Raw genomic sequence first — 57,671 nt, forward strand, 5'->3', positions numbered from 1 at the left:
CGACCGCTTCTTGCTTAAACTCAGTAGTATAAAATCTATTTGTTCGTTTTTTCATTTAACACCTCAATAATTGGATTATATTCCATTATTAAAGTGTCCTGTTTGATTAAAGCAGATCACCTACTTTCCAAATCGATATCGCTTAAGGTTAGTCTGCATAGCTCACTAACACGAAATCCATGTAAAAAACACATTAAAAACATACAGTAATCTCTTTCTGGATATCGTCCTTCTTTTGCTTGCTTCAAAATAGAGTTGATCTCAAAACGTGTAAGAAACTTACGTTGCTTCATTTTCATAACCTTTTCAATGAGATAACAAGGAACAAAAGTCAATTGATACATAACTATAACAAGTAATAGGTATCAATAAAGAGTTGTGTTTTTTTTATGCTTGCGCTTTTACTTGTTAATTTTAAACAAATTTATTGAAAGTTTATTTATTTTTAGAAAATGAAAGTGATTGATTGACAAAGCGAAAAATGAGTATAGGTAGGAATTCGGCCATCTTTAGAGAAATAAACAGAATACACCAAATTGTTTTGTTAAAAATTTTCATCTCGAAATTAAACACATTTAGATAATCTGACTTTAAATATCAGAAAAAGAGTTTATAATTCTAAGTGCAATTACTATAATTTGTGAAAAAAGTAAAAAAATTTATTTCTAGATTTTAAACAAAGTAACTAATCATATTTGATTTTTGAAATAATGATAAATATCAATATGTTAAATAAATGATGATATGTGATGAACATTAAATTTGACTTAAGTGAGAAGCCAGAGAATAATAGTAAACAATTTGGTGTATTTTGTTTTGTTTCTAACGAAATTTAATTTCGTTTTGGACGGGCACAAGTATACCAAAATTAAAAAACTCAATAATGAGTCATTCAATTAGGAATAATTCAATCCTAATGAATTTATTATTTTTAATGTCTTCGTCCTTTATATTTTAGGAAACAAAAAGATGAAATTAAATAAATTAGCGTTAGTTCTTGGCTTAGGTTTATCTGTTGCTGCGGGTTCTGCATTTGCTGCTGACCAAGGTCACGGTACTGTTAAATTTGTTGGTTCAATTATTGATGCACCTTGTTCTATTCATCCTGATTCAGAAAATCAAACTGTTCCATTAGGTCAAATTTCTACTGCTGCATTAAAAGATGGTGGCCGTAGTAATTCTCGTGATTTCAAAATTTCTTTAGAAAATTGCACAACTGAAACTTATAAAACAGTTCAAACAACCTTCACTGGTTCAGAAGATGCAGACATTTTAGCAGGCTCTTTAGGTATTGAAGGTATCGCTAAAAATGCTGCTGTTGTTATCACTGATGCGGGTGGTAAACAAATCAAATTAGGTACACCAAGTGCAGCTCAAAACTTACGTGATGGTAATAATGACCTGAACTTCGCTGCTTACCTACAAGGTTCTGCTGCAGAAGCCGCTGTTCCAGGTGACTTCACTGCAATTGCAACTTTCGCACTGACTTATCAGTAAGAAAAAATAAGTTCTGTACATGGATGTACAGGGCTTTATTTCCTGTGTCTATTTTTAACGATTTTTTTCTTACGGAGAAAAATATGAATCGCAAGATGACACCACTATGGCTATGCCTTATTGCCAGCTTACTGACAACATCGGTAATAGCAAGTGATGTAAAACAAGATAAAAACATGCATCAGCGATTTGGGGTACTTAATCTTTCAGGCTCGATCTTAGAACCATCTTGCACGATTGCAGCAGGAAGTGGTGAACAAGTTATTCCACTGACAACGGTTTCTATTCCAATGCTAGTGACTGAAGGGCGAGGACCTATTGAGTATTTTTCTATCAGATTAACGGAATGTACGCTAATTGAACAAAAAGGTCAGGAAGCGGACAACCCTCGTTTTATTGCAACGTTTGAAGGACCTTCTAACGAAAATGGTAATTTTACGCTTTCTGGTGAAGCAAGAGGTGCATCATTAGCGATAGCTGATCGTTATGGTAGACAAGCTATTCCAGGGCAACCATTGCCCCCTGTTGGTATTGATTCGAAATCAATGGCGTTACTTTATCAAGCGCGAATAGTCAAAAATAACGAAATACCCAAAGCAGGGAATTACCGTACAACGCTGCGATTTAAGCTGGAATACTATTAAATGGATCGGGTTGGATAATTTATGGCGAGATCATTCAAAACCGTTGGTTTAGGGACGGAAAAAAAGAAAAAACAACATACTATTCGGCCTGTTGCTGTACTGATCTATTTAATCCTTACTGGGGCTTCCAGTATTTCAAGTTCAGCTTTAGCAAATAGTGATATTGAATTTAATGCCGATATTCTGGATCTAAAAGATAAGCAAAATATCGACTTATCAGATTTCTCTCGTGCGGGCTATATTATGCCTGGCCGATATGAGTTTGTTGTTCGTGTTAACAATAATGAACTCCCTGAACTTTATAACATTAATTATGTAGTGCCTGCCAATGATCCTAAAGGTAGTGAACCTTGCTTACCTCCAGAATTGATCCATCAAATAGGCCTTAAACCTGAATGGGCTGAAAAAGTTAAATATCAAGATAATGGAAGTTGTCTTGATATCTCTTCCATTCCTGGAATGACAGTAAATGCAAGTCTAGGAAGTGGCAATCTTATTCTGACTATTCCTCAAGCTTATCTTGAATATTCAGCACCAAACTGGGATCCACCTTCTCGTTGGGATCACGGTATCTCAGGAGTGCTTTTTGACTATAACGTCAATGCTAACGTGACAGATCCCGCTAAAGGAAAACAACGTCAACAAGTTACAGGTTTAGGAACCGTGGGCGCAAACCTAGGGGTTTGGCGTTTCCGTGCTGATTGGCAAGCAAGTTATCAGCATACAACGGGTCTTCCCGATAGCACTGAAAATAGTTGGAAATGGAACCAGCTTTATCTTTATAGAGCAATCACCCAATTAGGTGCTCGCCTTGTGATGGGGGAGACTTATTCACGCTCTGACATTTTCGATAACTTCCGTTTTACTGGGATTAATTTATCTACGGATGACAATATGCTACCGCCTAACTTAAGGGGGTATGCCCCTGAAGTAACGGGGGTCGCAAAAACGAATGCGAAGGTGACGATTAGCCAACAAGGTCGTGTGATCTATGAAACTCAGGTTGCTCCAGGGCCGTTTCGTATTCAGGACATTAATGATGCAGTGAGCGGCAAATTAGATGTACGTGTTGAAGAACAAGATGGATCTGTTCAAGAATTCCAAATGGATACTGCGAGTATTCCTTATTTAACACGTCCTGGCCGAGTGCAATATAAATTATCTGCAGGTAAACCGTCAGATATGAACCGTAATACCGAAGGCCCTATTTTTGGTATGGGTGAATTTTCGTGGGGTATTAGTAATGGTTGGTCACTTTATGGTGGTTCATTAGTCTCTGGCGATTATAACTCTGTTTCTGCTGGTATTGGTCGTGACTTAATGGCGTTGGGGGCCATCTCTTTTGATGCAACACATTCTTGGGCCAAAATTCCAAGTGATAACAAGCGCTATCACGGTGGTTCTTATCGCTTAAGTTACTCAAAACGTTTTGAACAAATAAATAGCCAAGTGACATTCGCAGGCTATCGATTCTCTGAACGTGATTTTATGAGTATGAACCAATATTTAGATCGCCGTTATCGTGATGGTGAAGAAGATAACAATAAAGAGCTTTATACCATTATGTTTAGTAAGCAGTTCCCTGAATGGGGATTAAGTGCTTACTTAAACTATAGCCATCAGACTTATTGGAATAAGCCTAATAATGATAACTATAACTTGTCATTAGCCAAAGCGATGGATATTGGTCGCTTTAAAAACATCAATCTCAGTCTGTCGGCGTTTCGTAATAAATTCAATGGCACCAATGATAATGGCATTTATATGAATGTCAGTATGCCTTGGAGCGATCGTGCAACCATTAGCTACAACACCGTGATTAACAAACACGGTAATTCACATAACGTCAGTTATTACGATCGTATTGATGACAATAGTAGCTATCGTGTTGGTGCTGGTTTAAGTAGTAACGGTAAACCATCTGCAGATGCCTATCTCATGCATTACGCTGATGCAGCATTAATCACTGCCAGTGCGAGCCATATAAATGATGAATACACATCAGCCACATTATCATTGCAAGGTGGGGCAACATTGACACCAAAAGGTGGGGCATTACACCGTACAAGTCGTACAGGTAGTACTCGTTTACTTATTGATACAGATGGTATTTCTGATGTACCAGTGAAGAGTATCGGTGCTATTACTCGTACCAATGCTTTTGGTAAAGCCATACTGCCTGATATTAATGATTATTACCGTAGTAGTGCCAGTATCGACCTTGATCAGATGCCTGATAACGCTGAAGCATTACGCTCAATTCAACAACTAACCCTAACAGAAGGCGCAATAGGCTACCGTCACTTTGATGTAGTGTCGGGACAAAAAGCCATGGCTATCATTCGTTTACAAGACGGAACTTATCCACCATTTGGTGCCAGTGTCACAACTGATAAAGGCCGAGAGCTCGGTATTGTCAATGATGGTGGAAATGTCTACCTGACAGGTATTAATAGTGGCGATGTGTTGAGTGTGCGTTGGAATGGACAAGCACAGTGCAAAGTTCAGATCCCGACATTAGTTGAAGGCATGTTTATATCTTCATTATTACTAACTTGTGGTGATGGTAATACCACACCATCAACAATCAATCAAAGAACCGAACCCTTACCTAAACCTCAATTGATCACAAAATAAGGTTAGGCAAAAGGGAAAGATAACAATAATTTCAGACAAAAAGAGTAATTTAAAATGATGTTATTAAAGCGCTTATTTGTTGTAACAACCACTTTATTGACTGGAATGATGTTTACTAGTCAAGCCATTGCCGCGATTGCTTTAGATAGAACGCGCGTCATTTTTAATGGCGCGGATAAATCAATTAGTTTAAATGTCAGTAATCAAAATAAAGAGCTGCCTTATTTAGCACAAGGTTGGATGGAAAATGAGAATGGTGAACGTATTGATTCTCCATTACTGGTTTTACCACCAATCCAACGTATTGAACCAGGCGATAAAAGCCAAGTAAAAGTGCAGTCATTGCCTGATATTGCCAAGTTACCACAAGATAGAGAAAGCGTTTTCTATTTTAACTTGCGTGAAATTCCACCTCGTAGTGATAAACCCAACGTGTTGCAAATTGCATTACAAACACGAATTAAGTTGTTTTATCGCCCAGCGGCTATTTATGCCACTCAAACAGATCTGACTCATCCTTGGCAAGAAAAAATCATCTTAACGAAAAAAGGTGATCGTTACGAAGTGAATAACCCAACACCTTACTACGTAACATTAGTTGATGGATTGACAGGGTTACAAGGGAAAAGTCTTGATGGTTTTCAGCCATTAATGATTGCGCCTAAAAGCACAGGCACGATAAACCTAAATGCTTCTGCATTTGGTGCGTCACCAGTATTAAGTTACATCAATGATTATGGTGGACGTCCACAGATGAAATTTAGCTGTAATGGCAATGAATGCAAAGTGACAGAAACATCAGCAGGATACTAAATAGGTCTATTTTATGAAAATGGAACAGCGGTTTAGCCCAAGCAAAGCAGTGTTGAGTTTTATTCTGGCAACATTTACTGGAGGCCTAAGTTTTACTGCTGTTGCGAATTTACCCGCTAGAACGGTGAAAGATGTTATTCCAGGAATTGTTTATATCAATATTACTGGGAATGTTATTGCCCCACCGCCTTGTTTGATCAATGACGGCAAAATGATTGAGGTAAATTTTGGCGAAGTGATGAGTACGCGTATTGATGGCGCAAATTATAAACAGCCAGTTCACTATACTGCGACGTGCCAAAAGATGCCGACAAATGCAATGAAGGTTTATATCACTGGCAGCGCAACTGGATTCGATTCAAATGCACTACAAACAGATATTACGGGATTAGGGGTGCGTATTTTATATCAAGGCCAATTATTAGATTTAGGCAAAGCGATTAATTTTACCTACCCTAATTTGCCTGATTTAGAAGCTATTCCTGTTCGTGATCAGAGTGCCACATTAAGTGGTGGCGATTTTGTCGCTAGTGGCACGTTGCATGTGGATTATCAGTAAGGGGCCAGAAAATGAATAAATTAAAATACATATGCCTGATTGCATTACTGAATTCTTACACTGTCATGGGTGCAGATACACCGAATATGAAATTATTTGGCACCTTATTAGTTCCACCTCCTTGTGTTATCAGCAATAACCAACTGATTGATGTCTATTTTGGACACAACGTGGGTATTCATAAAGTAGATGGTATTAATTACACCGAATCAGTGAATTATCAACTGGTCTGCGATCCAAATTTAAAAGGATGGGATTTAGGTCTTTCTATTATTGGACCTAAAACACAGTTTGATGAAGCTGCGCTACAAACCAATATTCCTGATTTAGGTATTCATCTCACACAAGATGGCCAGCCTTTTAAATTAAACGAACGCATTGCGATATCACCGGATAATCCTCCAGTGATCCAAGCTGTGCCGGTTAAAAGACCGGGTAGCACGCTACCTGAAGGTGCATTTGAAGTTTCAGCAACACTTCTTGCTGAATACCAATAGGAGCGTATTGATGAAAATGAAAAGATTATCGATCCCGTTCGTTTTGGGCTTTATCACATTTATGGGATTAACATCAACGGCGTTTTCTGCACCAGACAATATGTACTTTCACGGCATATTAGTTGATGAGCCTTGCACCATAAAACCTGGTGATGAAACCGTTGAATTAGATTTTGGCAATATTCCTGATAAAAATCTTTATGCATATCAAAGAACACCAAGCAAATTATTTCAAATTCGCTTATCTGAATGTGATCTCACGATTGGTAAAAGCGTCAAAATTACATTTAAAGGGGATGAAAACCAAGCCATGGCAGGGCAAGGCTTTTTAGCGATTAGCTCAAGTAGCCAAGCGGCAGGAATTGCGGTTGGATTGGAGTCTGAGAATGGAAATGCCTTACCTGTTAATAAAGAGACAGACAAACTTTCATTAAATGCGGATGACACTATTTTAAATTTTTATGCCTTTATTCAAGGGGAACCGGATGCGATTGCCAATCAATCCATTAAACGCGGTCCATTTAGTGCAATAGCCACATTCCATTTGAATTATGACTAATTATTAGGGTTGAGGTTTTCTATGTCTATATTAAAGCGATTTCCAGCTTTATGTATTGCAATAGGTTTGCTGTTTTCAGCACCGGCGATGGCATCTATTTTTTCTTATATAACACATTCCGAAGGTGAGCCTGCTCACGCCACATATACCTATGTTATTCAACGCTGGGACCCTGAAGACCCTTATACTCCCAACCCTTGTTATGGCTGGAGTAAATGCTGGATAACAATTAACCATAAGCATGATGCTAATGGCTCTCCAGGTTCGGCAGTAAGAAGTATTGTTCGCGTTGAAAAAGAACCTTATTTAGCGGGGGTTCGTGATGCCGTTATGAGAGTAGAGAGTTTTCCAATACAAGGAACGGCAAGACATGATGGTGATCCTCTGACCTCAAACCAAGAGTGTGTTGGGCTATTTTATGAATCTAAGGAAGGCTGCTGGTCTCCAAATGGACGTTTATTACCGGGATCATTATGTGGTATTGCACCGCCACCCGTTGGTGCCTGCAAAATAACAGAAGGAGCTGTAAACCTTAATTATGGCGATATTGACGAATTCAGTTTAGAAAATGCAGCACGAGCTCAAAATATTAATGTGACTTGCAACTTAGCAATGAAAGTTCTGGTTATCGCATCAGGCTCGGACAGTGGCCGAGTTCCATTACGACCTGATAATAGCCTTTATGCTGATTTATTTCTTGATGGTTATCCTGGTGAAAGAGGCTCTGTAATTGATGTTCCTAAAAACGGAACCATACCTGTAGAGGTTAAATCAATTTTACATACCAATGGTCGCGTTGCACCAGGCTATTTCTCTGGTTCAGGTTCAATTATTTTAACGATGCCTTAATCATGATAATGGGTGAATATTATGATGAATTACGATTTTACAGATATTGATGTTAATGCGTTAGTTGGAAAGCGAATTCAAAAAAAGCGTAAAGAATTGGGTTATACCGGTATGCAAATTGCTGAAAAAATTGGCGTAAGCCAACAGCAATTCTCTCGATATGAGCGCGGGATGAATAAGATAGATTTAAGCTATCTTGTTTTATTAGCTAGTTATTTAAATACACCTATTTATTGGTTTTTTGAAGATTGCTTTATACCAAAATCCTCATCAGAAAATCTGCGTGTTGATAAACGTAGCAGTATCATTGCTGAAGCGACACCCGATGTCTTTTTATACTAATACATACGACTAAATAAGATCCAAATTTTGGTGTTTTAGTGTGTATGTGTTTCTTTGATTGATTACCTAATTGGTAAGGCAAGGGAGACCTTGCCCTTTTTTTTTATATAAAAAGTATTAAATTGTGAGATGAATTTGAGCTGTTATTAAAGAGGGGAAGTATTACTTGTTTTCTTTTTTATCTTTAAAAAAATCAGCAATACTATTTTCAAATATTAACTTCACAATTTTAATCGTTCCTTTCTTAGATTATCGATTCTTCATTCTACGTATAGTTATACGTATAATATCTACTGTAAAATTACCTATTTATGTTACAAATAAACTAAGCTTTTAACCTATTTTGACCGTTTATTCGACATTGTTTTCTCTTTTATAGTAATTACAACCGTTACTATCAGGTTTATCAGAGTGTTTAATCGATTCTGGCTATTAATTTAAGATATTTTTAGTCGTAAAAGGTTAATAAATAATCACAATAATGTTAAAAAATGTTACCTTATGCACATTTTTTAATTTTAGATATTATAAATTAATTTTAATGTAAGTGATTTGTAATTGTGTGATTTATTTTTATCTTATTGTTTAATAAGTTAAAAAATATGTTATCTAATAATTTTATCATGATGTTTATCTTAAATAAGGCGGTTGTAAATAGGATTAACAGATAGTCATAACAAAAAGGGTTGTGTACTGTGCATTTTCTGTTTTTTTATAAAAAGGATAAATGATGCAAACAAAAAAACAGGGAGGCAGTCGCTTTCTACGCACAGTGGAATGGTTAGGAAACGCGCTACCCCATCCCGTTATTTTATTTATTATTTTAATTGCTATTTTACTTGTCTCTTCGGCGGTTGGTGAATATTTTGGTGTCACCGTACAAGATCCCCGACCAGAGGGCGCTAAAGGACGCGCTGAAGATGGCTATATTCATATTATTAGCTTGTTAGATGCCGATGGTATTCGCCGTATATTGGCCAATATTGTCACAAACTTTACGGGATTTGCTCCTTTAGGTACGGTGCTGGTGGCATTATTAGGTGTCGGTATTGCTGAACGTGCTGGTTTATTATCCGCAGTTATGCGTTTAGTGGTAATGAAAGCACCACGTAAAATGACTACTTTAGCCATTGTGTTCGCAGGTATAATGTCGAATACCGCTGCTGAATTAGGGTATGTAGTATTAATACCGTTATCAGCAATTATCTTCCATTCATTAGGACGACATCCTCTAGCGGGTCTTGCGGCTGCATTTGCTGGGGTTTCTGGTGGTTACTCTGCTAACTTGCTCTTAGGTACGATAGATCCATTACTATCGGGCATTACACAGCAAGCGGCACGTATCATCGATCCAACTTATATCGTGGGTGCTGAAGCAAACTGGTACTTTATGTTTGTCAGTACATTCCTGATCACTTTCTTAGGTTACTTCATCACCGAAAAAATCGTTGAACCTCAATTGGGTCCATATAACGGTAATGAACTTGATGAAGAAGAAAATGATTTAAGGAATGCGGCTGAAGTTACGTCGTTAGAAAAGAAAGCATTATGGGCTGCAACGGGTACATTTATTGTTATGTGCGTGATTTTGGCGCTAACTGTTGTTCCTGAAAATGGCATATTGAGAAACCAAGAAACAGGGCTAATTGGTAATTCTCCTTTCTTAAAATCTATTGTTGTCTTTATTTTCTTATTCTTTGCAATTCCGGGTATTGTTTACGGTTGGGTTGCTAAGACAATGAGAACAGATAAAGATATTGTTGATGCCATGGCGAATTCGATGAGTACGCTTGGGCTTTATTTAGTCATTATTTTCTTTGCTGCCCAATTTGTTGCTTTCTTTGGTTGGACAAATATTGGCCAGGTTATTGCTGTTAAAGGTGCCGCATTACTTAACAGTATTGATATGCCAAGTGGTTTGTTGTTTTTAGGGTTCATTTTAATCTGTGCCTTCATTAATTTAATGATAGGTTCTGCATCGGCACAATGGGCGGTAACAGCACCTATCTTTGTACCAATGCTAATGCTTGCAGGTTATGCACCAGAAACAATCCAAGCAGCATATCGAATTGGAGATTCTGTTACTAATATCATTACCCCTATGATGAGTTATTTTGGTTTGATATTAGCGGTTGCTACAAAATATAAGAAAGATACGGGTATTGGTACTATGATTTCTATGATGTTGCCATATTCTGTTATTTTCTTAATTGGCTGGTCACTCTTATTCTACTTATGGGTATTTGTATTCCATTTACCAGTAGGACCTGGCTCACCAATCTATTACACACCAACAGCAGGTTAATTCTTCGCTATAACAGAAGCTTATACAGAGATGTATAAGCTTTTTTCTTTTTACTTTTTATTTTTTATCCATTTCTTTTTTATGATTTGCCAATTTCTCAGTTAATTGGTTGGCATAATCTGCATGTAAAAACTGAGTATCTAAACCTGCTTGTTGTAATTTTAATTCAAGCAATACTAAACGCTTTTGCAGCGATTCATGCTCTTCTCCTGTTTCACTCAGCGTACTTAGAATTTCGGCTAGAGATAATGCTTCTTTTCTATCTTGCATTTCAGGAGGTAAGAAACCCGCATTTTTTAATAAATGATAGCTTGCTCTAAGTGACTCAGGTACATGACTATTATCATCAAGGATCAGAGGTTTACCTTCACCTTTAAGTGATGATAGCTCACCTTTTTGTAGTGCTTGTTCAATGTGGCGTTCAGCCCATTCATCAATAATTGACATTCTAAACCTCGTTATTTTGAGATTATTTTAAGCAGAAAAGATCACACATGCTCAATTTATCTTGATCAAATTATATGATTTGATATTATATTTTTATATTATATAAAAATATATATTAACTAAGGGATATCTAATGAGTAAGTACAAAGAAATAGTAACAGACATTGCAAATAACATGGGAGCATTGTCTCAAAATATTCCAGAAGTGATGAAAGCTTTTATGAGTACCACAAAAGCAGGGGGCAAAGAAGGAGCATTAGATTCAAAAACAAAAGAATTGATCGCGATTGCAATTGCTGTTGCCAATCGTTGTGATGGTTGTATTGGGTTCCATACTAAAACTTTAGTCGAACTCGGTACAACAGAACAAGAACTTGCAGAAGCATTGGGCGTTGCTATTTATATGGGTGGTGGCCCTTCAGTTATGTATGCCGCCAACACTATGGGTGCTTTTAAAGAATTTAGTAAATAAGATTTTTATCATTATATAACTAAAATAAAATAGTCATAAGGCCAGAATAAGTTCATTCTGGCCTTTTTATTTCTTATAGCTTGTTTATTTTTTGTTTAAGTTAAAAGTAGTGAAATAAAAATATCTATTATTAAAAATAGATTAATAATAAATTAAAAAATGATGAATTAAAGCAATCAACTCTATCAGTATATATATGTTTTGTTTTATAAATTGTAATTATCTCAATGTGTTGTGTGTCATTATTGCTGTGTTTTAGTTAATTATAAATTAATGAATAATAATTGAATTTTTTATAATATAACCATTCTAACTAATTAGTTTTTGTAAGGTGAGTTTTCTATTTTAATGAGGAATGTATGAGCGTCAGTTTTATAGAAAGATATAAATGGTTTCTACTTTTTATTTTTATATTATTAACTTATTTCATTCCTTTAGAAACGCGGCTATTGTGGCAACCAGATGAAATTCGTTATGCCGAAATTAGCAGGGAAATGCTGACATCAGGTAATTGGTCTGTGCCTTATTTGCTCGATATTCGCTATTTTGAAAAACCGGTTTTAGGGTATTGGCTAAACAGTATTGCACAATGGTTATTTGGAGGTGGTCATTTCTCCGTTCGCATTGTTGTTGTCACCTCAACGTTATTAACCAGCCTATTTGTTTATCGAGCTGCTTTGTTAGTTTGGCATAATCAATCTCTGGCATTTAATGCATTAGTGGTATTTTTATCTTCTTTTCTTGTGTTGTCTATTGGCACTTATAATATCCTTGATCCTATAGTGACTATGTTTGTTACTATGGCAATGTATTATTTTTTAAGCGGATTATTGACAACAGATAAAAAATCAAAAATTTATGCGTCCTTTTTAGTCGGTATTTTTTGCGGTTTAGGTTTTTTAACTAAAGGATTTATTGCAGTTGTTTTGCCCACATTAGTCTTTATGATTACAGCAATTAGCTTATCTCGTTTTAAAGAAGTCCTTTGTTATGCGCCAATAGCGCTTATCTCTATGTTTATTATTGCAGGTCCATGGGTAATTTCAGTTGCACTTCAAGCCCCAGATTATTGGCATTACTTTTTTTGGATTGAACATGTACAGCGTTTTATAGCAAAAGGATCAGCAAGATCACAACCTATGTGGTTTTACTTACCTATTATTGTTCTCGGAATTTTACCTTGGTTAGGATTTCTATTCGGTACACTTAAATCTGCGCTTTTTTTGAAAAAAGGCACTCTCTATTTTTCATTTTGGCTATTTATCTTTTTTGCGTTCTTTTCAGCCTCTAGTGGTAAGTTATTAACTTATATGTTGCCTTGTTTTGTTCCGTTATCCATTTTGATTGCGAGTTACATGGAAGAATTGAAAAATAACCCAAATGAAAAAATTCATACTATTAACGCAATAATAAATACAGCCTTTGGAATAACAGGTGTTTCTATTATTATTTATTCTCTTTATTCATCTCGATTTACACTATATGAAGTAGATGAACAGCATAAAGTGATGCTGGCGATAGGGGGATTTTTTATATGGAGTCTGATGGGAATTGCTTCATTCTTTAAATCAACACGTTTGCTAACTTTATTTTGTTCTGTTGGATTAAGTCTTGCTATTGGATATGCGATCCCACATAAAATTGAAAGTAAAAGCACTCCTGAAAAAGCAATTAATCATTATTATAGTGAACTAGCAAATAAGCCTTATATTTTAGCTGATGAAGTCGGTATTGGAACGTCACTAGCATGGGGATTGAAACGTACAGATATTCGTTTAACTGAAACGAGAGGAGAGCTTGCCTATGGTTTAGCATATCCTGATGTGCAAAATAAATATTATGATCTTAAGCAACTGGTTAACTTAATTGAAAAGAATAACTATCAAGGTATTGCAATTGTTTTGGTCAGACCTGAGCGCAAAGACATATTATCCGTTATAAGCCAATTAAAGATAAAACCTATTGTAGAAAAACAGGGTGATCTAACATTTGTTTTCTTTAACTGACTGATTTTTAAATCTATTTATATGTTTTAAATAGGGAGCTAAAATGTCATTCAAGTTTTGTCATGACTTAGATTTGATTTTTTGTGTTGTTTTTATGTGATCTAAGTTAAAAAATAGATTTTGTTGATGAATTTATTTTGCTCTTTTTCGTTTTAATGGTAGGTTTAGATTGTGTCCATTAAATCGGAGTTAGCTAAGCAATATATGACAAGTCACTTTACTTTATCAGAACCCCCGCCCAAACAAAATGTACTTATGAATGGGGGTAATTTATGCTGATTTTCCTAGCTGAATGTTTTATCGGTCTAGCATCAATTGCTCTTACTCACCGTGTATTAACGTTGTACGGTACTAAAAAGAAGTGATGGCTCCCCGCTAGCTAAAATAAGTAATCAATGATTACTTATAATGTAAAGTCCTATATCCAACATGATGTAGGACTTTTTCGTTATATTAACATATTATTGAAAATAGCCTTCAATGAGTTTTATTTTTTCAATATCCAGAGTATTGGTATATTGATGTAATAATGCCCAAGCTTGAATATAATCATATTTAGCTTTAATTAAATCTTGTTGAGCACGATATAATAATTCTTCAGCATTAAGAACATCCACCATGGTTCGTTGCCCGCCAATATAGCTTTTTTGAGTTGCATCTAATTGTAATTTAGCGGAGGAGACAGACTGTTCATATGCATTCAATTTTATATTACTGGTCGTACAAATTTGATATTGATGACGTAACTCTTGTGTAATTTGCTGAATAGTAGCATCCCTTTCAAAAGCACTCATCTGATACATCGCGGTAGATTGACGCATTGATGCTGTCGTTTTTCCGCCATTAAATAAAGGTAAACTGACATAAAATCCAATATTGGCAGATTGGTATTTCTGATTTACCGTATTATTACTATCGGAATCACTATTAGAATAAGAAGCATAGAGTTGTACTGTTGGAAAAAATTCACCTCTGTTTTTTTCTACTTCTTGTTTCGCTATTGCCATTTCATAGCGTGCAGTTTGAATATTGAGGTTATTTTGCATCACTTCCATTTCCCAATCTTCATAATTGCTGGGGGTGATGGATTGTAATATAAATTTTTTGCTATTTAATTTTGCAATATGCTCATTATAAGGAAGTGGAGAACCAATCATTGAGCTTAGTTTATTTTTGGCATTTTCTAGTTCAAGTTGAATATCTGTGTATTGAGACTGAGTTAAATATAATCGCGTTTGGATTTCTGAAATATCTGTTTTTGTTCCTTCACCTAACTCAAATAAACGTTGGCTAGACGTAAGCTGTTTTTTATAAATTTCTTGCTGAGAAAGATTTAATAATAATTTATCTTGGGCATAGGCTAATTCAATATAATGATCAACCAACCTAATTACAAGTTCAGAGAATTTTACTTGAAAACGGCTATCTGATAGTAACGTTTGTATAACTGATGATTTGTAGTCACTAAAAGCAGTGTAATCAAATAGAGGTTGGCTAATAATCGCACTGACAGAGTGACTTTGGTAATTTTGATATTCTGTTCTCTGTAATTCTCCTTGGCTAGTATTAATTGGATAAACTTTACGTTGCCAATTTCGTGGATTATTTTGGTAATTAACATGAACACTAGGAAGTAACTGGGATAATCCAATGTTTTCATACTCTTTGCCTGCAACTTGTTCATTGATTGCAGCATTAAAAGTAGGATCATTTTTTACAGCTAAAAAATAGAGATCAGACAATGTGATAGCAAAAGTATGAAAACTGAACATCCATATCAATATAATAGTAGAAAGTTTTTTTATTAGCATAATTACTCTTCCGTTAAAGAAGTATGAACTCTATCTAATACAGGTTTAAAGAGATAATTGAGTAATGAACGATCGCCTGTATTAATAAACACATCAACGGGCATACCAGCCTTTAATTTATTTTTATTATCAGCAAGAAGTGTATTATCTTTTACATTAATAAACACTTGATAATAGGGTTCTGTTGTTCTGTCATCAATAAGTCTGTCTGCTGAAATTAAAGTAACTTCACCCGGAATTTTAGGTGTTGTATTTTGATTAAAAGCACTGAACATTAAATCAACAGGAAGTCCAGGAGTTACTTTGTCAATTAAATGAGGAGCTAAACGAGCCTCAATAATTAATTGATGATCTTGAGGAACAACTTCCATCAATGTTTGTCCTGTTCTAACAACACCGCCTTGTGTAAAAACAGATAAATCCATTACTGTTCCTGAAATAGGGGCAGTAATTTGCATTTTGGCCAGTTTATCCAATTCAATAATAAGTTGTTTTTCAGTTTCACTTATTTGTAATTGAATTTGATTAAGCTCAGTACGTGCTGATTGATAAAAGTTAGCATTACGTTGTAATATCTTCTGTTCATACTCTAGTTTTTGTTTTTCTAAGGTACTAATTTGTCCTAAAGTATCATTAAGATGGTTATTATTTTCAGCAAGTTCACGCTCAACCTCTTGATAACGATGACGGGGAATATAGCCTTCAGTAGCAAGAGTGCGTAAATCTTTTATTTGATTCTGCAAACTATTAATTTGATTTTGTTTGTTTAGTATTGATCTTTTTAGATGAATTAAACGATTAGAAATGCCATCAATAATGGCGTTATAACCATTTATTTCACTATGCAACTCAATATATTTTTCATTAAGTAATCTATTTTGTAATTGTAAGTGTTTATTTAAGCTCTCTGATGGTGAATAGTATTTTTCGGTAGAGTCTAAAATAAACTCTGTTTTTTCATTGAGTTGAGCATAAAGGCGTTGTTGAGTTATAAGTAAATTGTCATATTGATCTGATAGGGATTTTACTAAGGCTTTTGATTGAATGGGACTTAATTGAATAAGTGTTTGGCCTTCAGTCACACTATCCCCATTCTTCACTAAAATATCCGTGATAATGCCTTCCACGGATGCTTGAACACTTTTTTTGTTGCCTGAAATGGAAACATTACCTGTGGTGGAAACCCCTTTATCTAAAGGTGCAAATGCAGCCCAAAAAATAAAGACAACTAAGCCTAAAAGAATAACAGACCATCCTATTATTAAGAATTTTTTAGGATCATCGGAAATATTTTTGACTATATTAATTTCATTTTTCTCTGTGATCATTATTATTTTCTCAATATTAAGAATTACTTTGAGTAATAGGTGTATTTGATGGTGTTTGGGTGTTTTTTATTATTGATGAGTTATTTAATTCAGCAATAACGGCGGTTGTGGAACCAAATAATTTAGTGTGTCCATCAAAAAGAACTAGGAGTTTATTGGTCACTGAAAGCAATTGCTTTTGATGAGTAATTAAAATAACTGTTTTTTTATTTTTCTTGAGTATTTGAATTGCTTGTATTAATGCTTTAATACCCAAATCATCTAAATTAGAGTTAGGTTCATCTAAAACGACTAATGTAGGATTGCCATATAATGCGCGAGCTAATGCAATACGTTGTCGTTGCCCTCCAGATAATCCTTCACCATGAGCACCAATAAGAGTTTCGTATCCATCAGGAAAACGTAAAATCATTTCATGAACATTGGCCATTGTTGCAGCCTGAATAACTTTTTGTGAGTCTATTTCTGAAAATCGGGCAATATTCTCAGCGATAGTGCCTGGAAAAAGAGCAATTTCTTGAGGTAGATATCCAATATATTGTCCTACTTCATTTTTATTCCATTGATATATATCTGCATTATCAAGGCGAATTGAACCTGTTTTAACTTCCCATATACCAACAATAAATTTAGCTAAGGAAGATTTACCTGAAGCACTAGGACCGATAATTCCTAACACATCACCAGGGACTAGTGAGAAATGTATATTATTTAATAATACTTGTTCAGTTTGGGGATATTGTGCCTGATTAATGTTAACTGTTAATTCACCTTTAGGTGAGGGTAATGCCATTTTTTTATTTTCTTCAGGGTAGGTTTTTAGTAATGTCGTCAATCTTTTATAGGCTTCTTTACTACTGTCCCAGTTTTTCCATACACCAATAACTTGTTCAATCGGTGCTAAAGCACGACCTAATAATATTGATCCTGCAATCATCATTCCTGGGCTAATTGTATTGTCTATTGCAAGCCAGCCACCTAATCCTAGCATTAAGGATTGCAATGCCATGCGAGTGACTTTCGTTATTGCATTAACTCCCGCTGCGTTATCACTTGCCTGAGTTTGTGCTTGTAGATATTTAAAGTGGGTAATTTGCCATTGTGTTCTTAAATAATTTAACATTCCCATTGCTTCAATGGGTTGTGGATGTTCGAAATGATGGCCTTGTATGACTTGTGCTTGATTAGCAAATTCATTAGCTTTTTTTAATGATGTTCTAGACAAGTATTCATTAAGAATAGCTAATGAAAATAAAATGAGCGCACCACATAATGCAAATAATCCTAACCAAGGATTAAATAAAGCAATAACAAGAAGGTAAATAGGAAACCAAGGTAAATCAAAAAAGGCAAAAATAGCATGGCTTGTAATAAATTGACGAATTGTGACTAAATCATTAAAAGCTAAAGAAGAATTAATACCTGGTGTTTTATTTAATCTAGCTTGATATGCAGCGGTATAAATACGCGAATTAAGTGATAAATCAAGCTTGTTACTCATCCTAATTACAATGATACTTCTTAAATATTCTAGTCCACCCATAAAAATAAAGAGAGCTAACATAATAAGTGTTAGCATCAATAATGTCATTTCATTACCAGAAGGTAATACACGGTCATACACTTGCAACATATAGATTGAAGGAACTAGCATTAAAATATTTATTAGTGCTGTAAATATTCCAATGGAAAGAAATACTTTTTTTCTCTCTTTTATAATACTGGTTATTTCATTGTTATGTTTGCTTTCTGGCATAATATTATTCCTGATTTTATTTTTATCTATTTGTTTATACTTGTGATTTTTTATCTATACGCATGATAATTTATATTTATTTTTTTTTAAAAATATAAAAATAACTCCATGTAAGTAAAAAGAGGGCAGGAGAATACTATTTCTCCTACCCAATAAATCACGACTTAAACAATAAAATCAGTTTCGTAATTAACAAATCCTACAATATCAATTTTGAAATCAGCGCTAGAGTCATAACCATAAGCATTAATAGCGAGTTCACTTGAGTTTGTTGATTGATCATATTTAATGGTTGCCTCACCTGAGCGACCTGTAAAATTATCAACAAAATTAAGGAATTTATGACTGAAGGTATTTTCGATTAGCTCTGATAGATCAATCTTATCAATGCCTGATTTGAAATCCATAATCTTGTCCGCGGCTGAGACTAGAGAGTCGGAGATTTCTTTATAAACAAAGGTATTGCTACCTGTACCGCCCCATAATGTATCTTGGCCACCGCCACCATACAGTATGTCGTTACCACCACCACCGATGAGAATATTATCAGCATCATTTCCATAGATAATATCATTACCAGAGCCACCGATTGCGTTTTCTATTGTAACGCCTTGGGCAATAGAAACGTTTTTCTGTAGTCCGCCAACATCAGAGAAATGACCCTCACGTAAATCAATCACTTGATCTTGATAATATCCTGAGAAGTCAAATGTATCGTTACCACCACTGTCCCAAACGGAGAATATTAATTTATCGTTACTGCTTGTTGCAGTGTAATAATCAATACCTGTATTTGAGTTGAAGCCGTAAACATCATCACCTGTTCTGGTTGTTGTATTTGCACCATAGAGGTATTGCATTGCTGAAATATCATGAAGTAAAGGAGCACCCGCATAAGCACCTTGGAAGTGTGCACCAGTTTCATATTCATCCCAATAACTCATTACAGTATATTGGCGACTATCTTCAGCATAATCAGATTTTAAATAACCCGGTACGTTTTCTCCTGCGTTATAGTCTCCAGGATGCATTAAACCAAGTGCATGACCAATTTCATGAATAATAGTTAAGCGACCATAATTGCCTAATTCAGGCGTTGTATTACCCGCATAATAATAATCACTAAACCAAGCTTGGCCTGAAACATCACGCCCATAATAATCATAGGTATTTGGTAATGTTGCATAAGCTTGGAACTTGCCATATGGATCAGTAATGTTCCCAAAAGTAATGTCTGATTTTACATTTGGCCCTACTTCTGTAAATTTAATATTTGCGATATCAGACCATGCATCTAAAGATTGTCTTGCATGTTCTTTCTGTGTTGAATTAAATCCATAGGGATTTTTATCACCAAAGTCATTAAATTTTTTACCAGCCCAAGTTGGGAACGAATACGTTACTTCTGCCGCTTGTCCAATAACATATTTCCCATTCCATGTGGAATTTTCGCGTGCGATATGTTTTCCTGCGGTATCATAATCAAAAGAAGGTAGAGTCTTAGCTGAGAAATTATAAAAAATTCCACTCTTATCTAATAAATCAGAAACATTAGATAATCCTACTGCTTTTTTTAATAAAGAAGAACCCATAATATCCTCCGGATATCAAGTTTAGGTTAAGTTTATTTTCATATTGAAAATAGTTTAATTATCTGGCGAGTACCAGCGATAATAAAGATAGCTATTTATTGATATTAATCTAGAGGGGGAAAATATGTTTTTAAATAATTGTGAAGTGAGATGTGTTTTAAGTCAGAATAATTTAATGAAGTAAATAGATCATGGGTTATTTTATCTTTAGGTATTTTTTATAATGTTATTATATGATTACGTCATGATTTTATCATATTATATATTCCATTTTGTTATTATAAGGCTTAAGTTTTTTAAACCTTATAATATATTTATATTATTTTAAATGTATTAAACATTGTTTAGAAAAAGATCTTCATAACTAAAATTACCCATAATATCTATTGTCAATTGATTATTTATTAGTTTGTCATTATTGGTTATTTCTAATGTGGTTTTCTTATTGTTATAAGAAATCTTTATTTTATGATTTTCATCAGAAAACTCCTTTGTTAATGATGGTTTTATCAATATTTTATCTTTTGGTAATTGAAATAAAATGGCGTCTTCATCTTTGTTAAAATCATAAATAATGTTATGACCATAAGTATTATTCTCTAAGCTAAATATAAAAATATCCTTTCCTTGGCTACCAAACAATTTATTGTTACCCCCTTTGATAATAAAGGTATCATCATGGTATCCACCATCAAGAATATTGTCGCCTTCTATAGCTATTAATACGTCATTACCTGAGCCACCATAAAGAATGTCCTGACCTCTTCCACTAAAAAGAGTATCATCTCCCTTTTCACCAAAAATAAGATCATCGCCATCGTCACCGTAGAGGGTATCATTATCAATGCCCCCATAAAGAGTGTCATCTCCATCCCCCCCATAAAGGATATCATCGCCTTGCTCACCATAAAGAGTATCATCACCTTTTTTACCGCTTAAGGTATCATTTCCCTTATTTCCTTTAAGATAATTATCAACTTGATTACCTAAAATATAGTTGTCTTTTAATCCACCTAATGCATTTTCAATAACAGTCCCGAAAGCAATTGAAATATTATTTTCTAATCCGCCTATACTAGAAAAAGCACCTTCATTAAGATCTATTTTTTGTTCAACATCATATTGAGAAAAATCTAGTGTATCGTTACCACCTGCATCCCAAATACAACTGATGATTACATCTCTATCTGTATTGAGAGTATAGGCTTTTCTTTCAGTGTTAGAATTAAAGCCATATATAGTGTCACCTGTTCGAGTTGAGGTATTTTTACCATAAAGTTGTTGAATTAAATAAATATCAATAAGCATTGGGCTCATTGGGAAATTATCATGAAAATCAGCATGTTCTTTTTGTGGCATATTGTATGCCATGACTGAATACTGGAAACTATTTTCTTTAATATTGAGATTGTTATTATCATTAAATGTATGTGGTAATCCTAAAGCATGGCCTATTTCATGTATATAAGTGTAAAATTTATATGTTCCTTTTTTAGATGGTTCTAAATTATTTTCTAAGTGAGAATTAGCATTTAAATTTCTAAATAAATGAATATCATCTTCATTTTCAATATAATAATAATTTATATTATCGGATTTTTTCATGAAAGCATCTATTTTAGGTTTTCTTACTGGTGTAATATGTGACTTATTAACTGTTTTTATATATTTTGTTTCAGAAATATTTAACCAAACCTGCCCTGGTTCGCTATAGTCTGAAATGCTAGAGATTTCTTTTTCTGGGTACTTTTCTTTTGTAGGGTATGTTGAAAAACCGCCTATTTTAAAAGAATGTTGTTCATAATATTCAAACACATTATTATAAAGACCAATTCTTATATCAGTATCATGGCCTGCTTCTTTTTCTATGAATTTAATATTAGTGATATCAGCCCATAACTGTAATATCTCTTTTGCTAAAGCTTGTTGAGGTTTGTTTAGTGTAGTTATTGTATTATATTTATCTGTTCTTAATTCAGTATATGTTGGAAAACTAAATGATATTTCTGTAAATTTATGGCTAGGGTGTGATTTTTCCCATATGGCAATATCAATTCTATTTTCTTTCATTACATCAATGATAGAGTAAAATGCTTTTGTTTTTTTTATAGTAGATGAACTCATGGATATAATTCCTTTTACATGAAGTGTAAAAGAAATTTTATATTACTATGATTTTTAATCTTTAAAAATAAGACCAAATAAAAATGGTAATAAGTTTAAAATTATCTTATTACCATTTTTTCAAATAGAAGTGGAATTAATTAACTATGAGCTAAATTTCTTTTCTCTTTAAAAGCAAATACAAAAATAATTGCTAGAATTAATGTATATGAAGCAAATATTAACCAAATAGAGTGCCAGTCTTTTATTCCATCGTTTGTAAAATGATCTACGACCATGCCACTTAAAATGGAACCCGCATATGCGCCAACACCATTGACCATAGTCATAAATAACCCTTGAGCACTAGCTCTTATTTCAGGTTTTACTTCATTTTCGATATAAATAGAGCCTGAGATATTGAAAAAATCAAATGCACAACCATAAACAATCATTGAAAGCATTAGCAACACAAAACCCCAAGGAGAGGGATCACCATAAGCAAATAATCCAAAACGTAAAGTCCATGCAATCATACTAATTAACATGACTTTTTTAATACCAAAACGTTTGAGAAAGAAGGGAATTGCTAAGATAAAGGCCACTTCAGCCATTTGTGATACTGATAATAAAATTGATGGATATTGAACAATTAAACTATCAGCAAATTCAGGGTTTTTAGCAAAATCATGAATAAAAGGACTACCAAATGTATTAGTAATTTGAAGTACTGCACCTAATAGCATGGCAAATAAAAAGAATACGGCCATTATAGGCTTTTTAAATAAAACAAAAGCATCTAATCCTAAGCGAGAAGCCCAAGAAGTTGATTGTTTATGTTGGGTAGTCGGTATTTTAGGTAAACAAAAGGAATAGAGTGCCAAACAAAGCGAAGCGACTGATGCAATATATAGTTGAGTGTTGCTGAGTTCTAATTTAAGTAAGCTAACACACCACATGGCGATAATAAAACCTATCGTGCCAAAAACACGAATAGGGGGGAAATTAGCAACAGAATCTAATTTGTGTTTATTTAAACAGAAATAGCCAATTGAGTTTGAAAGTGCAATTGTTGGCATAAAAGCTAATGCATTAATGAACATAACCCAGAACATGATGGTAGGATCAGTCACTGATGCTGCAAAAAATAAAGCAATAGCACAAATAATATGACAGATAATATATAAACGATTAGCGGGAATAAATTTATCTGCAATTATTCCGAGTAAACCAGGCATAATGAGGGCGGCAATACCTTTTGAGCCATAAACTAACCCCACTTCAACCCCAGTGAAATGTAATGTTTGCATCATGTATGCACCTAGGGTGATCAACCAACTTCCCCAGATAAAATATTGCATAAACATCATGCCTTTGAGCTGTATTTTTATTCCCATAACAATCTCCACTGTTGGGGGATAGGATTAGAGTGGAATATAGGCAGCTATCTATATTCCACTTTTTCTTTAATTGATAAAAAGTTATAAGCGTGCGATCACTTCACTAATAAGTTTTAAGAAGGTAGATTTTACGCGCTCTGCGGTTTCAATCACTTCATCATGGCTAAGTGGCTGTTCTAAAATCCCACAAGCCATATTGGTTAAGCATGAAATACCTATGGTGTCTATGCCTGAATGGCGAGCAATAAGTGCTTCTGGTACCGTTGACATGCCAACGGCATCAGCACCCAATGTTCTTATCATGCGAATTTCAGCCGGTGTTTCATATGTTGGACCTGTCCACCATGCATAGACTCCTTGGCGTAAAGTGATATCTTGTTCTTTGGCAATATCAATAACAATTTGGCGCATGGCTTTGTTATAAACTTCACTCACATCTAGAAAACGGACACCTAATTCAGGGTTATTGGGTCCAATAAGTGGGTTATTTGCTGTCAGATTAATATGATCCGTAATTAACATCAGATCACCAGGGTTAAAATCTGTATTTACAGCGCCACATGCGTTAGTGATAATCAGTTTTTCGACACCCAGAGCTTTCATTACACGAACAGGAAAGGTGACTTCATCGAGTGATACACCTTCGTAGTAATGAAAACGACCTTTCATGGCAACAACCGTTTTGCCTGCAATTTTACCAATCACTAATTCATTAGCATGTCCTACAGCACCAGATGCTGCGAAGTGTGGAATAGTGTGATAAGGGATGTGTACAGCATCTTCTAAAGTATCAGCAAAAGGACCTAAACCTGATCCTAAAATGATCCCAATAGTTGGTTTTTCAGATGTTTTAGATTGAACAAATTCTTTCGCTTTATTAATTTCAGAAATCTGGTGCATGACGCTCTCCTGTGTAAATCATCATTACATTTTAAATTATGCTTGAGAGTACTTTGCCTGATATGCAGAAATGAACAACTTTCTTTTTCTCATTTTGAGATTAAGATCATGTTGTTTGTTTTGATTGAGGTACTATTACTTTTTTTACAGTAAGATAGCGATATTCCTCTTTAACTAGCGAAATAATTTAATAAAGGAAATAGCTATGCTATTGAAAAATTTAAAAGAACTTCAGTCTTCTAAGACATCAAAAGCATTAAAACTGAAAAGCCTTTATAAATTAATCGCAGAAAATGGCCCGATAAAAACAGAAACGCTGACTGAGTTAGCACAAATGAAACCGGCGACTTGTGCCCGATTACTTGACGAATTAAATGCTCTTGAATTGATTACAACTGCAGAATTAGGTGAGTCAACCGGTGGACGAAAACCTATTTTGTATAATATAAATACAGAAGGGGTGTTTTTAATCGGTATTGAACTAAGCAAGGTCTATTCAACAATTGTCTTAATGGACCTAAAGCTTAATATGTTAGATAAAATTAAAATCTCACCTGAACCTTATTTGTCTGCCTCTGAAATGACAGACAAACTATTGCCTAAAATTGATGCTTTATTATTAAAAAATAAAATTAATTATGAAAAGGTGCTGGGATTAGGGATCTCTATTGAGCATGTTGTTGAACATCAACTAGCTTCTAAATCTCTTGATGAAGAATTTCGTGAGTTAGAGATATTATTGCGTAAAAAAATTCCTACTTACGTAACAGTAGGGAGTGGCGTACATTTTGCTGCATTAGCTGAGTTTCGTTTATATTACCGCCAAAAAACACAACGGTTTTTATTTACATCTTGTGATACCGAAGTCAGAGGTTGTGCAATTATTGCTAACCAGTTTTTAACTGATACATCAGTAACGATGAATTGTTTTGGCCATATGACAATCGATGTAAAAGGGCCTTTGTGTGAATGTGGCTCTTATGGTTGTTTAAATACACTCTGTTCTTTAGATGCTATAAAAAATAACGTTATTCATCAAATAAGGCGAGGAAAAACCTCCTTATTAACATCGCTTGTTAGTGTCGATGATGAAATTAATTATCACACTATTTTTCAGGCAATTGAAATGCGTGATCCTTTGTGTATTGATGCATTAGAAGAAGCTGCTTATTACTATGGATTGGCTATTGCAAACTCTATTTTAATGCTACAACCTGATATAGTTGTGTGTGGCGGTACGTTAATTCCTAAATATACATTTTTTGATACCGTGAAAAAAACGATTGAAACTAAACTCGCACTTTTCCCAAATATAAAAACAGAAGTTTATCCCGCAAGTCACGCTTATGAAATCGTGTCTCAAGGTGCAGGAGCAATGGTATTGGAACATTTAGTCAATTAATAAATGAAAAAGGCGCTGTAATATCAATTACAACGCCTTTTAGTTTTTTATTGTTGTTTGTTTTTACTACTTAACCCTGGTGAGGTTACCTGCTAGGAGACAGGTTTATTGATATAGACTAACTTTTTACTGCAAACTTCTTTTATTTACCTCATTGTGAGGAAGGTGATTCTTTTTATTTTTGGTTTAATTTAAACTATCTCAACTAACATCCTATTGTTGTGACGTTACTTTACCCTGGTACTTTGTGCATTTGGGAGCCAATTATAAATATGCCTTACATACCTAGAGAAAAAATAGATTATCAGTCCATTGGCTATCGACTACGAGCTTACCGTATAGCCTCTTCATTAAAAGCTGAAGATGTTGCAGAAAGCTTAGGTATTTCTCGTGCTGCCGTATATCGATTAGAAAAAGGCGAAATTGTTAAGATTGAAACTCTCGATAATCTTGCTAGATTATTAAATACTTCATTAACGAGTTTATTAGGTATTAATACCGAATATTACTCAAGTGCGAATGGTTTTTTCGAACGAATGCGCCAACTTGAGACTCAATCTTCACATATTTATACTCACTTCGAACCCTTTTCTTATTTATTAACTTCAGATTGTTATGATAAAACATTGGTTGAAATGCTAACAGAAGCATCACCTTTAAATCTTTTATCTGAAAAACAACAAGAAGTTTTATCTATTTTAAAAGAGCGTAAAAAACATCAGTCTTTACATTCACCTCATATTTATAACCTTATTAGCCAACAACAAATCGAGAAATTTCTTTATGTTGGTATGCTAGGTTCAGTTAATTTAACGAAAACATTGCAACAAGAAAGAAAACAGCGGGCAAAAAGTGAAATTCTTCATTTAATTGAAAAGCTAGAGCAAAAAAATAATTATCTTAATATTGCAATTATTTCAGATACTATGCCGTCTTTAACTTTCCAACTATTTTATCAAGATAAAGTACCTCTTTCTTTAGCCGTTAGCCCGTTCCGTTTAGGTGAGTTTCCTAATGTCAGTACGGGCATTGCCACCGTAACTTCTTCAACTGAGGCGATATTTCAGTATCAATCTCTTTTTGATAAATTATGGTTAAAAGCGACCAAAGGGGATGATGCAATTAACCTTTTAAAACAAATAGTCAGTCATTATTGATTTGCTAATGTACCTAATGTTTCTGCTAATAAATCTGCAGCGACAGCAATATCACTAAACTCGGTGAATTCATCAGGATGATGACTAATACCAGCAACTGAAGGTGTAAAGATCATCGCAGTTGGATAAAGCGACGCCATATTCATTGAGTCGTGGCCTGCACCACTTAACATGGTCATATAGTCGATATTGTGTTTTTGGCATAAGCTTTCAATAACTTGGCAAATTGAATCATCTAATTTAACTGGCGATTCAGCAGAAATTGGTTGAACATCAATAGCAACACCAAAATCTTTTTCTGCTTTTTCAACACTGTTATTTAAACGTTGTACAACACGCTGAATACTTTCAGTATCAATACCACGAATATCAACAGAGAATTTTACTTGTCCTGGAATGACGTTCATGGAGTTCGGAATAACGTTGAGTTTACCCACTGTACCTACAGTGCCATAAACGGCTTCAGTACAGGCTGCACGGTTGATATCGGTAATAATCTCCGCACTTGCCACTAACGCATCTTGACGTTGATACATTGGTGTTGCACCAGAGTGATCTGCATGACCATTAACAGTGACTGAAAAGCGTGTAGGTGCTGCAATACCATTAACAATACCAATGGTTTTCTTGTCATTTTCAAGGCGTTTACCTTGTTCAATATGAAGCTCAACAAATGCACTATAACGATCTTCTTTGACTAAACAACTATCCAAATTATCATGCTGATAACCTAATGATTTCAAAACTTCAAAGAAGTTATTGCCATCATCATCTCTATTTTGCTCCCAGCGAGCTTTGTCAATTTTTCCTGTTAATACCTTACTGCCAATACATGAAAAGCCAAAACGGCTAGATTCTTCAGCACGAAAAACAACAAGCTCAAGGTCGCGTTTAAGTTGCTGTGGTTTGTATTGCATTAAGGCATAAAACCCAGCAATCACACCCAAGGCTCCATCATAAGCACCACCTTGAGGTACGGTATCAAGGTGAGATCCTGTACCTACTGCAGGTAGTGAACGATCTTTACCTGGTAAGCGTGCGTAAAGTGTACCAATACCATCACGATAAACTTCAAGACCGGCTTCTTTCATTAAACCCGCAAGATACAGATGCGCGGCTTCATCTTCTTCGCCATAGGCAATACGAGTGATCCCTTTGCCACTGTTATCTTTTTTATAAATTTGCATTGTTTCAATTAACGCTTTCATATCATTAATTGAATAATGAGTTGCTGTATCTTGTTGAGTCATAAGATAATTCTCCCGTGGTTTCTGTAATATCTTTTTGTCTAAAAAATGAGACAATTTAAGGATTAAAAAAGCCATCTTCAAAGATGGTCACTGTTTTTATGATCATTGCTTATTATATTTACTGCTGAAGCTATATTTCGTCAATGACAATTCAGGTGAATTTCATATTCTGTGAGATAGGTATTAATTAAAAAGAGATATATAGCGGGAGTATTTCTAAAATGAATTTAAATTGTATTATAAATGTTATAAAAGCGATCGCTTTTTATATTAAGCATATTTGAAATTATATTTTTAATTTAAAAATGAAAATAAGAATTATTATTGGTGATAAATTTTTTATTGGCGAATTATTTATAAGGTCTGGTAATAAAGATATTATTCGCTATAGCTGTCTTTTTTTTTGCACTTTACCTTTGTATCTCACTAACATTTGGCAAAAAAAAAGTAATTTAAAAAAATAATAACGATTCTGTTAATATAAATGCAATTCACTTATATCATTGTGTCGGTATATATTTTAGTGAAAATATTGCAAAATATAACTCCACCATTTTTTATTTTTCTTATCTATTTCATAAGCATTATCTATATTTTTATCTGCAATAATGATATAAAATGAATTATCTAAAAATGAACTATTCTTTTCTAATTTATCAATAGGTAATGTGGGGGTTGATTGAAGAAGTGAGTATGAGTAAATCATGGTAAAAGGAGAACTTTGTCCTAAATATTGTTCATCTTTATATAATACGACATAGACAGGTTCAGTTTCGGTAATATATAAATATATACCTATTGGATTTATTGGGTTTATTTTATATACGTAGGCCTGGTAAACTTTATTTTCTATTTTTTTAAAGAGTAAATCTTTATTGAAATAATGTGACATGAGCAAGAAGAAAATACCAGAGTAAAATTAATAAAATAATAATTTTTTTTGTATTTTTCATAAATCATCTAACGAGATATTATTAATATCAATCTAGTGATATTAGGTGAAGGTTAAAATGTATTATAAGATTTTTATTGATAATAGATGTGCCAGATTTTTAATGAAAATATTATAAATTATTACGTCCTACGACAATGAGAAGTTATCGTAAGGTTCTTCGTACATTTGAAGAATTTACCTCGTTAAATCCTGCTCAGATTGATCAATTAACAGTTCTACAATGGCGACATCTTGTTTTAGGTGACAATAAGCGCTCAAGTAGAACATGGAACAATAAAGTGACTCATATGAGAGCATTGTTTAATTTTGGAATAGAACAAGAATTATTACCCCATAAAAAGAATCCTTTTAATGGTACGGTAGTTCGTGCAGGAGCCAAAAAGAAAAAAGTTCTGACTAAATCACAGATGGATGATATGTACCGTCGAATGACACACTATCTAGAACTTGAAGAAAAGCAAGGTTATGGCTACGTGTGTGATGGGCGAAAAAATGCATTATATCCAGCGTGGTTTTGGATGACGGCAATGAACGTATTTCGTTATACCGCCATTCGCCAAGGGCAACTTCTGCATATTAGGTTGGGGGATATTAATCTTGAAGAGAAGTGGATCCATCTATGTGAGGAGGGCGCTAAAAATCATCGTGAACATCGGGTACCGATTGTTTCCGCATTATACCCATCACTAGAAAATTTAGTGAAAGAAGCACAAAAGGTAGGTGTAGAACTGACTGATCAACTATTCAATGTTGGATGGTTTGATTTAATGAAAAGAAAGAAACATCCAAAGACGATGGGAGAATACCCGTTACGTTCATTTTTCAAACGCTTATCAGCGGAATGTAATTTCATTGTATCACCTCACCGTTTTCGACATACCGTCGCAACGCATATGATGCAATCACCAGAACGTAATCTTTATGTTGTGAAAAGGCTGTTAGGACATGCCAGTATTACATCGACATTAGAATACATTGATGAAAGTGTTGATAATTTGCGAGACATACTTGAAGCGGAATTGATGTGATGAAAATAACAGGAGGAGTATCAAGATTTGACAGTGATTAGGAAAGAAAGTAAAAGTTACAAATAAAAAAAACAGCCTTGATTTGAGCAAGACTGTTTATTCAAAGCTTTTAATAGATTTTTAACAACAGATAACTTGCGTTAATTTGTGTCTTATTCTTAGCTTTTTTGCCCTCTCAGTTATTTAACTAACTGATGAACAAATGAAAGATGGTGCCCGAACTCGGAATCGAACCAAGGACACGGGGATTTTCAATCCCCTGCTCTACCGACTGAGCTATTCGGGCAACGGGGCGTATTAAACCCGATATCGCTTTGCTCGTCAACGTTATTTATCACAAAACTGTTTGATTGCTGTTTTTTTAAACTTATTGGTTAATAAAACACTATTTATCGCGAAAAAAGAGCAAAAACGAAGTTAAGCATAGTTTGTCGTAGCTAGAATTATGGTGACAAAAAATACAATAAGACGGTTTATTGGATCGTAATAACAAACAAAGCTTACCCAAATTGATTGAGTAAGCTTTATTTCTTTTGACTTAATAATAATTAACGATAGTTGCGTTGAGCTGTACTGACTTTTTCAAGATAACGACGAGATTGGTCAGCAGGGTGCTTATTACGTAACGTGGTATACACTTGCGCAGGCTCTAAGTTGTTAATCATGGCCGCTGCTTGTTTCTTATCACTATGGAATATGCGTAAGACGCTGCCAGCACCTCCATTGTAAGCCTGTATAACGGCATAACGGCGCGAAATAGGATCTTTAATATCACCAAGGTAGCTGTTTTGTAGTATTGAAATATAAGCAGCACCCGCATCGATATTATTAGCAGGATCAAACAAGTAACTACGGCTTGGTTGTCCTGATTTACCTTGCATGCGGAATACATCTCTTCCTGCCGTTGCTGGCATAATTTGCATTAAACCTAATGCGTCTGAACTACTGACAGCATAAGGGTTAAAACTTGATTCAATTTGCATAATAGCTAGGATAAGCGATGGCTCAACACCATATTTAGCTGCTGCTTGTTGGACTAATGGTAAATATTTATGTGCACGTTTATCAAGGTGATTAGGGACTAAATTAATGGTGACATACCAAATTGTATTTATACCAGATTGGCGTTTTTGTAATTTATTGGCAATCAGATAATCAGCAAACTTATTGGCTCGCCATTCCCAGCGTATAGGCTGCCCTGTATTATCAAGAACCTGCCCGGATAAAAAAGGTTCTGTACTGTGAGGGATGTTATTGACATCAGAATAGAGGTCGATAGAGCCTGGATCTTCACCCATTAATAATGTAGTGACAATCGCCTTATGTAATTGGAATTGAGGAGCGTCACCACCTAATGTTTCTATCGTGATGGTACCCGCTTCAAAGTTAATATGGCTACGGGTTTTATAAGCGTCAGTATATTTTACGTAGTCTTTAGGACCGGCTATTAAAACCTCCTTCATCCCCCAAATCATTTCGATATTATTGGCAAATTGCCCCATAAGAATATCGAACGCATTGGTGTCCTTTGCGTAATCGGGTTCAAATGTTTTAGGGGGTTGGCTACTACATGAAATGAGTAGTGGGGCGATAATTAGCAAGAGAAGGATTTTTTTCATGGTCAATTGCATCGCTATGGTGAATAAAATACCAGAGCCTTAAAGGCTCTGGAAAAGTAAATATTATTTTTCAGGTGGGGTGTAGCCGTCAATATGAACATCATGACCTTCAAATAAAAACCGTACCATTTCTTGTTCTAATAGTTTGCGATCTTCTGGGTTCATGGTGTTGAGTTTTTTCTCATTGATCAACATCGTCTGTTTTGTCATCCACTGAGTCCATGCTTCTTTTGAGATCTCATTGAAAATGCGCTTTCCAATTTCTCCTGGGTACAACTGAAAATCAAGTCCATCAGCTTCTTTGTTTAGGAAAGTACAAAAAATAGTTCTGCTCATAATACGTCCTCAATATCGCAGGGATTAGCTTAGGCTAATTGTCTAAGTAAATTCTCTACAGGCGCCGCTAACCCAACGGTTGCAGGTGTCTGTAAGTTATACCAAAGTCCTTTTTGCTCCTCCATCATAGAGGTAAACGCTGAGAGTTTTACGCAAATTGGCACAATATCTAAATGAAAGTGACTAAAAGTATGTCGAAATGAAATCAGTTGTTCTGATTCATTATTCTCAAGTCCATGCTCAGTTAGCCACAGATCTAAAAGCGCTTTTGTCTCAAACTGAGGAAAGGCAAATAACCCCCCCCATATTCCTGCTGGTGGTCTCTTATCCAACCAAACAAGATTATCATATTGTAAAATAAGAAAATAAGTTGTTTTTTCTGGGATAACTTTTTTCGGTTTTTTCCCAGGATAATCCGTACAATTGTTTTGAGCATAAGCGATACAACCTGTATTTAGTGGACATAGTTCACATTTAGGTTTGCTTCTAGTACAAACCATTGCACCTAAATCCATCATTGCCTGATTAAAATACTCGACACCTACAGTTGGGGTGACGTTTTCGCTGATCTCCCACAACTTATTTTCAACTTCTTTTTTACCTGGCCAGCCTTTAACGGCATAACAACGAGCTAAAACACGTTTCACATTACCATCAAGGATTGGGTAAGGTTTTTTCAGTGATAACGACAAAATAGCGCCTGCGGTTGAACGTCCAACACCCGGTAAAGCACAAACGTCCTCAAAGGTATCAGGAAAGTACCCTTGATGTTTATCTACAATGTGTTGTGCTGCTTTATGCAAGTTTCTGGCTCTTGCGTAATAACCAAGGCCCGTCCATAAATGAAGTACTTCATCTAATGGAGCTTTAGCTAACGCTGCGACATCAGGAAAACGTGAAATAAAACGCTCAAAATAAGGAATAACCGTTGCAACTTGGGTTTGTTGCAACATTACCTCAGATAACCAAACGTGATAAGGCGTTTTTTCTTGCTGCCAAGGGAGCGTTTTACGCCCATATTTATGATACCAATTGAGTACGACTTGCGAAAATTGCAGTGCTTCCATCATGTTTTATTTTATTAACTCATGTTCTGATTAAGGTAAGATTGCACCACAGTGAGAATAAACTGTAAACACTCTTAATATTTATCTTATAGAGTGATGCTTCTATAAGTGACTCTTGCTAAACTTAGGGATCTTTGGATAATGTCGGTTAAGTTTATACCATAGCGACATTATAACGATTTTAAGTAAATAATTGGCCTAACGACTGACAGTATTAGACATGATCAAGAATGTAATTTCTCCGGAATTCAATGAAGAAGGGCGTGCTTTACGGCGCGTTCGTAGTTTTGTTCGTAGACAAGGCCGTTTAACTCCTCGTCAAGAGCAAGCATTAGAAATACAGTGGCCTATTTTTGGCATTGAATATCAACCGGAACCCATCGACTTCAGTCAGGTTTTTGGACGCGAAGCACCTGTTATTTTGGAAATTGGCTTCGGCATGGGCGCATCGCTCGTGACTATGGCAAAAAATACGCCAGAAAATAATTATTTCGGTATTGAAGTGCATGCACCTGGTGTGGGTGCCTGTCTTGCAAGTGCTGAAGAAGAACAATTAACTAATTTGCGAGTCATGTGCCATGATGCGATTGAAGTACTCAATCACATGATCCCAGATAATAGTTTAAAAATGGTTCAGTTATTCTTTCCTGATCCATGGCACAAAGCGCGCCATAATAAGCGCCGTATTGTTCAAGTGCCTTTTGCAGAATTAATTTTAAAAAAATTAACGTTAGACGGTGTTTTTCATATGGCGACAGATTGGGAACCATATGCAGAACATATGCTTGAAGTGATGACAAGTGTTGAAGGCTATCAGAATTTGTCAGACACTCAGGATTATGTACCACGACCAGAAACACGCCCAGTGACTAAGTTTGAGAAACGTGGTCATCGTTTAGGGCATGGTGTATGGGATCTTATGTTTAAGAGGGTAAAATAATGGCTAAACAACGTAGTCGCCGTTTACGCAAAAAAATGCGTATCGATGAATTTCAGGAATTAGGTTTTTCAGTTAAATGGACTTTCCCAGAAAATACCCCAATTGAGGAAGTGGATCGCTTTGTTGATGAACTGATCCTCAAAGTTATTGAGCCAAATGGGCTGGCATTTGATGCAAGTGGTTACCTGAGCTGGGAAGGCTTAATCTGCTTACAACAAATTGGTAAATGTACAGAAGAGCATCGCCAATTAGTCGAAAACTTCCTAAAAGAGAATAAAATGCAAGATGTACAGACCTCTGAACTATTTGACGTTTGGTGGGACTGATAGAAAGTTATACATTTAGCAAATAATTACAAGGGCATCCAAAAGGATGCCCTTGTCTGTCTGGGGAAGGGACTGTGACTACAACGTTATCTAACGCATTACTGTCAGATATTTTGCAACAAATTCGCCCATTAATCGGGCAAGGAAAAATCGCGGATTATATTCCCGCGTTAGCCCAAGTATTGCCAGAACAGCTTGCTATGGCTGTTTATACGGTGGATGGTGAACTCTATCAATCCGGTATGGCAGACAAGCGCTTTTCTATTCAATCTATTTCTAAAGTGCTTAGTTTGACACTTGCTTTAACTCGTTATGAAGAAGACGAAATTTGGCAACGAGTAGGAAAAGAGCCTTCAGGTCTGCCTTTTAATTCCTTAATACAATTAGAGATGGAAAAAGGGATACCTCGGAATCCTTTTATTAATGCGGGCGCTATTGTTATCACTGATATGTTGCAGTCTCGATTAAGTGCACCAAAGCAAAGAATGTTAGAAGTTATTCGCTTTTTAACTGATGCTCCTGATATTTGTTATAACTCAGTGGTTGCAAAATCAGAGATGGAACATCTTAGTCGAAATGCATCAATTGCTTATCTGATGAAATCTTTTGATAATTTTGAGAATGATGTTATCACGGTGCTGGAGACTTATTTTCACTATTGTTCAATAGAAATGAGTTGTACTGAATTAGTTCGATGTTTTAGTTATTTAGCTAATCAGGGCGTAAGTGTTGGGAATAAAAATCAGATTATTACGCCAAGACAAACCCGACAAATAAATGCGTTAATGTTAACTTGTGGTATGTATGATGGTGCCGGTGAATTTGCATTTCGTATTGGTATTCCCGGAAAATCAGGCGTAGGTGGTGGTATTATTGCTGTTGTTCCCGATGCGTTTACAGTTGCAGTTTGGTCACCAGAGCTGGATAAATCAGGTAACTCATTAGCAGGTTGTGCAGCACTTGAATTATTAGCAAACAAAGTAGGGCGTTCAATTTTTTAGCCATGTTTTCAGGAGAGTTGTTATGAATTTAAGAAATATTGCTGTCACACTATTTTTTGTTGCGGGTACAGCAAATGCATCACCAAGTTTTGATTGCGCTGTAATGCCAAAAGATGATTTGCGCATAACCTCTGAATTTGTTGAGGTCGCAGGTTCACATGGTTTAATGGTGATTTATCCTGACGGCACATTGTTTCAAAATGAAAAAAGTGCCTCATTGACACCACAGCAACAAGAACTAGCAAAGAAATATCAAGCCACAGTAAGACGAGACATACCTTGGTTAAGAACTGAAACAGGGGTAAAACTGCAAGATTCTCGTAAAGTGCTCGATAAAGTGGTGATTGAAGCTTTTGGTAAAGATAGCAATATCCTTAATAGATTAAGTAGATTAGAGAAAGATCTTAATCAGCAAATGGATAGAGTGGTCAGCATAGAACCGAATAACATTACATTCCATTCTCAAGCCATAAAAGAAGTTGAAGCCAAAGGCCGTGAAATCGTAGAGAGTAGCCTTGGTGGTATGCTGCAAGACAGTATTAATGAATTAGGGAAAAAACAGTTATTAGCAGCTGCTGGTGGCGACAGTAAAAAAGCCTTAGGTGGATTATTAGGAAGCTTAGATGGTTTCCAAAAAATCATAGATCAGGAGTGGAAACAGCAAGAAGCTGCATTTACTCAATTTGGTCAGCAAGCTTGTAGCAAAATAACTCAGATGGAAAACCAACATATCGAACTTATTAATTCGTTAAAAAATAATTCATCAAATATTAATAAATAATAGCGTTATATCCCTTGTAGTTAATAAGCTTTATAAATTGTGAACTCACAATAATTGAAAATAATAATGAAAATCATTCCTATTCAATTGACTTGTGAGATGAGCTGTTTACAATGCCCTGTTTGAGTATTCCACTTAAACAGGGCAAAGTTAATGAAGAAGATCCTTCCTTTAGTTATCGCATCTATCCTTTCTGTAACGAGTTTCTCTGCGTTAAGCAAAACGCCAACTGAATATCAACCTAACAAAGTTATTAGTCAGCAGAATGACAAGATGGTGATTAAACATCTGTTGGGTGAAACAACCGTCTCTAAAGATCCATCAAAAGTGGTTCTTTTTGATTTTGGTCTCTATGATTCTTTAGTTCAGTTAGGTTTAGCCGATAAAGTGGTTGGGTTACCGTTAGGTAATGCTCCTGCTTATATTAAAGGTAGTATTGCAAGTAACGTTGCTAATGTCGGTGGCATGAAAGCGCCTGATTTAGAAAAACTAGCTGAAATTAAACCTGATTTAATCATTATTACGGGGCGCCAAGGCGCATCTTATGAAGCCTTAGCTAAAATTGCACCTACTGTTAATTTAGGGACTAATAGCGCTAATTATCTCAATTCAGTTGAGTCTAATATCAAATTATTAGGTGAGTTATTTGATAAACAGCAAGCGACTCAAGAACAAATTGCTAAATTAAATGCCGTTATTGAGCAAGCTCAGAAAAAAGCCACTGGATCTGATAAAAAAGTATTAGTGTTGATGCATAACGCCGGCAATTTAATGCCTAATAATCAAAGCGTTGTTTATGATGTTGTTAAAGCAAAAAGGGCCGAATTACCACCTGTTGCAGAGGAAGATAAAGGTAAACGTCGCATAGTTACCTCAGAAATGATCGCAAAAGCTAATCCAGATGTTATTTTTATTGTGGATCGTAGCGAAGCGATTGGCGCGGGTAAATTAGAACAAACCACATTTGAAGATGACGCTATAAAAACAACTTCAGCCTATAAAAACGGCGGTATTGTTTATCTGCAGGCTGATCTTTGGTATCTCTCTGGTGGTGGTTTAGATAGCTTAACTAAACAAATTGAAGCCGTAGAGAATGCGCTTTAATTGATTAATCTTTAAGCTTTGTTATTAAAGAGAAATGCCCAACTGAGAATAACAGTATGGGCATTTTTTTAAGCTAGCTATTTGAAATCAGCAATATTAAAGAAATAGTTCAAGCAATGAGTTGAGAAACAGTTTGCCATGAGGTGTAATTTGCCAGTGAGTGTCTGTTTCACTGATATAACCTAAAGCCAAAGCTTCGTCTATTTGATGGCGAATAACTTCTTCAGAAAGCCCCGTATAATCGCTGAAATCTTGTCTTGGAAATGCTTCTAATAGACGAAAACGGTTCATAAAAAATTCAAATGGACGATCATCATTATCAACAAAATGTTGTTGGTCGAGATAACGGCCTTCCATAAAACCTTTAGGGTGCTTGGTTTTTACTGTTCGCATGATGCGACCATCTTCAAAGCTTATTTTCCCATGAGCACCACAACCAATACCTAAATAATCGCCAAAACGCCAATAGTTTAAGTTGTGCTCGCATTGAAAGCCCGGTTTGCAATATGCTGATGTTTCATATTGTTGATAGCCTGCGGCTGTCAATAATTTATCGCCTTCTGAGAAAATATCCCACAACATATCGTCGTCAGGTAATTTAGGCGGACGGGAACCAAATTGTGTGTTGGGTTCAATGGTTAATTGATACCAAGACAAATGTGGTGGGGATAATTCTATTGCTTGCTGTAAATCCGAAAGCGCTTGAGATAATGATTGGTCTGGTAATCCATGCATTAAATCTAAATTAAAGCTACGTAAGCCTAATTCTTTGGCTAAACGAGCTGCATTTTTAGCTTCATCTGCATCATGAATGCGCCCTAAGCGAATAAGTTTATCATTACCAAAACTTTGCACACCAATAGAAATACGATTTACGCCAGCACGTTGGAATCCGGCAAAGCGCTCAGCTTCTACGGTTCCCGGATTCGCTTCCATGGTAATTTCTGCATTCGGGCTAACAGCTAGGCGTTCTTTAACGCCATAAAGCAAATCAGCCATTGATTCAGCACTTAATAAACTCGGTGTTCCACCACCAATAAATATCGTTTGAACTTCACGAGAACCAACATGAATAAGATCAGCATCTAAATCATTGAGTAAATGTTGCACATATTCCTGATGCGGTACTTCACCTTTTAGTGTGTGTGAATTGAAATCACAATAAGGGCATTTTTGTACGCACCAAGGAATATGAATGTATAGACTTAATGGGGGCAACTTAAGCATTCTTAAGGGCATCCAACATTAATTTAAGTGCTTTACCACGATGCGAATGCTGATTTTTTTGCTCTTTAGTTAATTGCGCTGCAGTGCAATTTAACTCTGGAACAAAGAAAATAGGATCGTAGCCAAATCCACCTTCACCGTGCATTTCTTTACTTAATACACCATGCCAAATACCGTGGAAAATCAGAGGAGTTGGATCGTTCTCATGGCGCATATAAACTAATACACAATTAAATTGTGCTTGGCGTTTTTCAGCAGGTATTTCTTTCATTGCATCAAGCAATTTATCCAGATTTTGCTGATCGCTTGCATCCACACCCGCATAGCGCGCTGAGTAAATCCCTGGAGCGCCTCCTAATGCATCAACCGAAATACCTGAGTCATCGGCAATTGCAGGTAAACCAGTCACTTTTGCTGCATGACGCGCTTTAATCAGTGCATTTTCAACAAAAGTTAGGCCCGTTTCTTCAACAGAATCAACACCAAGCTCTGTTTGAGCAACAATATCTAAACCAAAATCAGAAAGCAAAGAGGCTAGCTCTTTGACCTTTCCCGGATTTCCTGTTGCGAGAACTACTTTTTGCATGAGTGTTATCCTTAGTAAAGCGTTACGCTAAGTAGCCATTGTAAAACATCTACACGCAGATAATTCAGGGCGTAAAGCACAAGAATAACAATCATTGCAGAGAAATCTAAACCACCCATTGCCGGAATGACACGACGAATAGGAGCCATTAAAGGTTCTGTTAATTGAAATAAAAGATGATCAATTGGATTGCGACCTTGGCTTACCCAACTAAGGATTGCGCGGATAATGATCAACCAGAAAATCATCTTACCTGCTGCTGTGAGCAGTTCAATAAAGGCAAATGGGAACATTAAAGAGAAAGGAATAGATGTTCCTGATAAGTAAGATGGAATAATAATACCAAGCAGAATTAATATATAGGCTAATAAGACTGAAGCGGTATCAATAGGGCCAATAGAAGGGATAACACTTCTTAATGGGCGAACAATTGGCTGTGTGATCTTGACGATAAATTGTGAGAAAGGATTATAAAAATCAGCTCTGACACATTGCATCCAGACACGTAGTAGAAGTACGGATGTGTAGAGTTGAAGAAGAGTCAGAATGACGAAATTTAAAAAATTCATTAGTTGGCCCTGATGAAATTAAAATAGTTTTTCCATTTCTTGCGCGCGTTTAATCGCAGCTTGCATGGCAGAAGCGACATTTTCAGGTAATTTACCTTCATAAAACTGCATAAGTGCAGCCGCTGTCGTTCCACCTTTTGATGTTACCTGCTCGCGTAAAGTTGAGAAAGGTAGCATATGTTGTTTTTCAGCTAAGGCAGTAGAACCACTTGCCGCTTGTTGCACGATGGCTCTTGCTACATCAGGTGAAAAACCTAAACGTTCAGCTTCTTGTTGCATTGATTCCATAAACAAGAAGAAATAAGCAGGTGCACTACCAGCAACGGCGATAATATCATTGATGGCAGATTCTTGCTCTACCCAAACGGTTGTTCCGACACTTTTCATTAATTCATCAGCAAACTGTTTATCTTGAGATGAAAGTGAATTGTGCGCGAACATACCACTTAAGCCTTTACCTACCAGTGAAGGAGTATTTGGCATAATACGAACGAGTTGTAATTGAGTTGCGAAATAGTCGTTATATCGTGTAGCAGGAATGCCTGCTGCGATAGTGAGGACTAACTTTTTACTCATATCGATATTTTGTAAGGGCTTACAAACTTCTTCCATCATTTGTGGCTTTACTGCCAATACAATAACATCTGCTTTCTGAACTGCATCAATATTGTCATTAGTACTATGAATACCGAACTCTTTCTCTAGTGGTTCACGGCGAATGGCTGAAGGTGAGCTGACGGTAATTTTATTTGCTGGATATCCACCTTGAACCAATCCCGCAATAATGGCTTGAGCCATATTTCCAGCGCCAATAAATGCGATGTTACGATGTTCCATATAAACCTCTATTTTTACTTAGTCGCGTAATCTCTTGCGCCAAAAATTGCTGTTCCAATACGAACGAGTGTTGAACCACAAGCAATAGCCGCTTCCATATCACTTGTCATTCCCATAGATAATGTATCTATGTTGGGATATTGAGATTGTAATTGTTTAAATGCGAGATGCATTTTTTCTAACACTTCAACTTGTTTGTCATAATTGCTTTCAGGTGCAGGGATCGCCATTAATCCGCGTAATTTAATGCCTGAAAGAATAGAAATTTGTGCTGCTAGCCCATCAAGTTCAGTCAGATTAATACCAGATTTACTGTTTTCATCGCTAATATTGATTTGAATAAGGACATTTAATGGTGGCAATGAGTCAGGACGTTGGTCACTTAATCTTTGAGCGATTTTTAATCTATCAATGGTATGGCACCAATCAAAATTTTCAGCAACAAGGCGCGTTTTATTTGACTGTAGAGGACCGATAAAGTGCCAAACTAAAGCGTGGTTATCGGCAAAATAATGGATTTTATCAACACCTTCTTGGACATAGTTTTCACCAAACTCAGTTTGTCCACATGCTATTGCTTTTTCGATGTCACTCGCAGGTTTTGTCTTACTCACTGCAAGTAGTGTTATTTCTTCTGAAGAACGGCCGCATTTCTGCGCTGCTGTGTCAATGTGAGACCTGACATTGACGAGATTCTGTTTAATAGTATTCATGGCAACTCAGGAGATAATAAGATGAAAATGGAAAATTTAATTGCGTATAGTGTAAAGCATAACGCCTCTGATCTGCATCTTTGTTGTGGCGATGTACCACGATTACGGATCAATGGAATACTTTATCAACAAAATCAATGTAAACCTATCACATCCGATAGTCTACTTGCGTGGTTCAGGCCTTTTTTGAATGATACCCAAAAGCAAACTTTTGAGAATGAAGGTCAGATTGATGCAGCACTTACGTTGCCTTGTGGGCAACGACTTCGTATTAATTTGTTTCGCCAACAAAAAGGTGTTTCAGCAGTATTAAGAATAATTGAAACACAAATCCCTTCTTTAGATAAACTTCGAGTACCCAAGTCGGTTTCAACATTATTAGATAACTATTCTCATGGGCTTATTTTAGTTACTGGGGCTACAGGCAGTGGCAAATCATCGACATTAGCCGCGATGATCAATCATTTAAATCAATATCAACGTCAGCATATTTTGACATTAGAAGATCCAATCGAATTTATACATAGCAATAAACAAAGTGTTGTTCAGCAACGAGAGGTTGGGCGCGATGTGCAAAATAGCGCAAGTGCAATAAAGGGGGCTTTACGTCAAGATCCAGACGTTATTATGCTAGGGGAGTTAAGAGATGCACAAAGCATTAAGTTAGCATTAACCGCAGCCGAAACAGGGCATTTAGTTCTAGCTACTTTGCATACTCAAGGTGCAACACAAACACTTGAACGTGTTACTAACGTATTTGCAGGTAATGAGCGTCAATGGATTTCATCACAATTAGCATGCAGTTTGAGGGCGATAATTTCACAAGAGTTGGTACCTTCAACTGACGGTGGGCGGGTGGCATTATTTGAAATAATGCAGGTTACGCAGGGCATTTCGCATCTTATTAGAGAAGGGAAATATCACCAAGTAACAACATTGATGCAAACGGGTAGTGAATATGGCATGCAAACCTTCATGTTAAGTCGCCAACAACGTCAACATGAAGGATTAATTCAACGAGATTAATTGATTAAGAGCGAGATTAATAAGAATAGTCGTTTTACATGACTGGTATTTGTTAGCATTGCTGTTCAAACCAGCTTTCAAGAATAATAACGGCAGATGTTGCATCCACACTGCCTTTATCTAATGAACGATAACCACCACGCTCAAAAAGGTGAGCACGAGCCTCAACGGTACTAAGGCGTTCATCATGTAAGGCAATTTGTACACCAAATCGACCATGGAGGCGATTTGCAAACTTTTTAGCTTGTGTTGTGACTAATTGTTCCGTGCCATCCATATTAAGAGGTAAACCCACAATGACTAAATCAGGTTGCCATTCTTTTATGATTTTTTCGATCTGAGACCAATCAGGAATGCCGTCTTTGGCTTTAAATGAAGCTAAAGGTCTAGCAGTTCCTGTGACTTCTTGACCAATAGCTGCACCAATACTTTTAGTGCCAAAATCAAAGCCCATTACAGTTCTGTTTGACATTATGCGTGACCCGCTATAGGTGAAATAGTATGGATATTAATCCCAATTAATTCAGCAGCTTTATGCCAACGTTCAGCAATGGGGGTATCAAAAATAATTTGAGGCGATGCTTCAACTGTAAGCCAACTATTTTCTAAAATCTCTTTTTCTAATTGGCCTTGTTCCCAACTGGAATAACCTAAAGAGACCAATGTTTTTTCTGGTTGTCTTGCTGTGCCTAAGGTTTCTAATACATCTTTAGATGTTGTGATCATGGTGCTATCACTGATTTTTATGCTAGAGCTAAAACCTGACATCGGAGTATGTAAGATAAAACCATGCTCTTCTGCAACTGGGCCTCCTGACATCACAGGTTTTTGTAAGCTAATCGCTTCATCTCTGTCTGTTGAAAAAATTTCCAGTTGATCTAATACGCCTTCCACTGAGATATCTTCGATAGGTTTATTAATAATTAAGCCCATCGCACCGTTTTCATTATGTTCGCAAACATAGACGACCGAACGCTCAAATAACGGATCGCTCAATGAAGGCATAGCAATAAGAAAATGGTTAAGTAAATTCATAATAGTAATACTGTTCCCTGATCATTTTTAGTAAAAAACCTAGCCCTTTTATACATTGTATTTCTTAATGTACACCACTTATTTATATGTAGGGGCTAGGTTCAGACTTTTAAACCCTTTAGCGAGAGTGATTAAAAGTTAGTTTTTCTTGTTTAGGCGTACTTCAATTGCATCCATTAGCATACCTGTTACAGACACATCAGGATAAGCGGCTTCAATTTCACGCGCACAAGTTGGGCTTGTGACGTTAATTTCAGTCAAGCGATCGCCAATAACATCTAAGCCTACAAAAATAAGGCCTTTTTGCTTAAGGATAGGTGCGACTTGACGTGCAATTGCCCAATCACTTTCTGTTAATGGACGAGCTTCACCGCGACCACCAGCAGCTAAATTGCCACGAGTTTCCCCTTTTGCAGGAATACGTGCTAAGCAATAAGGTACAGGTTCGCCGTCTACAACAAGAATGCGCTTATCACCATCAACAATTTCAGGTAAGAAGTTTTGCGCCATACAGAAACGATGACCATGGTCTGTGAGCGTTTCGATAATAACACCTACGTTAGGATCGTCTTTTTTCAAGCGGAAAATAGATGCGCCACCCATACCGTCTAATGGTTTGAAGATCACATCACCATGTTTTTCATGAAAGGCACGTAAATGTTTAGCTTCACGGGTAACTAAAGTATCTGGTGTTAAAGTAGGGAACCATGCTGTAAAGAGTTTTTCGTTACAGTCACGCAAGCTTTGTGGCTTATTAACAATGAGTGTTCCCATATCTTCTGCGCGCTCTAAAATATAGGTTGCGTAGATGAACTCGGTATCAAAAGGCGGATCTTTACGCATTAAAATAGTATCAAGTTCACCTAAAGCAATATCCTGCTCTTGGCCAAATTCAAACCATTTTTCTGGGTTTTCTTCTACGCTGAGTAAACGAGTATGAGCGCGTGCTTCACCTTGGTGTAGGTAAAGATCGTTCATTTCCATATAATGAATTTCCCAACCACGGCGCTGTGCTTCTAATAGCATGGCAAAGCTGGTGTCTTTTTTGATTTTGATGGATGAAATTGGATCCATCACAATACCTAATTTAATCATTACTTCTCCTTTATCCCAGATCGCCGAACCGAACCTGCAAAGCGGTGATTGCGGTGAGCGCTGTTGTTTCAGTTCTTAATACACGAGGACCTAATAAAATATCAGTAAAATGGTGCTCTGCTGTCATGGCAATTTCTTCGGGGGAAAGCCCACCTTCAGGGCCAATCAATAAGCGCACTTTTTTAACAGGTAAGGGTAAGGTATTAATACTTTGGTTTGCTCTAGGGTGTAAATTGAGTTTTAAACTATCATCATTTTGAGCGCACCATTCTTCTAATGACATCACTGGCATCAATTGTGGAAGCGTATTTCTACCACACTGTTCACATGCCGAGATAATAATTTTTTGCCATTGTTGATGTTTTTTCTCTAAACGGCTTGGATCTAGTTTAACACCGCAGCGTTCTGAGATCAGTGGTGTAATTGTATTTACACCTAGCTCTACTGATTTTTGAATAGTAAACTCCATTTTCTCACCTCTAGACAATACTTGCCCTAAATGGAGATCGAGAGGGGATTCTTTATCATCAACAATGCCTTCATTTACTTGCACTGTGACTGATTTTTTTGTGCTTTCAATGATTTCAGCATCAAACACTTGGTTTGAACCATCAAACAATGCCAGTTTTTGTCCTGTAGACATTCTTAATACACGCCCAACATGATTAGATGCTTCGTCATCTAATGTTGTTTGCGTGCCTGTTGTGAGTGGTTCTGGATGATAAATGCGAGGAATACGCATAACGTGAAACCCTTACGTAAAAGATGGTTAACCGTGATAAATAAAATATGTGATATGCATCATACGCATGACATTATGGCATGCAAGTTATCACTTTGCTTTTGTCGTTATTATAGCGTGAATTTTCTTGCGAGTTTTGTCTCAAAATTTCATGTTTTTAGGGTGATCATAAAAGAAATTCTCGGTGTTCGATTTATTCTCTTATACAGTTAGCTAATAGGAGTTTTGAAAAACAAAGGATTGATATTTATGAGCTTTATTGGTTTTCTCTTTAAACGTGATTTCTTGCTCTCTTTTCTTAGTTGTTTTTTCATGGCAATTAAAATTTGTACATTTTATTCATTATTATCTTTGTTACCTAAATCTCGGCGTTATCAGCTTATTTTTAGTTATTTTGTTATTTTTCTTTATTGGGTGACTGCAATTAATTCATTATCTTTATTGATAATATTTTCAATGTTAACTTTTTATTTATTAACGCTTTCTGTTTTTGATGCTGACTATTTCTTGCTGCCTAATGATTTAACTTTTTGGTTGTTATTTTTAGGGTTATCAATAAATTACACTACATATGGACTGGCTATTTTTCATCATGCTTTTTATGGTTTTTTAATGGGATCAGGGCTTTTTTATGGTGTTTATTTATGGGGATATTTTATTTATCAAAAATGTGTATTGGGTTTTGGTGATGTGAAATTGTTTGGTGCAATCGGCGCATGGTGTGGGTTTGAAAAATTACCTTATATTCTTTTAGGTGCTTCTTTGTTAGGGCTTTGTGTGTATTGCATAGTATTAATAACCACAAAAGAATATTTAAACAAAGTCGCATTTGGCTCTTGTTTATCTTTTTCGACACTAATGGTGCTTAGTTTCTATTTTTAGTTTATTGATAATTTTATATTTACAATATTTAAAATGGGTAATGTCTTGAATAATAAAGAAGGTAGTGTGCAGAAATACGTAAATAAATCAGCACACTGTAAAATCGGTTATAGATTTCCTGTTATAAATTGTTGCCAGCGTTTTGTATCACCTAAATATTTTTCAACTGGTATTAGATGATAACCTTGTGCATCTTCAATAAATAGCGTCGGAAAACCACGACCATTAACTTGACTCATTAATTGCTGTGTTTGACTTAAATGTTGTTGAGTTTGTGCTTCATTAATTTCAGACAGTAAAAATGCAAACTGTTCAACATCAAAGCCTAGTTTTTTCACAATAAATAACAGTGTGTTTTTATCACTGATATTTAGGCCGTCAAGGTAATAGGCTTCTTGTAATGCTTTTAATAAATAAACGTCACGTTTTCCCATTATTTGAGCGACAAGAATAGCTGAAATAGGTAACAAAGAGTTTAGTACCATTTCTGTGTTACCAAGAGCGTCACGGTATGCATGACTAAAAACTTGACCTGATAACTGGCTAATACGTTCATCAATTGGTGTGACGTGTTCTTTCCATGATTGACCACCAGTTACGGCTCTTGCTGGTGTAAACAAACCACCACCATGTAACCTGATAGCATCAGGAAATATATTGCTCACTACTTCAATTAAGGGAGCAATGCCATAACACCAACCACAAAGAGGATCATAAACATAGTGCAATATTTTAGTACTTTGAGTATTACCTGTACTGCTTGTTACTGAGGCCATTGCATCTCTCCTTTAAGTACTTTTGCACTGAGCTCTAGGCTTGATTTATCTGCTAAATTCTGATGAGTTTTTTCCATCACTGCAATAAATTCATCTGAATTTTTTGTCTTTTCAAGATTTTTCTCAGCCTCAATTAGGTAATTCATCGTAAAGTCAACTGCTTGTAGACTATATGTTGCTTCAGGTAAATAGTGACCTGGAATAACGGTTTTTGGTGAGAGTGATTTTATTTGTTGCAATGCTTTAACCCAATGTTGGCGCTCTGCAACAGTTTGAGTATCTGCTAACCAGACATGAATATTTTCAGAAACTAAAACTCCCCCCATCACTGCATTCAGTTTTGGAACATAAAGATATGTTCTATCTGGAGATTGACTATCTAATCCTTTGATAGAAATAGTCTCTCCTTCAATAGAAAAACTATCGCCTGTTACCACTTCAGGAATGATGATTTTTTTAGGGGCATTTTCTTTAAGTACTGGCCCCCAGTAGGCAAGTTTTCCTGCTTGGGTTTCGTTGATAGCATTGATTGTGGGTGCAGTTGCAATTACTTTAGCATTTGGAAACGCATCAGTAATAACATCTAATCCAAAATAAAAATCAGGATCTGAATGGCTGATATAGATATAAGTCAGGTTTTTTCCAGAAGCTTTGATCTTATCAACTAAGGCTTGTGCATCATTTTTTTGAAATTGTGCATCAATTAAAACAGCATCTTTATCACCATAAATAATTTCAGAAGAAACAGGGAAAACACTCGCCTCTCCAGGATTATAGATATCTAATGTTAATTCAGTGGCTAGTGCTGACGTTGCGAAGAAGGCGGTTGTTGCAAGTGTTAAAGGAAGTAATTTTTTCATCTTTTGTTTTCTCCATAATGTTGTTGCTGACTATAATATGTTGCATAAAACAAGAGAAAAACCCCATTTCAGGCAATTAATTGTTGCGTAAATCGAGCAAATAAAATGGATAAAATAAAAGCATCAGAAGTTTTTGTGACCATTGTAAAGCAAGGTAGCATGATAAAAGCTGCTGATTATCTAGGTATGTCTAGAGCCATGGTAACTCGTTATTTAAATGAAATGGAGGAATGGGCGGGTGTTCGTTTATTACATAGAACGACACGTAAACAGAGCTTAACATCTGTTGGTGAGATGGTTTATGAACAGAGCTTACAATTATTAGAAATGGCAGAACGTATCCCCGCCAATATTCCTAAGGAGCGCCATCAAATTAGTGGGCTTGTTCGTATAACCAGTTCACAATCGTTAGCAAATAGCATTTTATCTGTTGCTATCTGTGAGTTTATGCAACGTTACCCTTTAATTGCCGTCGATTTACAAATTACTAATCAAACGGTGAATTTGGTGGAAGAGCGCATTGATATTGCTTTGCGTATTACTAATCATCTTGAGCCTAATTTAATTGCACGACCGCTGGCAACATGCCTTTCTGTAGTATGTGCTCACAAAGATTATTTAGTAAAAAAAGGAATACCGAAAACACCGGATGATCTCGCTCAACATCAGTGTTTAACTTATCGTTTTTTTGGGCGTAGTTTATGGGAGTTCAATTTAGAGGATAAACGTTATTCTGTGCCCGTTGGTGGTAATTTGAGTGCCAATGAATCCGTTGTTTTATTGCAAGCCACATTAAAAGGAGCAGGGATATCATTACAGCCTTATTATTCAGCAAAACCTTATCTTGAAAGTGGAGAGTTAGAACACGTTTTAGCTGACTATCAAGCTCAACCTATGGGGATTTATGCTGTTTTAGCGAGTCGGCAAAATATGCCAGCAGCAGTACGTGTATTGCTCGATTTTCTTGTTGAATGGTTTTCATCCTCTCCGCATTGGCTTGGTTTATCGGGTAAAAGCGAGCTTTAAGCGTTCAGGGTAATTCGCTAATGTACTTTTCATTACATCAATAAAATAGGAAACCAGTTGTGATGATGGTCGATGAGATGGGCAAATTAAACTTATAGTAAAGGGGATTGTAAAGCTTAAAGGGCGAATACAAAGTGTTTTATTGAGGTAATCAAGAGCAGTAATAGGATTAACAATTGAAATACCGATATTTTCACTGACCATGGCGCAAATAGATGCAGCACTTTGTGTTTCCATGATTAATTGTCGCGTTATTCCTTCTTGAATAAAAACGGCATCAATGAGCTGTCGATAAGGATCATTAACAGATAAGCTGATAAAGCGCTCGTTCTGAAAATCAGACGGGTGTAACAATGCTTTTTGACACAATGGATGTGACTTAGGTAAAACGGCAACTTCATTGAGTGTTAACAGTGTTTCTTGTTGAGTTCCTGCTGGTGTTTGCGTGTGTTCTGTTAAGCCCAAATCATAATGTTGAGCAGATAGCCACTCTTCTAATAATGGTGATTCTTGAGGAACGATAGTTAAATTGACATCAGGATGTTGATCAATAAATTGACGACAAATGGAAGGTAGCAATGATTGAGCGAATGCAGGTAAACAAGTGATATTTAGTTCAGCTTGTCGAAAATGACGAATACTTTCAGCAACATTAATGATCCTATCTAAACCATAATAAGAGCGTTGTACTTCTTCAAAAAAGCGTAATCCTTCTGCCGTGGGTTGAAGTCGGCCTTTTATCCTGTCAAATAACTTAAATGATAATAGATGTTCAAGACGTGATAATTCTCGACTTACAGTAGGTTGCGAAGTTTTCAGTAATTCAGCCGCTTCAGTGAGATTTTGTGTCGTCATTACAGCATGAAATATCTCAATATGTCGCCAGTTAAAAGGAGCTTTCATTTATTATTCCTATATCAAAAATGAATAGAGTGTAGCTTATTTGATATTTTTATTCCTTTTCAAGTTAATTAATAATCATTTTATTCATCTGTGACTTTTATGAGTAAATATTATGACAACATCAATCACTATGGCTCAATATCAACTCGCACAAACGTATGGAACGCCATTATGGATTTATCAAGGCGATACAATTTCTGAACGTATTGCTCAACTAAAATCGTTTGATGTGGTCCGCTTTGCTCAAAAGGCTTGCTCAAACATTCATATCTTACGTTTAATGAAAGCGCAGGGTGTAAAAGTAGACTCGGTTTCATTAGGTGAAATCGAACGTGCTTTAGTGGCAGGCTATCAAGGTGGTAGAGAAAAAAGCGAGATTGTCTTTACTGCTGATTTATTGGATGAAAGAACTATTGAGCGTGTTATTGAGTTAGATATTCCTGTTAATGCAGGTTCTATTGATATGCTTCGTCAATTAGGTGAACGCAATCAAGGGCATGCTGTTTGGATAAGAGTTAACCCTGGATTTGGTCATGGGCATAGCCAAAAAACCAATACAGGGGGTGAAAATAGTAAACATGGTATTTGGTTCGATGATGTCCCTGAAGCATTATCTGTGATCCAACAATACAACCTAACTTTAGTTGGTTTTCATATGCATATTGGTTCTGGTGTTGATTATCAACATCTCGCTAGTGTATGTGATGCAATGGTTGAGCAAGTGCTTACCTCTAAAGTTGATATTAATGCTATTTCAGCAGGTGGAGGATTATCAACGCCATATCAAGAAGGTGATGTAACAGTCGATTTAACCCACTACTTTTCGTTATGGGATAAAGCACGTCAACGTATTGCACAACATCTTGGTCATGATATTGAGCTTGAAATCGAGCCGGGGCGTTTCTTAGTGGCTGAGTCTGGTGTATTAGTTTCTCAAGTGAGGGCGGTTAAATCGATGGGAAGTCGTCACTATGTGCTGGTGGATGCCGGATTTAGTGATTTAATGCGTCCTGCGATGTATGGAAGTTACCATCAAATTTCAGTTTTAGATAATCATGGGCAAATAAAGCCAATGACAGAATTACAAGAGACGATCGTGGCAGGCCCGCTGTGTGAATCGGGTGATGTTTTTACTCAGCAGGAAGGTGGCACTGTTACCCCTCGTTTATTACCTCAAACTCAAGTGGGTGATTACATAATTATTCATGATACAGGGGCTTACGGCGCTTCAATGTCATCTAATTATAATAGTCGTCCTCTTATTCCGGAAGTATTAATAACAAAAGGGACTTCTCGATTAATTCGACGCCGCCAAACCATAGAAGAATTATTAGCGTTGGAGTTGGATCTCTAATTAATCGTTTTTATTAGCCCACTTTGATTGAAATAAAAACACCTCATGACTTAATTAGTTATGAGGTGTTTTGTTTTATTGGGCGGATGATGTGCCCTTATATAAATAAACTAGGCTGCTTTGTCTGTTTTGGTATTACTCGTTTTAGGCTTTTTTGCGGGGACCGCCAGTGCATCAAAGTCAAACTCATCAACATTGATACTCCGTAAGCGACTTTGTTCAGCTTTACGTAAAATATCAGCCTCTTCTGGAGTCACTCGTTTATCCGCTAACGCTTTATCTGCTAACTTATCTAATTGAGTAAAACTGAATTTTTTCTCGTAGAGGCGACAAATACGGTCGAAAATAGGTTCTGCTGCCAAAATATCAAGCAACGCTTCTTCCATTAAACCATGTGGATTGTGTTCACAAGGTGTTAAGAATTGGCCTCTACCAATACGATCGCGAGTTTCAGATGGTTGTTGAATAATTTGAGCCACTTTACTGTCTAGTTTATCGGATGGCAGTTTTTGCGCTTTACCAAGAGGGAAAATAATAGCGCGCATACTACCTGCAATCATTCGGCTCGGGAAATTACGTAACAGTTCATCAATTGCATTTTCAGCTTGGTATAGACACTCTTTCACACTCCAATGTACTAATGGTAAATCGGCAGTATGACGACCTTCATCTTCATAGCGTTTTAAGACCGCAGAAGCGAGGAAGATATGGCTTAAAATATCACCCAAACGAGCAGAAATACGCTCACGACGTTTTAAACTTCCACCTAAAACACCCATTGAAACATCAGATAATAAAGCCATATTGGCACTAAGGCGGTTAATTTGCTGATAGTAACGACGTGTTTCATCATTGGTTGGTGATGTACTTAAACGGCCATTAGTGATACCTAACCAAATGCTTCGTAAGGTGTTACTTGCAACATGCCCAATATGGCCAAATAAGGCTCGGTCAAAATCATGTAGATTGCTATCACGTGCTGCAGCAATTTCATCTAACACATAAGGATGGCAACGAATAGCACCTTGACCATAAATGATCATACTACGTGTTAAAATATTGGCACCTTCAACGGTGATCGCAATAGGCGAACCTTGATAAGAACGGGCAACAAAGTTTGAAGTTCCAAGGCAGATCCCTTTACCACCAACAATATCCATTGCATCAATAACGCCACGTTGCGCTCTATGAGTACAATGGTATTTGACGATAGCAGATAAAACGGCAGGTTTTTCCCCTAACATAATACCCGTGGTAATTAAGGTTGTGGCAGCATCTAAAAGATAAGCATTACCAGCCAGACGCGCTAATGGCTCTTCGATACCTTCCATTTTACCAATAGGAATTTTGAACTGACGGCGTACACGAGAATAAGCGCCGGTTGCCATAGCCACACTTTTTAATCCACCGGTAGAGTTTGAAGGTAGAGTAATGCCACGACCAACAGAAAGGCACTCCACCAGCATTCTCCAGCCTTGCCCTGCCATTTTTGGCCCACCAATAATGTAATCAATAGGAACAAAAACATCTTTACCGCGAGTAGGCCCATTCATAAACGGAACGTTTAATGGGAAGTGGCGATGGCCAATTTCAACGCCTTTTACATCGGTGGGAATTAATGCACAGGTAATGCCAGGATTTTCATCGTTACTTAAAAGATGTTCAGGATCACGCAATTTAAACGCTAGTCCTAATACGGTTGCGATAGGTGCAAGGGTGATATAGCGTTTATTCCAATTTAAGCGAATACCTAATATTTGCTCTCCTTGCCATTCTCCCATGCAAACGACACCACTGTCTGGGATCGCACCTGCATCAGAGCCAGCTTCAGGACTGGTTAAAGCAAAGCAAGGGATTTCATCTCCCTTGGCTAAACCAGGCAAATAGCGTTTTTTCTGCTCATCGGTGCCATAATGCTGAAGAAGTTCACCAGGGCCTAAAGAGTTAGGTACGCCAACAGTGATGGCTAAAATACCAGATACCCCAGCCAGTTTTTGCAATACACGGGATTGTGCATAGGCAGAAAACTCTAATCCGCCGTACTCCTTTTTAATGATCATCGCAAAGAAGCGATTATCTTTTAGGTACTGCCAGATTTCAGGTGGTAAGTCAGCCAACTCATGAGTGATTTCAAAGTCATTTGTCATACGACAAACTTCTTCTACTGGGCCATCAAGGAACGCTTGCTCTTCAGCGGTGAGTTGTGGTTTGGGATAATTATGCAATTGCTTCCAATCAGGAGCGCCACGGAAAAGCTCACCTTCCCACCATGTTGTACCTGCATCAATGGCTTCTTGTTCTGTTTTAGACATAGAAGGCATGACTTTTTGAAATGCTTTAAGTGCAGGAGCTGAAATATAGGCTTTACGAATAGACGGAAGTGTAAAGGGTAATAAAACCAATGCAACGGGGAGGAGTAGCCAGTAACTCCAAATATTAGCTAGACCCATTACAAAAGTGTAAGCAATGAGAACAAGGCTACTTACCGCAATACCAAATTTGCGATAACTAAGTATGCCTATAAGAATAATGAAAAGTGCAATACTGAGTAGTGTCATAATAAACTCCTGTATTTAGCAAGAGATCGGAGGTCAGACCTGTTGTTTGTTATTTAGATCTAATCTAGTCACCAACTTTTATCAATATATTTACATTCTAATTACAATATAGCTCACAAATTATTCGTAAATGAGAGAAGTTAGCATTTGTCGGTAATGAGTATCTTCTTTCATGACATTGAATCCGTTACACTGAGAAACAGAAAATTTCGATTACCCTTTCTGGAGTAAAAATCCTATGTACCAAGATCTTATCCGTGGTGAGTTAACAGAAGCAGCAGATACTCTTTCTCGCTTTCTTCAAGATGATGCAAACATTGAAGCTATTCAAAAAGCAGCTGTATTATTAGCAGATTCTTTTAAAGCTGGTGGCAAAGTATTATCTTGTGGTAATGGTGGTTCTCATTGTGACGCAATGCATTTTGCTGAAGAGCTGACAGGGCGTTACCGTGAAAATCGTCCTGGTTATCCTGCCATTGCGATTTCTGATGTAAGCCATATTTCATGTGTGAGTAATGATTTTGGCTATGAATATGTATTTTCACGTTATGTTGAAGCTGTAGGTAGAGAAGGTGATGTTCTGCTGGGTATCTCAACTTCAGGTAATTCAGGCAATATTATTAAAGCGATTAGTGCTGCGCGTGAAAAAGGCATGAAAGTCATTACGCTAACAGGCAAAGACGGTGGCAAAATGGACGGTACAGCGGATATTGAAATTCGCGTTCCTCATTTTGGTTATGCTGATCGCATTCAAGAGATCCATATCAAAGTTATCCATATTCTGATCCAATTAATTGAAAAAGAAATGGAAAAGTAAGTCGTTATTGATATTGCTATAAATCAGCAATAAACATCGACAAGAAGGAGTGAGCGATGTGTGAATTATTAGGCATGAGTGCAAATGTACCGACAGATATTAATTTTAGTCTAAGTGGGTTAATTCCAAGAGGGGGCAAAACAGGGCCTCATAAAGATGGTTGGGGAATTACCTTTTACGAAGGACTAGGGTGTCGCACATTTAAAGATCCTCAAGCCAGTGCTATTTCACCTGTCGCTCGCTTTGTTCAAGAGTATCCGATTAAATCTGAGGCTGTCATTGCTCATATTCGTCAGGCGAATCGAGGAAATGTCTCTTTAGAGAACACGCATCCTTTTACCCGTGAATTATGGGGTAAAAATTGGACTTATGCACATAATGGCCAATTAAAAGGCTATCATTCTCTTGAAACAGGGCGCTTTAGAGCCATCGGTCAAACAGACAGTGAAAAAGCATTTTGCTGGATCTTAAATCAACTTGAAGAGCGTTATAAACGAACGCCTGCTAATTGGCTGGCTGTGTTTCGCTTTATTTCTACTTTAGCCTCTCAATTAAGGCAAAAAGGGGTTTTTAATATGCTGTTATCTGATGGGCGATTTGTTATGGCGTATTGTTCAACAAATTTACATTGGATCACGCGAAAAGCGCCTTTTGGAAAAGCAAAACTACTTGATCAAGATGTAGAAATTGATTTTCAGCAACATACACAATCAGATGATGTTGTTTCTGTTATTTCAACATTACCACTTACTGGAAATGAGTCTTGGCAGCGTATTCCTGTGGGGGAGTTTGTGTTATTTGATCGTGGTGTGCGTATCCTGTAGCCATTTGCTTTCACTATTTTGTGATAAATTAAGGGTGGGTTGATTCGGTACAATTGAGGTGTTATTAACAAGATAGCGTCCATCCTTAACAGTAACAGAAGGGATCTGTTTGCGCTCTTCGACATATTGATAGGCGGGCATAAGTTGTTGCCAGAAATCGATGTCCGTTGAATAGTGATGTTTCTTCATATTTTCGTTAGTCATTTTAAATGGGAAAATATGAATGTTGATCACTGATTGTCCATTTTTTAGGGCTAGTTCAGCATACTGATAAATTTCATCCATAACTGAATCTGTCATTGCATAACAACCAACCGATTTACACGCTCCATGGATCATTAAAAAATCCCCGGTGTATCCTTTTGATTTGTCGTATTGATTAGGAAATCCTAGATTGATAGCTCGGTAAAATCGACTATTCGGGTTTAATTGTGAAAAATTAACCTGATAAAAGCCTTCTGGACTTTTTAAATCACCTTGAAATTTTTTAGGGCCTAACCCACCAGAATAGCTACAAATAGGGTAAGTACGTACTTTTTCTAATTGCCCATCTAATTTTTCTGTATAAAGTTCAAGTAAGCTTTCTTCTTTGAAAATCTGAATATAGATAGGCCGTCCTGTGCTTTTTTTAACAGGTTCCATTAGAAATTTTGAACTGTTTTCAGCGTTAACTAATAAAGAAGTTAACATTAATGTTAAAAAACTGATTAGTTGTTTTGCGTGACTGGTCATGGTTTTATCAGAAAAATAGCTTAAAATTTGTTGATAAAGTAGATCGTAGATTGCTATGAAGCAATAAATTTGTAAATTAAAATCTGAGATGGTTTCTTTTCTATTACAAAATATTCTGTGTGAAATTTAAGCGATCGTCGAGAAAGATGATATTTTAATTCGGTTTATACGAGTTGTTAACGTTTCAGTCAAAATAATATTCCCATTTGCTTGAGCTAAATCACTCGAATAGTCAGACAGGTTTAGGCTGAGATGATAAAATTCAGGTCGGCAGAATAAGAGAAAATAGTAACAATTATCGGAGATAAATAACTTAAGGTTCAAAAACACCTTAAGATGTTTTTATTACAGAGTCGCTACATTTTCGGGGTGAATTTGTAGCTTAGGGTTTAACTGATAAACTTGTGCAAATCTTATGATTAAAATTAAAAAAGGACTCGACCTCCCAATTGCAGGAGCGCCTGCCCAAGTGATAGAAGACGGACCCGCGATTCAACGCGTAGCACTGCTAGGTGAAGAATATGTCGGTATGCGTCCTTCTATGATGGTTTCGGAAGGTGAGCATGTAAAAAAAGGGCAAATTCTTTTTGAAGATAAAAAGAATGCCGGTGTTGTTTTCACCAGCCCAGCTTGTGGTAAAGTCGTTGAAATTAACCGCGGTGAACGCCGTGTGTTCCAATCTATCGTGATAGAAATTGATGGCAACGAAGAAATCACCTTCAACCGCTATGATAGCGCTGCGTTGTCAGATTTAACCCGTGAACAGGTTGAAAGCAACCTTGTTAAATCGGGCATGTGGACTGCGTTAAGGACTCGTCCTTATAGCCGTACTCCACATTTAGGTACAACACCTGTTGCCATTTTTGTTTCTGCAATGGATACCAATCCGCTTGCAGCCGATCCTATGGTTATTATTGAGCAAAATGAGAAGGCATTTAATGATGGCCTTGTTGTTTTAACCCGATTAACTGAAGGAAAGGTCTATGTTTGTCATGGCGAAAAATCGCCTGCAAAATTGAATGACGGACAAATTAGTTATAACCAATTTTCTGGACCTCATCCAGCTGGGTTGGTAGGCACTCACATTCATTTCTTAGAACCTGTCAGTGCTAAGAAAATGGTTTGGCATTTAAATTACCAAGATGTGATTGCTATTGGTTACTTGTTTACAACCGGTTCTTTATACACTGAACGTGTTGTTGCATTAGCTGGTCCTCAAGTAAAAGCACCGCGTTTAGTGCGTACTTGTTTAGGGGCTGATCTCTATGAGTTAACCAAAGATCAATTAGTTGATGATGAAAACCGCATTATTTCTGGCTCTGTATTATGGGGATGGAAATCTGATGAGGCTCATCACTATTTAGGTCGTTTCCATAATCAAGTTTCTGTATTACGAGAAGGTCGTGATAAAGAGTTATTTGGTTGGGGTATGCCGGGTAGCGATAAATTTTCTATCACACGTACAACTATCGGTCACTTCCTAAAAAATAAACGCTTTGCTTTTACAACCTCAATGAATGGTGGCGAACGTTCAATGGTACCAATTGGTAACTATGAGCGTGTTATGCCGTTAGACATTATGGCAACGCATTTATTACGTGATTTAGTTGTAGGTGATACAGACAG

53 protein-coding genes, 1 tRNA gene and 2 pseudogenes (1 of these 56 running past the window's edge) are annotated in these 57,671 nt (G+C 36.3%); 27 read left to right on the forward strand and 29 right to left on the reverse strand.

Going from position 1 to position 57,671, the window contains the following annotated elements:
• Positions 1–119: 119 nt before the first annotated feature.
• Positions 120–293, reverse strand: a pseudogene (gene mrpI / locus DK866_RS14045) (phase variation DNA invertase MrpI); the annotation flags it as partial.
• A gap of 676 nt (positions 294–969) precedes the next feature.
• On the opposite strand from mrpI, the gene mrpA reads away from it, so the two are divergent.
• From mrpA to DK866_RS14095, 10 genes are all read left to right on the forward strand, one after another.
• Positions 970–1,497, forward strand: coding sequence for an MR/P fimbria major subunit MrpA (gene mrpA, locus DK866_RS14050; RefSeq protein WP_109409403.1), 528 nt, complete (start codon positions 970–972; stop codon positions 1,495–1,497).
• A 95-nt stretch (positions 1,498–1,592) separates the two neighbouring features.
• Positions 1,593–2,141: a fimbrial protein gene (locus DK866_RS14055; protein WP_162557010.1), complete on the forward strand. Its 549-nt coding sequence runs from the start codon at positions 1,593–1,595 to the stop codon at positions 2,139–2,141.
• Positions 2,142–2,162: 21 nt separating this feature from the next.
• Positions 2,163–4,778, forward strand: a complete 2,616-nt coding sequence (locus tag DK866_RS14060) for an outer membrane usher protein (protein WP_109409405.1) — start codon at positions 2,163–2,165, stop codon at positions 4,776–4,778.
• 54 nt (positions 4,779–4,832) lie between these two features.
• Entirely contained in the window at positions 4,833–5,591 is a 759-nt protein-coding gene (locus tag DK866_RS14065) for a fimbria/pilus periplasmic chaperone (protein ID WP_036932679.1), read from the forward strand.
• Between the two features lie 13 nt (positions 5,592–5,604).
• Positions 5,605–6,150 carry a fimbrial protein gene (locus DK866_RS14070; protein ID WP_109409406.1) on the forward strand — a complete coding sequence of 182 codons (546 nt, stop codon included), beginning with the start codon at positions 5,605–5,607 and terminating at the stop codon, positions 6,148–6,150.
• Positions 6,151–6,161: 11 nt separating this feature from the next.
• Positions 6,162–6,647, forward strand: a complete 486-nt coding sequence (locus tag DK866_RS14075; RefSeq protein WP_109409407.1) for a fimbrial protein — start codon at positions 6,162–6,164, stop codon at positions 6,645–6,647.
• 10 nt (positions 6,648–6,657) lie between these two features.
• A complete protein-coding gene (locus DK866_RS14080; RefSeq protein WP_109409408.1) occupies positions 6,658–7,206 on the forward strand; it encodes a fimbrial protein in 549 nt (182 codons plus the stop codon).
• Positions 7,207–7,227: 21 nt separating this feature from the next.
• Entirely contained in the window at positions 7,228–8,055 is an 828-nt protein-coding gene (locus tag DK866_RS14085; protein ID WP_109409409.1) for an adhesin, read from the forward strand.
• Positions 8,056–8,076: 21 nt separating this feature from the next.
• Positions 8,077–8,397 carry a helix-turn-helix domain-containing protein gene (locus DK866_RS14090; RefSeq protein ID WP_109409410.1) on the forward strand — a complete coding sequence of 107 codons (321 nt, stop codon included), beginning with the start codon at positions 8,077–8,079 and terminating at the stop codon, positions 8,395–8,397.
• A gap of 730 nt (positions 8,398–9,127) precedes the next feature.
• On the forward strand, positions 9,128–10,702 hold the full coding sequence (locus DK866_RS14095; RefSeq protein ID WP_109409411.1) for an AbgT family transporter: 1,575 nt from the start codon (positions 9,128–9,130) through the stop codon (positions 10,700–10,702).
• A 57-nt stretch (positions 10,703–10,759) separates the two neighbouring features.
• Here DK866_RS14095 and DK866_RS14100 read toward each other — a convergent pair whose 3' ends face one another.
• On the reverse strand, positions 10,760–11,149 hold the full coding sequence (locus tag DK866_RS14100) for a DUF1992 domain-containing protein (RefSeq protein ID WP_109409412.1): 390 nt from the start codon (positions 11,147–11,149) through the stop codon (positions 10,760–10,762).
• 133 nt (positions 11,150–11,282) lie between these two features.
• On the opposite strand from DK866_RS14100, the gene DK866_RS14105 reads away from it, so the two are divergent.
• Together DK866_RS14105 and arnT are read left to right on the forward strand one after the other, a co-directional pair.
• The gene (locus DK866_RS14105; RefSeq protein ID WP_109409413.1) at positions 11,283–11,621 is read left to right on the forward strand and encodes a carboxymuconolactone decarboxylase family protein; all 339 of its coding nucleotides are present in this window, start codon (positions 11,283–11,285) and stop codon (positions 11,619–11,621) included.
• 359 nt (positions 11,622–11,980) lie between these two features.
• The gene (gene arnT, locus DK866_RS14110; RefSeq protein ID WP_109409414.1) at positions 11,981–13,627 is read left to right on the forward strand and encodes a lipid IV(A) 4-amino-4-deoxy-L-arabinosyltransferase; all 1,647 of its coding nucleotides are present in this window, start codon (positions 11,981–11,983) and stop codon (positions 13,625–13,627) included.
• A 461-nt stretch (positions 13,628–14,088) separates the two neighbouring features.
• Here arnT and DK866_RS14115 read toward each other — a convergent pair whose 3' ends face one another.
• From DK866_RS14115 to DK866_RS14145, 7 genes are all read right to left on the reverse strand, one after another.
• Positions 14,089–15,438 carry a TolC family outer membrane protein gene (locus DK866_RS14115; protein WP_244179710.1) on the reverse strand — a complete coding sequence of 450 codons (1,350 nt, stop codon included), beginning with the start codon at positions 15,436–15,438 and terminating at the stop codon, positions 14,089–14,091.
• Positions 15,439–15,440: 2 nt separating this feature from the next.
• Positions 15,441–16,766: an HlyD family type I secretion periplasmic adaptor subunit gene (locus DK866_RS14120; RefSeq protein WP_109409416.1), complete on the reverse strand. Its 1,326-nt coding sequence runs from the start codon at positions 16,764–16,766 to the stop codon at positions 15,441–15,443.
• 16 nt (positions 16,767–16,782) lie between these two features.
• The gene (locus DK866_RS14125) at positions 16,783–18,522 is read right to left on the reverse strand and encodes a type I secretion system permease/ATPase (RefSeq protein ID WP_109409417.1); all 1,740 of its coding nucleotides are present in this window, start codon (positions 18,520–18,522) and stop codon (positions 16,783–16,785) included.
• A gap of 164 nt (positions 18,523–18,686) precedes the next feature.
• Entirely contained in the window at positions 18,687–20,114 is a 1,428-nt protein-coding gene (locus tag DK866_RS14130; protein WP_109409418.1) for a serralysin family metalloprotease, read from the reverse strand.
• Positions 20,115–20,447: 333 nt separating this feature from the next.
• Complete coding sequence (locus DK866_RS14135; protein ID WP_109409419.1) at positions 20,448–22,238, reverse strand: M10 family metallopeptidase C-terminal domain-containing protein; 1,791 nt, start codon at positions 22,236–22,238, stop codon at positions 20,448–20,450.
• 140 nt (positions 22,239–22,378) lie between these two features.
• Positions 22,379–23,614, reverse strand: a complete 1,236-nt coding sequence (locus DK866_RS14140; RefSeq protein ID WP_109409420.1) for a nucleoside permease — start codon at positions 23,612–23,614, stop codon at positions 22,379–22,381.
• 84 nt (positions 23,615–23,698) lie between these two features.
• Positions 23,699–24,517, reverse strand: coding sequence for a purine-nucleoside phosphorylase (locus tag DK866_RS14145; protein ID WP_109409421.1), 819 nt, complete (start codon positions 24,515–24,517; stop codon positions 23,699–23,701).
• A gap of 205 nt (positions 24,518–24,722) precedes the next feature.
• Here DK866_RS14145 and DK866_RS14150 point away from each other — a divergent pair, with 205 nt between their 5' ends.
• Both DK866_RS14150 and DK866_RS14155 read left to right on the forward strand, forming a co-directional pair.
• A complete protein-coding gene (locus DK866_RS14150) occupies positions 24,723–25,919 on the forward strand; it encodes an ROK family protein (protein WP_109409422.1) in 1,197 nt (398 codons plus the stop codon).
• Between the two features lie 272 nt (positions 25,920–26,191).
• The gene (locus tag DK866_RS14155) at positions 26,192–27,076 is read left to right on the forward strand and encodes a helix-turn-helix domain-containing protein (protein ID WP_072070687.1); all 885 of its coding nucleotides are present in this window, start codon (positions 26,192–26,194) and stop codon (positions 27,074–27,076) included.
• Here the strand turns inward: DK866_RS14155 and DK866_RS14160 are convergent.
• Entirely contained in the window at positions 27,070–28,326 is a 1,257-nt protein-coding gene (locus tag DK866_RS14160; protein WP_109409423.1) for a Zn-dependent hydrolase, read from the reverse strand. The genes DK866_RS14155 and DK866_RS14160 overlap by 7 nt on opposite strands.
• A 520-nt stretch (positions 28,327–28,846) precedes the next feature.
• Positions 28,847–29,218 (reverse strand): DUF6201 family protein, encoded by a 372-nt coding sequence (locus DK866_RS14165; protein WP_109409424.1) that lies wholly within the window; start codon positions 29,216–29,218, stop codon positions 28,847–28,849.
• A 170-nt stretch (positions 29,219–29,388) separates the two neighbouring features.
• Between DK866_RS14165 and DK866_RS14170 the strand changes: the two are divergent.
• Positions 29,389–30,309: pseudogene (locus tag DK866_RS14170) on the forward strand (tyrosine-type recombinase/integrase); the annotation flags it as partial.
• Positions 30,310–30,519: 210 nt separating this feature from the next.
• Here the strand turns inward: DK866_RS14170 and DK866_RS14175 are convergent.
• The 4 genes from DK866_RS14175 to mutY all read right to left on the reverse strand — a co-directional run bounded on the left by DK866_RS14175 (position 30,520) and on the right by mutY (position 33,334).
• Positions 30,520–30,595: transfer RNA gene (locus tag DK866_RS14175), tRNA-Phe, on the reverse strand.
• Between the two features lie 262 nt (positions 30,596–30,857).
• Positions 30,858–31,928, reverse strand: coding sequence for a membrane-bound lytic murein transglycosylase MltC (gene mltC / locus DK866_RS14180; protein ID WP_109409480.1), 1,071 nt, complete (start codon positions 31,926–31,928; stop codon positions 30,858–30,860).
• Positions 31,929–31,991: 63 nt separating this feature from the next.
• Positions 31,992–32,264: an oxidative damage protection protein gene (locus DK866_RS14185; protein ID WP_072071114.1), complete on the reverse strand. Its 273-nt coding sequence runs from the start codon at positions 32,262–32,264 to the stop codon at positions 31,992–31,994.
• Between the two features lie 29 nt (positions 32,265–32,293).
• Positions 32,294–33,334 (reverse strand): A/G-specific adenine glycosylase, encoded by a 1,041-nt coding sequence (gene mutY, locus DK866_RS14190; protein WP_109409426.1) that lies wholly within the window; start codon positions 33,332–33,334, stop codon positions 32,294–32,296.
• Positions 33,335–33,551: 217 nt separating this feature from the next.
• Here mutY and trmB point away from each other — a divergent pair, with 217 nt between their 5' ends.
• The 5 genes from trmB to DK866_RS14215 all read left to right on the forward strand — a co-directional run bounded on the left by trmB (position 33,552) and on the right by DK866_RS14215 (position 37,483).
• Positions 33,552–34,271 (forward strand): tRNA (guanosine(46)-N7)-methyltransferase TrmB, encoded by a 720-nt coding sequence (trmB, locus tag DK866_RS14195; protein ID WP_109409427.1) that lies wholly within the window; start codon positions 33,552–33,554, stop codon positions 34,269–34,271.
• Positions 34,271–34,597: a YggL family protein gene (locus DK866_RS14200; protein WP_006534836.1), complete on the forward strand. Its 327-nt coding sequence runs from the start codon at positions 34,271–34,273 to the stop codon at positions 34,595–34,597. Before trmB ends, DK866_RS14200 begins: the two co-directional genes overlap by 1 nt.
• Positions 34,598–34,671: 74 nt before the next feature.
• Positions 34,672–35,598, forward strand: a complete 927-nt coding sequence (gene glsB / locus DK866_RS14205; protein ID WP_109409428.1) for a glutaminase B — start codon at positions 34,672–34,674, stop codon at positions 35,596–35,598.
• Between the two features lie 22 nt (positions 35,599–35,620).
• On the forward strand, positions 35,621–36,379 hold the full coding sequence (locus DK866_RS14210) for a DUF2884 family protein (protein WP_109409429.1): 759 nt from the start codon (positions 35,621–35,623) through the stop codon (positions 36,377–36,379).
• Positions 36,380–36,532: 153 nt separating this feature from the next.
• Positions 36,533–37,483, forward strand: coding sequence for a siderophore ABC transporter substrate-binding protein (locus DK866_RS14215; protein ID WP_109409430.1), 951 nt, complete (start codon positions 36,533–36,535; stop codon positions 37,481–37,483).
• A 96-nt stretch (positions 37,484–37,579) separates the two neighbouring features.
• Here DK866_RS14215 and hemW read toward each other — a convergent pair whose 3' ends face one another.
• From hemW to DK866_RS14240, 5 genes are read right to left on the reverse strand one after another with little or no spacing between them, the layout of a single operon-like run.
• Positions 37,580–38,710, reverse strand: coding sequence for a radical SAM family heme chaperone HemW (hemW, locus tag DK866_RS14220; protein ID WP_109409431.1), 1,131 nt, complete (start codon positions 38,708–38,710; stop codon positions 37,580–37,582).
• Positions 38,703–39,296 carry an XTP/dITP diphosphatase gene (locus tag DK866_RS14225; RefSeq protein ID WP_109409432.1) on the reverse strand — a complete coding sequence of 198 codons (594 nt, stop codon included), beginning with the start codon at positions 39,294–39,296 and terminating at the stop codon, positions 38,703–38,705. Before DK866_RS14225 ends, hemW begins: the two co-directional genes overlap by 8 nt.
• A gap of 11 nt (positions 39,297–39,307) precedes the next feature.
• The gene (locus DK866_RS14230) at positions 39,308–39,865 is read right to left on the reverse strand and encodes a YggT family protein (protein ID WP_023581020.1); all 558 of its coding nucleotides are present in this window, start codon (positions 39,863–39,865) and stop codon (positions 39,308–39,310) included.
• Between the two features lie 18 nt (positions 39,866–39,883).
• Positions 39,884–40,702, reverse strand: coding sequence for a pyrroline-5-carboxylate reductase (gene proC / locus DK866_RS14235; RefSeq protein WP_109409433.1), 819 nt, complete (start codon positions 40,700–40,702; stop codon positions 39,884–39,886).
• Between the two features lie 14 nt (positions 40,703–40,716).
• Positions 40,717–41,415, reverse strand: coding sequence for a YggS family pyridoxal phosphate-dependent enzyme (locus tag DK866_RS14240; protein ID WP_109409434.1), 699 nt, complete (start codon positions 41,413–41,415; stop codon positions 40,717–40,719).
• A 21-nt stretch (positions 41,416–41,436) separates the two neighbouring features.
• Between DK866_RS14240 and DK866_RS14245 the strand changes: the two genes are divergently transcribed.
• Entirely contained in the window at positions 41,437–42,441 is a 1,005-nt protein-coding gene (locus DK866_RS14245; protein WP_109409435.1) for a type IV pilus twitching motility protein PilT, read from the forward strand.
• 52 nt (positions 42,442–42,493) lie between these two features.
• Here DK866_RS14245 and ruvX read toward each other — a convergent pair whose 3' ends face one another.
• From ruvX to rsmE, 4 genes are all read right to left on the reverse strand, one after another.
• On the reverse strand, positions 42,494–42,913 hold the full coding sequence (gene ruvX, locus DK866_RS14250) for a Holliday junction resolvase RuvX (RefSeq protein ID WP_109409436.1): 420 nt from the start codon (positions 42,911–42,913) through the stop codon (positions 42,494–42,496).
• The gene (locus DK866_RS14255) at positions 42,913–43,476 is read right to left on the reverse strand and encodes a YqgE/AlgH family protein (RefSeq protein WP_109409437.1); all 564 of its coding nucleotides are present in this window, start codon (positions 43,474–43,476) and stop codon (positions 42,913–42,915) included. The genes ruvX and DK866_RS14255 overlap by 1 nt, the downstream gene beginning before the upstream one ends.
• A 138-nt stretch (positions 43,477–43,614) precedes the next feature.
• Positions 43,615–44,571, reverse strand: coding sequence for a glutathione synthase (gene gshB, locus DK866_RS14260; protein ID WP_072071100.1), 957 nt, complete (start codon positions 44,569–44,571; stop codon positions 43,615–43,617).
• Positions 44,572–44,581: 10 nt separating this feature from the next.
• Positions 44,582–45,313, reverse strand: a complete 732-nt coding sequence (gene rsmE / locus DK866_RS14265) for a 16S rRNA (uracil(1498)-N(3))-methyltransferase (protein WP_109409438.1) — start codon at positions 45,311–45,313, stop codon at positions 44,582–44,584.
• Between the two features lie 249 nt (positions 45,314–45,562).
• Here rsmE and DK866_RS14270 point away from each other — a divergent pair, with 249 nt between their 5' ends.
• Positions 45,563–46,195: a prepilin peptidase gene (locus DK866_RS14270; protein WP_109409439.1), complete on the forward strand. Its 633-nt coding sequence runs from the start codon at positions 45,563–45,565 to the stop codon at positions 46,193–46,195.
• Between the two features lie 107 nt (positions 46,196–46,302).
• Here the strand turns inward: DK866_RS14270 and DK866_RS14275 are convergent, their stop codons facing one another.
• A complete protein-coding gene (locus DK866_RS14275; protein ID WP_109409440.1) occupies positions 46,303–46,971 on the reverse strand; it encodes a DsbA family protein in 669 nt (222 codons plus the stop codon).
• Positions 46,959–47,831, reverse strand: coding sequence for an MBL fold metallo-hydrolase (locus tag DK866_RS14280; RefSeq protein ID WP_109409441.1), 873 nt, complete (start codon positions 47,829–47,831; stop codon positions 46,959–46,961). Before DK866_RS14280 ends, DK866_RS14275 begins: the two co-directional genes overlap by 13 nt.
• A 105-nt stretch (positions 47,832–47,936) precedes the next feature.
• Between DK866_RS14280 and DK866_RS14285 the strand changes: the two genes are divergently transcribed.
• Positions 47,937–48,857, forward strand: a complete 921-nt coding sequence (locus DK866_RS14285) for a LysR family transcriptional regulator (protein WP_109409442.1) — start codon at positions 47,937–47,939, stop codon at positions 48,855–48,857.
• Here DK866_RS14285 and DK866_RS14290 read toward each other — a convergent pair.
• On the reverse strand, positions 48,834–49,760 hold the full coding sequence (locus tag DK866_RS14290) for a LysR family transcriptional regulator (protein WP_109409443.1): 927 nt from the start codon (positions 49,758–49,760) through the stop codon (positions 48,834–48,836). The genes DK866_RS14285 and DK866_RS14290 overlap by 24 nt on opposite strands.
• Positions 49,761–49,872: 112 nt before the next feature.
• Between DK866_RS14290 and lysA the strand changes: the two genes are divergently transcribed.
• The gene (gene lysA, locus DK866_RS14295; protein ID WP_109409444.1) at positions 49,873–51,114 is read left to right on the forward strand and encodes a diaminopimelate decarboxylase; all 1,242 of its coding nucleotides are present in this window, start codon (positions 49,873–49,875) and stop codon (positions 51,112–51,114) included.
• Between the two features lie 110 nt (positions 51,115–51,224).
• Here the strand turns inward: lysA and fadE are convergent, their stop codons facing one another.
• On the reverse strand, positions 51,225–53,672 hold the full coding sequence (gene fadE / locus DK866_RS14300) for an acyl-CoA dehydrogenase FadE (protein ID WP_109409445.1): 2,448 nt from the start codon (positions 53,670–53,672) through the stop codon (positions 51,225–51,227).
• Between the two features lie 238 nt (positions 53,673–53,910).
• On the opposite strand from fadE, the gene lpcA reads away from it, so the two are divergent.
• Positions 53,911–54,489: a D-sedoheptulose 7-phosphate isomerase gene (lpcA, locus tag DK866_RS14305; RefSeq protein WP_072070905.1), complete on the forward strand. Its 579-nt coding sequence runs from the start codon at positions 53,911–53,913 to the stop codon at positions 54,487–54,489.
• A gap of 56 nt (positions 54,490–54,545) precedes the next feature.
• Positions 54,546–55,313: a class II glutamine amidotransferase gene (locus DK866_RS14310; RefSeq protein ID WP_109409446.1), complete on the forward strand. Its 768-nt coding sequence runs from the start codon at positions 54,546–54,548 to the stop codon at positions 55,311–55,313.
• Here DK866_RS14310 and DK866_RS14315 read toward each other — a convergent pair.
• Positions 55,284–56,045: a L,D-transpeptidase family protein gene (locus DK866_RS14315; RefSeq protein WP_109409447.1), complete on the reverse strand. Its 762-nt coding sequence runs from the start codon at positions 56,043–56,045 to the stop codon at positions 55,284–55,286. The two genes, DK866_RS14310 and DK866_RS14315, sit on opposite strands and share 30 nt — an antisense overlap.
• A gap of 415 nt (positions 56,046–56,460) precedes the next feature.
• Between DK866_RS14315 and DK866_RS14320 the strand changes: the two genes are divergently transcribed.
• A protein-coding gene (locus DK866_RS14320) for a Na(+)-translocating NADH-quinone reductase subunit A (protein WP_109409448.1) crosses the window boundary here: on the forward strand, positions 56,461–57,671 show its 5' portion. The gene runs 130 nt beyond the window's last position; only the first 1,211 of its 1,341 coding nucleotides appear in the window; the start codon lies at positions 56,461–56,463; its stop codon lies off the right edge, out of view.

The organism is Proteus genomosp. 4 str. ATCC 51469, assembly GCF_003144375.1.
Classification (GTDB): domain Bacteria; phylum Pseudomonadota; class Gammaproteobacteria; order Enterobacterales; family Enterobacteriaceae; genus Proteus.

What these genes read in the sequence shown, in the direction of transcription:
- mrpA (WP_109409403.1), top strand. Translation starts at nt 970, where the DNA reads ATGAAATTAAATAAATTAGCGTTAGTTCTTGGCTTAGGTTTATCTGTT.
- DK866_RS14055 (WP_162557010.1), top strand. Translation starts at nt 1,593, where the DNA reads ATGACACCACTATGGCTATGCCTTATTGCCAGCTTACTGACAACATCG.
- DK866_RS14060 (WP_109409405.1), top strand. Translation starts at nt 2,163, where the DNA reads ATGGCGAGATCATTCAAAACCGTTGGTTTAGGGACGGAAAAAAAGAAA.
- DK866_RS14065 (WP_036932679.1), top strand. Translation starts at nt 4,833, where the DNA reads ATGATGTTATTAAAGCGCTTATTTGTTGTAACAACCACTTTATTGACT.
- DK866_RS14070 (WP_109409406.1), top strand. Translation starts at nt 5,605, where the DNA reads ATGAAAATGGAACAGCGGTTTAGCCCAAGCAAAGCAGTGTTGAGTTTT.
- DK866_RS14075 (WP_109409407.1), top strand. Translation starts at nt 6,162, where the DNA reads ATGAATAAATTAAAATACATATGCCTGATTGCATTACTGAATTCTTAC.
- DK866_RS14080 (WP_109409408.1), top strand. Translation starts at nt 6,658, where the DNA reads ATGAAAATGAAAAGATTATCGATCCCGTTCGTTTTGGGCTTTATCACA.
- DK866_RS14085 (WP_109409409.1), top strand. Translation starts at nt 7,228, where the DNA reads ATGTCTATATTAAAGCGATTTCCAGCTTTATGTATTGCAATAGGTTTG.
- DK866_RS14090 (WP_109409410.1), top strand. Translation starts at nt 8,077, where the DNA reads ATGATGAATTACGATTTTACAGATATTGATGTTAATGCGTTAGTTGGA.
- DK866_RS14095 (WP_109409411.1), top strand. Translation starts at nt 9,128, where the DNA reads ATGCAAACAAAAAAACAGGGAGGCAGTCGCTTTCTACGCACAGTGGAA.
- DK866_RS14100 (WP_109409412.1), bottom strand. Translation starts at nt 11,149, where the DNA reads ATGTCAATTATTGATGAATGGGCTGAACGCCACATTGAACAAGCACTA.
- DK866_RS14105 (WP_109409413.1), top strand. Translation starts at nt 11,283, where the DNA reads ATGAGTAAGTACAAAGAAATAGTAACAGACATTGCAAATAACATGGGA.
- arnT (WP_109409414.1), top strand. Translation starts at nt 11,981, where the DNA reads ATGAGCGTCAGTTTTATAGAAAGATATAAATGGTTTCTACTTTTTATT.
- DK866_RS14115 (WP_244179710.1), bottom strand. Translation starts at nt 15,438, where the DNA reads ATGCTAATAAAAAAACTTTCTACTATTATATTGATATGGATGTTCAGT.
- DK866_RS14120 (WP_109409416.1), bottom strand. Translation starts at nt 16,766, where the DNA reads ATGATCACAGAGAAAAATGAAATTAATATAGTCAAAAATATTTCCGAT.
- DK866_RS14125 (WP_109409417.1), bottom strand. Translation starts at nt 18,522, where the DNA reads ATGCCAGAAAGCAAACATAACAATGAAATAACCAGTATTATAAAAGAG.
- DK866_RS14130 (WP_109409418.1), bottom strand. Translation starts at nt 20,114, where the DNA reads ATGGGTTCTTCTTTATTAAAAAAAGCAGTAGGATTATCTAATGTTTCT.
- DK866_RS14135 (WP_109409419.1), bottom strand. Translation starts at nt 22,238, where the DNA reads ATGAGTTCATCTACTATAAAAAAAACAAAAGCATTTTACTCTATCATT.
- DK866_RS14140 (WP_109409420.1), bottom strand. Translation starts at nt 23,614, where the DNA reads ATGGGAATAAAAATACAGCTCAAAGGCATGATGTTTATGCAATATTTT.
- DK866_RS14145 (WP_109409421.1), bottom strand. Translation starts at nt 24,517, where the DNA reads ATGCACCAGATTTCTGAAATTAATAAAGCGAAAGAATTTGTTCAATCT.
- DK866_RS14150 (WP_109409422.1), top strand. Translation starts at nt 24,723, where the DNA reads ATGCTATTGAAAAATTTAAAAGAACTTCAGTCTTCTAAGACATCAAAA.
- DK866_RS14155 (WP_072070687.1), top strand. Translation starts at nt 26,192, where the DNA reads ATGCCTTACATACCTAGAGAAAAAATAGATTATCAGTCCATTGGCTAT.
- DK866_RS14160 (WP_109409423.1), bottom strand. Translation starts at nt 28,326, where the DNA reads ATGACTCAACAAGATACAGCAACTCATTATTCAATTAATGATATGAAA.
- DK866_RS14165 (WP_109409424.1), bottom strand. Translation starts at nt 29,218, where the DNA reads ATGTCACATTATTTCAATAAAGATTTACTCTTTAAAAAAATAGAAAAT.
- mltC (WP_109409480.1), bottom strand. Translation starts at nt 31,928, where the DNA reads ATGAAAAAAATCCTTCTCTTGCTAATTATCGCCCCACTACTCATTTCA.
- DK866_RS14185 (WP_072071114.1), bottom strand. Translation starts at nt 32,264, where the DNA reads ATGAGCAGAACTATTTTTTGTACTTTCCTAAACAAAGAAGCTGATGGA.
- mutY (WP_109409426.1), bottom strand. Translation starts at nt 33,334, where the DNA reads ATGATGGAAGCACTGCAATTTTCGCAAGTCGTACTCAATTGGTATCAT.
- trmB (WP_109409427.1), top strand. Translation starts at nt 33,552, where the DNA reads ATGATCAAGAATGTAATTTCTCCGGAATTCAATGAAGAAGGGCGTGCT.
- DK866_RS14200 (WP_006534836.1), top strand. Translation starts at nt 34,271, where the DNA reads ATGGCTAAACAACGTAGTCGCCGTTTACGCAAAAAAATGCGTATCGAT.
- DK866_RS14210 (WP_109409429.1), top strand. Translation starts at nt 35,621, where the DNA reads ATGAATTTAAGAAATATTGCTGTCACACTATTTTTTGTTGCGGGTACA.
- DK866_RS14215 (WP_109409430.1), top strand. Translation starts at nt 36,533, where the DNA reads ATGAAGAAGATCCTTCCTTTAGTTATCGCATCTATCCTTTCTGTAACG.
- hemW (WP_109409431.1), bottom strand. Translation starts at nt 38,710, where the DNA reads ATGCTTAAGTTGCCCCCATTAAGTCTATACATTCATATTCCTTGGTGC.
- DK866_RS14225 (WP_109409432.1), bottom strand. Translation starts at nt 39,296, where the DNA reads ATGCAAAAAGTAGTTCTCGCAACAGGAAATCCGGGAAAGGTCAAAGAG.
- DK866_RS14230 (WP_023581020.1), bottom strand. Translation starts at nt 39,865, where the DNA reads ATGAATTTTTTAAATTTCGTCATTCTGACTCTTCTTCAACTCTACACA.
- proC (WP_109409433.1), bottom strand. Translation starts at nt 40,702, where the DNA reads ATGGAACATCGTAACATCGCATTTATTGGCGCTGGAAATATGGCTCAA.
- DK866_RS14240 (WP_109409434.1), bottom strand. Translation starts at nt 41,415, where the DNA reads ATGAATACTATTAAACAGAATCTCGTCAATGTCAGGTCTCACATTGAC.
- DK866_RS14245 (WP_109409435.1), top strand. Translation starts at nt 41,437, where the DNA reads ATGAAAATGGAAAATTTAATTGCGTATAGTGTAAAGCATAACGCCTCT.
- ruvX (WP_109409436.1), bottom strand. Translation starts at nt 42,913, where the DNA reads ATGTCAAACAGAACTGTAATGGGCTTTGATTTTGGCACTAAAAGTATT.
- DK866_RS14255 (WP_109409437.1), bottom strand. Translation starts at nt 43,476, where the DNA reads ATGAATTTACTTAACCATTTTCTTATTGCTATGCCTTCATTGAGCGAT.
- gshB (WP_072071100.1), bottom strand. Translation starts at nt 44,571, where the DNA reads ATGATTAAATTAGGTATTGTGATGGATCCAATTTCATCCATCAAAATC.
- rsmE (WP_109409438.1), bottom strand. Translation starts at nt 45,313, where the DNA reads ATGCGTATTCCTCGCATTTATCATCCAGAACCACTCACAACAGGCACG.
- DK866_RS14270 (WP_109409439.1), top strand. Translation starts at nt 45,563, where the DNA reads ATGAGCTTTATTGGTTTTCTCTTTAAACGTGATTTCTTGCTCTCTTTT.
- DK866_RS14275 (WP_109409440.1), bottom strand. Translation starts at nt 46,971, where the DNA reads ATGGCCTCAGTAACAAGCAGTACAGGTAATACTCAAAGTACTAAAATA.
- DK866_RS14280 (WP_109409441.1), bottom strand. Translation starts at nt 47,831, where the DNA reads ATGAAAAAATTACTTCCTTTAACACTTGCAACAACCGCCTTCTTCGCA.
- DK866_RS14285 (WP_109409442.1), top strand. Translation starts at nt 47,937, where the DNA reads ATGGATAAAATAAAAGCATCAGAAGTTTTTGTGACCATTGTAAAGCAA.
- DK866_RS14290 (WP_109409443.1), bottom strand. Translation starts at nt 49,760, where the DNA reads ATGAAAGCTCCTTTTAACTGGCGACATATTGAGATATTTCATGCTGTA.
- lysA (WP_109409444.1), top strand. Translation starts at nt 49,873, where the DNA reads ATGACAACATCAATCACTATGGCTCAATATCAACTCGCACAAACGTAT.
- fadE (WP_109409445.1), bottom strand. Translation starts at nt 53,672, where the DNA reads ATGACACTACTCAGTATTGCACTTTTCATTATTCTTATAGGCATACTT.
- lpcA (WP_072070905.1), top strand. Translation starts at nt 53,911, where the DNA reads ATGTACCAAGATCTTATCCGTGGTGAGTTAACAGAAGCAGCAGATACT.
- DK866_RS14310 (WP_109409446.1), top strand. Translation starts at nt 54,546, where the DNA reads ATGTGTGAATTATTAGGCATGAGTGCAAATGTACCGACAGATATTAAT.
- DK866_RS14315 (WP_109409447.1), bottom strand. Translation starts at nt 56,045, where the DNA reads ATGACCAGTCACGCAAAACAACTAATCAGTTTTTTAACATTAATGTTA.